Below are 57,671 nucleotides of genomic sequence, written 5' to 3'. Positions count from 1 at the left end.
GTAGTGGGTGACGCGATGCGCCGTGAGGAAGGCCGACATCTCGTCCCCGCCGAGTAGGTCGGGCGGCGCGATCACCATGGTCGCCCCGGCCCCGAAAGCAAGGACGAGTTCGAGAACAGCGGCGTCGAAGTTCACCGAGTAGCCGTGGAGCACGCGCGAACTCGAGGTCACGCCGTACCGCGGAATGACCTGCTGCGCAAGCGAATACACACCCTGATGCGTCACCACCACGGGCTTGGGTGTTCCCGTCGAACCCGACGTGTGGATCACGTAGGCGGGGTGCGTAGGTTTCAGCGCTGCCAGGCGATCCGCATCGGTCAGGGCCAGGTCGCTGAAGTGCTCGGCCTGCGTCTCGTCGAGCCCACGCACTGTCGGCTCCAATCCGCCGAAGCCGATCTCGATGTGCCCCAGCATCTGTTCCCGGCGAGCGGCCGGGTAGCGCGGGTCCACGGGTACGAACGCGCCGCCGGCCTTGACCACGGCCCACAGCGCGACGATGTACTCGGCCGAGCGTTCAAGAGACAGGGCGACAAGAGTTTCCGGTCCGACGCCATGTGCGATGAGCAGCCGCGCGATCCGGTTCGAGCGAGAATCGAGCTCGGTGTACGTCACCGATTCCAGGCCGTCGATGGCCACAGCACCGGACATGGCTGTGCCACCGCTCAATACGTCGAGCAGCGTGCCGTCGGGCATCGACGACGGCAGCGCTGGCGTGTCGGCAAGCGCAACATCACCGACGACAAACGCCGGGTTCGCAACCGCTGCGTTCAGGATGGCCAGAATCACAGACGCGAAGTGTTCGACGGTGGCCCGCTGGTAGAGGTCCACCGCGTACTCGATCTGGCCGGTCGACGACGCCGAATCACCCTGCTCGTCCGCAAGGACGAGCGTCAGATCGAATTCCGAGGTGCGAGTAGGTACCTCGAGCACCGAGACGGGCAGGTCCTCGACCGATCGGTGCGGTGCATTGTCGAATGCCAACATCACCTGGAACAGCGGATGCCGGTCGAGGGATCGATCGGTCGCCAGGGCGTCGACGATGCGCTCGAAGGGGATGTCGGAATGCGAGAAGGCATCGAGGTCTGCGGTGCGGACCGCGTCGAGCAGGGACGCGAAGCTTCCTGATGGGTCCACAGTGACTGCGAGAGGCAGGGTTCCGACGAACATCCCGACCATCTCGTCGAGTGCTTCGTGTCCTCGCCCTGCCGTCGGAGATCCGACCACGACGCGGTTCGAGGTGCCGAAGCGGCTCAGGGCGGCGGCCACGGCGGCGTGGACGACCATGAACGTGGTCGAGTTGGTCCGTCGAGCCAGCTCACGAATACCTGAGTGCAGGTGCGACCCGATCTCGAACGGAACTGCGTCCGTTCTCATCGATTGCACCGCAGGCCTGGGGAAGTCCGCAGGTAGCTCTGCCGCCGCGGTGTCGGCATCAGCCAGAACCGACGACCAGTACGAGAGCTGTTCGTCGGCAACCGAATCCACCACTGCCCGGTTCCATACCGCGTACTGACCGTACTGCGCGCGCAGACGTGGCCAGGTGGGCGCGTGACCCGCTGCCCGAGAGGCGTGGGCGAAAGCGAAGTCGCGTACGAGTGGGTCGACCGACCACCCGTCCATCGAGATGTGGTGCACCACCACCACGACGACGGTGTCGCCGGATTCCTGCACGCGCAGAAGCGTTGCGCGGATGGGTACCTCGGCCGAGACATCGAAGCCCTCGGTCGCGGCTGCTGCCACAGCGGAGTCCAGATCCCGCTCGGAGACAGTGCGTTCGGGTACGTCGACGAGGACGGTATCGGTGGGCCGCACCACCTGCCGCGGACCGTCGTCGTCGGCCGGGTAGTAGGTGCGCAGGGCTTCGTGTCGCTCGATGACGTCGCGCAGAGCCGTCACAACCATCGAGGGATCGTCACCGGCTCCGACTCGCACTGCGACCGGCATGTTGTACGCGGGCGATGCGGGGTCGAACTGGTTGAGGAACCACAGCCGCTGCTGCGCGTACGACAGCGGGATACGCCCCGGCACAACGGTATCGAGTAGTTCGAGTGACGGCTCGGAAGAAGAAGACGCGTCGATGGCCGCCGCGACTGCGCGGACTGTGGGGTCGGCGAACAATACGGTCAACGAGATTGCGGAACCGAGGCGTGCGAGAACGCGGGTAGCACTGAGCGAGTCACCGCCGAGCTCGAAGAACGAGTGCTCGCGCCCCACCTTCTCGACACCGAGGACGTCGGCGAAGGCTCCCGCCACGGTGCGTTCGGTATCGCTCTGCGGTGCAACGTATTCGGTATCGACGAATGCGGTGGGGGCAGGCAACGAACGACGGTCGACCTTGCCGCTCGCGGTCATGGGTAGCGCATCGAGAACCACGACAGTGCTGGGAACCATCCATGCGGGCAGGCGGTTCCGGAGATGACCGTCCAGCTCAGCCGAGCCACCGGTGACGTACAGAACGAGTCGGTTGTCGCGCACGACGGCCACAGCCGCGGTCACTCCCGCACACGATGCTGCCGCAGACTCCACCTCACCGAGTTCGACACGACGCCCGTGCAGCTGGATCTGCTGATCACTGCGGCCGAGGTACTCCATCGTGGACCCGTCGAACGACCGACGGACGATGTCTCCCGTGCGATACAGCCGAGCTCCGGGTACCCCCGGGTCTGCGACGAACCGCGTCGACGTCACACCCGGCTGCCCGCTGTAGCCGCGGGCGAGTCCGTCGCCACCGAGATAGAGCTCGCCGACGCCTCCGTACGGCGTGGGCCGCAGGTGCGCGTCGAGCACCAATGCCCGGACACCCGGCAGCGGCGCGCCGATCGTCACCCGTTCGGCGGCGCGCATCGGGTCGGACAACGTGGCCAACACCGTCGCCTCGGTCGGCCCGTAGGCGTTGCGCATCGTTCGATCGGCCGAGACGAACCTGTCCCGCAACGCGGGCGGACACTCCTCACCTCCGACGTCGAAGACGTCGATGGAGCTGAGGTCGTCCGGGTCCAGAGTGGCCAGCACTGTGGGCGAGGTGATCAGGTGTGTGATCTTCTCGCGGTCCAACACGCCGGCAAGGGCGGGACCGGCGTAGACGTCGGCCGGAGCGATCACCAGGGTGGCACCGGCAACGAACGCGGCAAGGAGCTCCTGGATGGATGCGTCGAAGACCGGAGACGCCGCCTGCAGTACGCGCGAGTCGGGGGTGACGGCATATCGGTCGACGACGTTGGCTGCGAGTTGCGCGAGCCCACGGTGAGTGACGCTGACGGCCTTGGGTTTTCCCGTCGAGCCCGAGGTATGGATGACGTAGGCCTCGTTGTCGACGTGCAGGGTCAGTGGCGTGAACGCAATCGGGTCGGCGTCGAGCAGGTCCTCGATGAGCAACCATCGGACAGTGCCCGGAAGGTGGTGCACACCGGCGCGAGTCGTGATGCCGAATTCCACGTGCGCATCGGCGAGCACCGCAGCCAACCGCTCGGCCGGCTCGGTGGGGTCGAGTGGAACGAACGACGCGCCCGCGAGTGAGACCGACCACGAGGCCAGTAGGGATTCGTAGGAGCGTTCGATCGCGACGGCAATTCGTTTCTCCGGTCCTGCACCGATCGAGACGAGTTGCGCAGCAATGTGTTCCGCGACCCGGGTGAAGTCGTCACTGGATTGATCGACTCCGGTGGCCCGCACCACCGCGCCGGTCGTCAGCAACGAGGGCAGCAGTGCGGGGGCTACGGTTGCCGTGGACTGCGCGTCGAGCAGCGCGGCCTTCTCCTCGGCATGGAGTACTTCGAGCTCGGACACCGCGAGTCCCTCGGGGGCGTGCACCACCTCGCGCAGGAGTGCCAGGAAGCGTCGGTGGTGGGCCGCGAGTTCGTCGGTGCTGTAGAGGGCCGGGTTACCGAGGAAGTCGACGCGGGTGCTGGTGCCTGCGACACCGGGGTACACGTTGACCATCATGTCGTCGATGGGGCCGCTGGAGAGCACGCGGTATTCGCCGATGACGTCGCCGAGCCGAATTGTGCTGTTGTACATCATGATGTTGACCGTGGGACCGAACACCCCGCGTCCGGCTGCGGCGCTGCCGGTGCCGTCGCCGGTCGCCCGCTGCATGTCCTCGACGCGGAACCGCTGATGGCGAAGTGCGCCGGTGAGTTCCACCTGAATCCGTCGTAGGAGTTCCGCGACGGTGACCCCTTGTTCGACGCCGATGCGCAGCGGCACGACGTTGGACATCATGCCGGACGATTCCCGCAGTTTGGTGGTCGCTCGGCCCGATACCGGCAAGCTGAGCATGACGTCGTCGGTGTCGGTCATGCGCGCGAGGTAGAGCGCGAAGGTGGCGAGCACAACGGGGACGTCGGAGGAGTTGTACCGATGTGCCACGGCTGCAACGGCTTCGGCGATGTCTGCGTCCAGCACAGCACCGACACTCACCGTCACTCCGCTGGGAGCGGCCGGTTCACTCGGGCTACCGGCCAGCCTGGGGGCTTCGAGGTGGCCGTCGAGTCGACCGAGCCAGTACTGGCGGTCGGTCTCGTAGCGGGAGGAGTTGGGGTACGCGGCCTCGTAGTCGTAGATCTCCCGCACTCCGATGGCGCGGGTCTTCGGGATCTCGGTGCCCGAGGTCAACGCGGTGTACACCGCAGCGGTGCGCTCCTGCACCGAGATTGCGCCGAGTCCGTCCATCACGATGTGGTGAGCCCTGCTGTACCAGTAGTAGTGGCAAGCGCCCACCTGGATGATCTCGGACGCGATCAGTTGGTCGCGAACCAGATCCACCGGTTTCCGGTACTGCTCGTCCATGTACCGCTGGGCATCGTCGATGGGGTGGTCGCGGTCGGTGAAATCGCGGTAGATCATCGCGTACGGCACCCGCAGGTCCGACCACTGGTACGGGTGACCGTCGTCCACGCCGATCCGCACTGCAGGCGATTCGAGCCGCCGGCAGGCAATGTCCGTTGCACGAATCAACACGGCCGGATCGATGTCGCCGTGGATCTCGACGTACTGAGCGATGGTGAACGGCACGTCCGGTGCCAACTGCTGGGCGAGGTAGATGTTCATCTGAGCAGCCGACAGGGGGAAGCGGCCATCCTCGAACCGCTCATCCGCCTCTGGCGACACTCCCGACCTCCTCAACGCACACACCGTCACAGCTACGATTCGGCCGGCGCGCCGCTCATCAACTTCGATCTTTGATCGCCCATTACAAACTAGTCGACCCGGTGTGAATGCTCTACCTGGATCGAGCGACCGGTACGCCAGATTGCCTACTCCCCTTTAGGCTGTGCACTCGAATACATTCCTCGACCGAGAGGCCACCGACGATGGCAACCAGTTCCACCGATACCCGCGGTCGGAAATCGGGCAGAAAGCGGCCGATTCTCGTCACGGTGGGGGTATTACTGGTCATTGTCATCGCATTTCTGGTGTGGCTCGGTTACGAGGCCTATACGGCGCAGTCGAGCCTGACCGCCACCCGCGATTCGGCCACACAGGCCAAGGACGCGCTGCTCGACGGCGATTCGGCCGGGGCCGAGGCAGCGGCGGCGCGAGCCTCCGACTCCGCGAACGACGCGGTCTCGGCAACGACGTCCATCCCGTTCTCCATTGCCAAAGCCGTTCCTTACCTCGGCAGTCCCCTGAAATCGGTGGCGCAGATCAGCGATGTGGTGCAGGGGTTGGCCGTGGACGTGCTCGCCCCCGCGTCGGCAGCGGGTGCCAGCCTGAACCCGAGCAGCCTCGTGGAGGGCGGCGGCAAGGTGGACACCGCGGCCCTGCGGGACGCGCAACCGGTACTGCAGCAGACCTCCGCCGCAGCCGACGAGCTCAGTGAACGGGCCCAGCAGGTGGACGAGCCCGCCTTCCTCGGCGTGGTGGCCGAGGCTCGCACGTCGCTGATCGATCAGACACACGACCTCGCGAATCTGCTCACCAACACCCGGATCGCCAGCGAACTGCTGCCGTCGATGCTCGGCGACAACGGCCCGCGCAGTTACTTCCTCGCGTTCCAGACCAATGCAGAGGCTCGGGGCACCGGCGGCTTGCTCGGCGGCTACGGCATCATTCGGGCCGAGAACGGTACGGCCCGGGTCGATACGCTCGGCAGCAACAACGAACTCGAGTTCGCGGAGCAGCCCCTCGATCTGGGGCCTGAGTACAACGCACTGTGGGCTCCGCGCAACACCACCACCGACTTCCGTAACTCGAATGCGAGCCCGCACTTTCCGTATGCCGGCCAGATCTGGTCTTCGATGTGGACCGAGCAGACCGGTGAGGCGCTCAACGGCGCTATCGCCACCGACCCGATTGCGTTGAGCTACATCCTCGGTGCCACGGGCCCGGTCACGTTGGCCGACGGTGAGCAGATCACGGCCGACAACGTTGTGGAAATAACCCTCAGCACGGCGTATTCCAGATTTGGCGACGACCAGTTGGCTCGTAAGGCCTACCTGCAGGAGATCGCCGCAGCAGTAGTGCAGAAGATGACGACGGGTGCCGCACCCACCAGGGCTCTACTCGACGCGGTGGGCCGCGCCGGCAGCGAGGGCCGTATCTCGGTGTGGAGCGCAGACCCGGCCGAGCAGGCAATTCTGGCAGGCACCAAGGTGGGTCACGTGTTGCCGGACAGCCCGGCACCGTACGCCAACGTGGTGGTCAACAACGCCGGCGGCAACAAGCTCGATTACTACCTCACCCGCGACATCAAGTACTCGGCGGAATCCTGCACAGCAGGTACCCGCAAGTCGACGGTGACGGCCACGCTCACCAACAACGTGGATCCGAACGGCCTGACGCCTTACGTGGCGAGCACATTCCAGCCGACGGCGGAGTACGGCACCAACGAGTCGATCGTGTACCTGTACGGCACTCAGGGCGCGAAGATTACGTCCATGAAGGTCAACGGCATCACAGGATTTTCCATCCAGGCCGGCACCGAGCTGGGCCGGCCGGTGCAGGCTGCCTACCTCACCATTCCGCCGGGCAAGTCGCAGACGGTGACGTGGGAACTCGAGGAGCCGACCGTACCAGGCGAGGCAACGGTGCCCGTGCAGCCGTTGGTGGATGAGCCGACGGTGAGCATCGACGTTCCGCAGTGCTGAAGATCCGCGGCGTTCTCGTCACAGTCAGCGAGACGGTAGTGCGGTCTCCGGAAGACTGACCTACAGTTTCGTTCGTGAGCGGAAAAAAGCGAAACGACGAGATAAGGCCGCCAGAACAGACACATCCATTTCTTTGGATTGTGCTGGTGATCCTTGTAATTGCCGTTGTGGCACTGTTCGTTCTCGCCGAGTACGAGGGTCGGTTCTGACGACCGGTAGCGCGATGAAGGACGAGGCGGCCGGACATCCGCTTACGTCGTGCGCTGTCATTCAATCGAATGAACTTCCACCACCGCACTGCGCAAAAGAACGCGCCTTCGGTGCGTAACGCTTGTCGAGTTCGTCTTCCGAGCGGGGCATAGCGCCTGAAATGTCCTGCTGCACGGCATTTTTGGCACAACAATGCCGTGCAACTTCGACGATGCAATCAACGAACGTGGCGATGACCCGCGCGGGGATTGTCATCAGTGCAAGCGGAAGGCCGAAGCCCAACTCTTCGCTATCGAGCTGAGTCCGGCCTCCTGATAGCTACTTCCGCAGTCTCGGGTTGTCGGTGCCGTTTCTGGGCAAAGTCTCCGGCCGATCGGATCGGGGGTAGTTCTCGGATTCCCGCGTTGACACGGGCGTCCTCGGACCGGCAGCAGGCGATGCGGACGCAGACCGAGGGGAAGACTGCCGCGCCTGCGGAGCATGCGCCGGTGCGGGAGTGGGTGGGGCAACCGGTGCCAGTGACGCAGCGGGTGCCTGAGGTGCAGGGGCAGGGGCAGGCACCGGCGGTGTCACTTGCTTGGGCAGGTTGGTATCGGCGGTGTAGTTGTACGAGTAGCTGTACATGTCGCCCTTCTTCGAGGGCGTCAATGCCAGCACCACACCGAGAACGTGCGCGCCGATCGTGTCCAGATTGCCGATGGACCTGGACAGTTCGTTGCTCTTCGTATGTCCGTAGCGGGTCACCAGAAGGGCACCGTCGGCATGGGTCGTCAGCACGGCCGAGTCGGTCACCGGCAACAGTGGTGCGCCGTCGACGATCACGTAGTCGAACTTCGAGCGCAGTTCCACCAGCATGGCGCGCGAGGCTTCCGAACCCAGCAGCTCGGACGGGTTCGGCGGAATCGGGCCCGACGCCATGGCTTGCAGACCTTCGTACTTGGTCGGCTGCAATACCTCGTCTACCTTCGCTTGTCCGGCAAGCACGGTACTCACACCCACCGAACCGATGAGGCCCATGTACTTCGAGATGCGCGGACGCCGCAGATCGCCTTCGACGATGACTACGTGGTGGCCGGCCTCGGCAAGAGAGATTGCCAAGTTCAGCGCAGTGGTCGTCTTTCCCTCACTCGGAATCGCACTGGTGACGACGATGACGCGAGGCGGGTAATCGACTTCGAGGAACTGCAGGTTGGTGCGGAGCTCACGGAAAGCCTCGGCGCTGGCCGACTGCGTAAGGTCCTGAAAGTCGACGGCCGGGTGCGTTTTGCGCTCCTTGTCGAACGGAATGGTGCCGACGAGCGCCTTGCCGGAGATCGCTTCGATCTCGCGGCGATTCTTGATGGTGTTGTCCAAACGATCCCGCAGTACCGCCAACGCGATGCCGAGCAACAGTCCTACCGCAGCACCGAGGGCGAGGTTGCGCTTGGTCTTGGGACTGACCGGGGTTGCCGACGCGTCGGCCTGTTGGAAGGTCTTCACCCCGGCCGACGGGGTTCCCCCGTCCTCGGGGGTTTCGAGCTCGCGCACCTGGTTGGTCAGCTCGGTCGCCATTGCGTTGGCAATGTCGCGAGCCCTCGCGGCCGACGCATCGGTGACGGTGATGTCGAACAGGACGGTATCGGGAGTGGACGACGCCCTGACCTTCGCAGCGAGCTGCGACGCCGTCATACTGAGCGGGAGTACATCGAGAACTCGGGCGGCCAGCGCTTCACTGGTGACCAGTTCGGAGTAGGACGCCACACGTTGCTGTGAGAACAGGTTGCCCTGGTACGTCTCGCTTACCGAGGTTCCACCGGACGTGGAGACGAACATTCTCGCGCTCGACTCGTAGAGCGGAGTCGTCAACAGGGAGGTGCCCAGGGCCCCAAGGATCGCTACGACCACGGTGACGGCGATGATGATCCACCTCGCCCTCAGGATTCTCAGATAATCCTGTATCTCCATGATTCGCGCTCCTCGTTCGTTTCGTACTACCCGCAACGTCTGACTGCGTGGCTCAATCGTTACATAGCTGCTTGCTTTCCGTGCACCGGACGAGCCCAGGCGTAACACTCGTCAATTCATTCGTTCGATACTTGAGCACAAATAAGTCAATTCCCCGTTGTGACGTGTCACCGGGGAACCGAGCCCGATTCATCCGCGCGAACTTCACCGGTTGGCATTGTTTCATCAGTACGGCTGTGCAGAGACGATAGACAAGAAGGCACCCGTCGCATCACTCACGGTGATCCCTACCACCGGCTGGCTGCCCGCGTTTTCCACCCGGACCAGCTGATGTCCCCGACGCGATAACGTAAACACGCTATGCGGCACCGGTGAAGAACCCCAATGTGACCCCGCCTGCCGCGTAGCGCGGCAGGCGGACTGATCGCCGATGCCGACTTGTCGGCCTCCTCGTCAATCTCGGCCTGGATCGTCCGACGCTCTGCTGTTATGTCCGATCCAGAGCGGCGCAGCCACCGCCGATTCGTTTACTACGTAGTGCCGCCCCGGCGTTCGCGAATCCTCCGGTACAACCAACCATCGATCGTCACACAGTGCACCACACTCAGTGCGGAGGCCCCTCGTACGGTTGCCGCGCTGCGACGCCGGCGTACGTGGCGAGGTGACCGGCTGATTTGAATGCCGAACCGTCGCCGACTTCGAGGAGGATGCGTGCTGCTGTTCTGATTCCGATGCCTGGCATCGAGATCGGGACCGAGGAAAGAGGGTGGGCATCGAGCATCGCCTGGACGTCCACGGCGATTGTTTTCCATTGTTGCAACGCCTCTTTGAGCGAGTACGCGGTTTGGGTAGAGCAGTCTCTGCAAGCCGCGCGGCCCCGGGCACCACTACCGTCTGAGACTTGAAGGCGGCGTAGATCTCCGCAACCAGTCTTGCCCCCATCCTGGGCGCGTTTTTGGCGGCCATAGCGGTCAGTTTCCCTCAACCAGCAGCGCGGATGCCGGCAGGGCCACCGCAGCGGGACAGGATCTCGAGCACTGCCGGGTGTCACATGCGGTCCAAGGAATCGTTCGAGCGCGGGATTAACGCCGGTCTGCAGTCCGCGGATTCGGTTGCTGGTGCGGGTTGCATCACCGGCGAGATTGTCATCGAAACCGATCAGGACATCCAGCTCGGCGAGTGTGTCATCGCCGGTAGCTACTCGCCGCAGCGAAAGGGGCATGATCCGGGCCGTGTCGGCGATGATGGACGTGTCCCGCGCAATAGTTTTCGCTTGCCCGGGATACAGATCTGCGATGCGGCGTATGGACAAACCTGGAAGGTACGCGACCTGGTGACCGCAGGAGCGGCCGACGGTGACCGGTAGGGCGCCGATCGTGTTGCGCTCATCGACGACGATCAACAGCGGCCCGCGTGTGGCGAGGCGGTCAAAAACTGCGCACAGTCGGGCCTCGTCATTGGGCAAGGCTTCGCCGTAGAGACGAGTTACGTCGACGGCGAGACCGACAACGTTATGTTCGGATTTCGCACGTCGATGCCTCAAAACAAAACCACCTCGTGTCCATGAAACAGTCCTTCATCCGGTTACCACCGGTCGCCGATCCGACGTCGACACCCACGTTATGAAGAGACCTGCTCACGATCAACGGCCCTGTCCCTATCAGCGGTCTTTCGACGCCCCCCACACCCGGCGACATCACGCCCCGGATCATTGATGACGTGGGCGAGAATTCATACCAAGTCTGGCGACCGTAGCCCTCGGTTTCAAGGACCAGCTAAAAGATAACGGGGATGGTCTCAGATCGGATCCCGTTCAGGAGCACTGCAGGCAGCAGCCAACCCTTTTCCATACCCATTCCGGATTCGGAGTACTTAGTCGCTTCTCTGAGTGACTCGTACAGCACGGGCATCGGTGCATCGGTGCTTCGCTGAATGAACAGCGACGATGGGCGCTAAGTCGGCGGCGATGGGATGGTCGGAGCTCAACCTCGCCCCGGGGCGCGCCTCCAGGTAAACCACGAGCCATCCCGGACAGAAGACCGACTACGGAAACATGGTAGGCGTGATTACCGCATCCCCGCGAGGCATCGCCGTCTTATCCGGTGCCACAATGATTTAGAGGCCGATACCGCCAGGATCACGGGATCGTTGACTTGTAACTGTTCAATGCCATCAAACCTGCGACACCGCGCGCCCAACGGTAGCCGCTATTAAGACATTTATGCCTCCGATGTACCGGCTATCCGCGCCGGAATCCCCACGGCTGTCGCTGAATCTGGCACGTCTATAAGGACTACCGCATTGGCACCCACCTTGGCGTTATTGCCAATTTTTACCCCACCTAAAATCCGCGAACCGGCGCCCAATAATACCTCGTTACCAATTATCGGATTCGAAAGATCGCTAATGGAACTGATGGACTCGCCGATTGTGACTTGCTGCAAGACGGTCAGCTTCGCGCCAGCCGACACCGTCGACCCAACGACTATGCCATTTGGATGTTGCATCATCAGTCCCGGTCCAATTACACAACCTGGAACAAAGTCGGCTCCAGTCAGAAACAAGTTCAATGATCTAATAAGGGTTTTCAAGATTCCGAACCGAGAAAGCGGCGAATTTTCCTGCAGACGGAGCAGCGCGGTCGATCGGGCCCCAGGGTGGACTACGAATATACGCAACATCGAGTAACGACCCAACGCCGGATTGGGTACATATCGCTCGAAGTCCCGACGTAGGTAGGTAAAAAAACCGCGCCAAATATCCATATCAGCTCGCACCGCTCGCAATCCGATCTCGACCATCCGTTTACCTCTCTTCGTCTTTATGAGACTACAGCAATGCTCTGCGATTGCCCTGTCGATCTGCGCATAGACGCTCTCCAGCCCCTGCTGCGGCCCGCCTGCCGCGAAAGCATTCACTCACCAGGCATCGCGCTCCTCGCAACAGCTCAGCGCTTCGACAGTTAGTAAACTGGCACTCCAGCTAGTGACCGTAACCAACGTCTGAATCTCTTGGGCACTCGACGTCCTAAAGGACCCGCTCCGTAATCTTGACCCTGCGAACAACTCGGAACGCGTGTTATACCTGTTGATAGACGACCGGGTCTTCACGGCGTCGGCTCACAGGCTATTCGCGCAATAGAACTGATACCACGCGGTCGGCGATCGCGCGATGCCCAATGTCGTTGACATGGTTCATGTCGGGCAGGATCATTGACGGACTAATGACAGACGGGTCCATGAGCGAGACATACACTCCGGATGCTTCGTCAGCCGCCGAGCGTACAGCCCTATCTAAGCGCAGTCTGCCAGCTTCGGTCTCCACATCCTCGGCTGGCGTCGGGAAGCTCGGACCCACCGCCACGATTTGAACATTCGGAAGCGCTCTTCTGATCTCGCGGTATGTCTTTTGTACCGCTAGTTCAACAACGGACGGGTCTATCAACATCGCAGCCATATCATTTTGACCACCAGCAACAACAACTACACTAGGAGAAAACTGCGCGATAATGCCTACTTGATCCCTATACGCGGAACACGAAGCACGCTGGCAATCGCTTGATTCCATAGCGTTCAAATACCCAGTACCGCCAACCCCGAGATTAATTTCGTACCAACCCATGTCGGCAGAGACTTGCGAGGTCCAACGCAACGACTCCGATGAAGACCCCACTCCCTCAGTGTAGGAGTCTCCGACGAACACCGCTGAGGTTGTTCGACCCCCGCCTATGCCGGGCTGAGCGAAGCGAACCGCGTCCCCGCCCGGAACGTCACGGTTGAGTGAAGTGATGCCAGCATAGATTGCAAAACAAACTACAAGCAACACAGCAACTGCGCTGGCCAGTGCCGACAAGCCGAACGACACATTTTTACTTCCCAATGGATTCCTTGGCATAGGGACTATCATGTCAGAGCATTCGAGATACAGCTGGCTAGGGGACGACGTTTACCAGCTTCCGGCAGTTGACATCAAGATTTCAGCTCTTACCGTTTTGCCAATATTCCGATCGAGTACGCTTCCGAGATCGCTCCAATTGCGCTACCAGGCAAAACCGCTTAACCGGCGGAATAAGCAAAACTTGTCCACCGCCATCGACAGCTGCATCAACCCAGCACGAGGTCGCTGCACCACAATTTCCGTATCTGCTCTCGACGCCAAAACGTGTCAACACGGACGACCCAATGCAGCGGCGGCAGACAAAAAGGCACACAAAGAGCATAACTTACTTAAGCGCCTCTAGTTGGTATCCCTGAAAAACGGATTATTCAGGACCACTACAACAAACCAGGATTCGTGGCTTGAATAAACTGAGATCATGCACTTGCAAATTCGCACATCCAATTGAACGCCGAACCGAGGAACCTGAACACCCGTCTTACCAGAATAATCTAACTTCTTCTTACAGATTCTCTATCCCGTGTACGAACCAGACCCAGCCGCTATCGATCTGCGTACCACGGTATTGCACCCAATAGTTACGCCGCGACCAATTTCAACGCCCCTTAAGACCACCGCGCGGGCCGCAATCCATACACCGTCCGATATAACGATCGGACCATTGTCGAACTCAAACGTCTCTCCGAACCGATCGTGGCTCCCGGAGCACAACAGCACACCCTGCGAGACGCAAACGTTTGATCCTATGGTCACCGGTTCCAAGTTCAGAATCCAACTAGCCTCACCGATCCAACTGTGGTCGCCCACTTTCAGTTTCCAAGGCCAATGAATTTTGACTCCATGCCGTAGAATCACACCAATACCAATATCCGCACCAAACACACGCAGGATAGAAATCCTTACACGATTAGGGCACCACCAACGCTGGCCGACGGTTCCCCATATGAAAAGCCAAGCTACTTGCCAAACAACGCTTCGGCCACGTTCGTACCCCGAGCCAGTAAATCGACTCAAATCCCTAACAGGTATCTCGTCCATGCTTATCAATATAGCGGATTCTACGCACCAGCACATCCGCCGTTTCCGACCAATTGCATCATCCTGTCAGCTACCACACTGATGCATAAATCGCCACCAATTTGCGACATACGTCTGCGATTGAATGAGTCTCTTTCACTGCTCGGAGTCCACCTTCACCACAACGCCTCCGTAAATCTGGGTCTCTACAAAGTTGCCGAACGGCCTCGCTGAGAGACGCAGCCGAATCCTCCACCACCAGTCCAGCTCCGTACTCACGGATCGAAGCCGCCAAACCCCCACTACTGGTGGCAACAACTGGCACCCCAACGGACATAGCTTCAATCAGAGTCATTCCAAAAGGCTCGTCGATCGCAGTTAGCACATACACGTCCGCAGAGGCCATCCTTGCCTGGATCATCTCTGGGGGTACGGGCCCAACCCACCTTATGCTATCCGAATACTTCGTAGATCGAATCCTCTTTTCCACCGACGCCGCTTCGCCCTCATCGGGGCCAATCAAGACAAAGTCCGCATCCAGACCTTCATCGAGCAGCAACACGGCCATCTCAACGAATGTTAGAGGGCGCTTCCTTGGATGCAAACGCGAGACAAACAGCACCTCCATCCGTGCCGCTGCCGGCGCAGCGGTAGCCAGATCGCGCGGAGCAATCACTCCATTGCCCAAAATTACTATTTTCGATCCTGCTTCACACTTTGCAACCGCAGCCACTGAATGCGCCTCAGATTCATTCAGACAAAGAATGGCACTGGCCGCCCTTAAAACACGTCGGGTAATCACAGCATCAAGTAATCGGGCGAGCTTCGATGTTTTCTGAATGACCATTCCATGACACTGAACAACAAACCTCGGGTGCAACGCACTCAACAACGCACCGACCGAAAGGGAGAAGATATCCCGGGCGAAGTGTAGGTGAACAACATCATAGTCTTTATATCTTCGCAACATCCATAGCATAGATGCCATCGAGAAGATCGCAGAAAATCTAGAAGACCATAGTGCCCTTCTCGACAAAAAGAGCATCGCACTGACCCCCCCGAACTCCTCGGGCGGGCTTTGCCAACCGCGGTAAGTCGCAAGCAAATCGACGTCGTGTCCCATTTCCTGTAAGGCTGCGGTTTGAGACAAGCAGACACGAGTGGGCCCCCCGTATTCACCATCAGGAGATACTAAGGTCACGACATGCAAGATTCTCACTTTAAACTCCTTTCGCAATGCACTCAGCAGATTCCCCGTCGAGTTGGAAAAATGACACTAAAATCCTTAACCTGAATTTCCTATCAGATGAGGCTGACTAGACCCAACGACTGAACGCTTACGGGACAAACGGTAGGGAACCAGAAATATGTCTACAACGAAGTGAAAAATCAGAATAGACAGTACGAGCGAACCCGTAGCCCCGACGGCACCAAATTGACCAACCATCATCGGCCCCAAAGCCAGAACGCTGAGCGTCACAAACATCACACTCAGGGCCTGAAGCCACATTTCGATTGGTTGGGTCAACAACATTCCGGACACGACATGCGCACTTTGTACAACCAGGAGAAGGCCCAGCATAATTGCCAGGCTATAAGATGTACGTATATCGCCACCTGAGACAATACTGGACGCCACGGGCAGTGTCGCACTGAATAAGGATCCAACTAATATGCCAACCAATATGAAGGTTAACGAAGACCGAAACCATAGACCGTAAACAATCTTGAAGTTACCGCGTCGACTGCTAAACGCTGGCCAGAAAGCGGCAGCCGCAGTGGCCAGTACCGACCAAACCGCCGTACAAAGCTGAGTGGACAGGATATACGAACTCAATTCTGATGCGCTGTTCTCTTGGACCTGCAGGCGGCCAACTTGACTAGAAATGGGAAGCCCCACGGTAATAATCATCATCGGCATTATGGAGGCAGTCCCCGGAAGACGCACTCTCCAATTGACTACAAACCCACAAAGTGTAAGACGCAACGAACGCCAAGCCATTACCGTAGCGGTCGTATTGCTTACCGTATAGCCTAAAATGAGTGGCAAACAGTAAAGAGGCGGCCACGCCCTTTGAACGGCGAAGACTAAAACTACTACGATGCTAACTAACGGCGCGGCCACTGAGATTATAGAAAGGTGGTGATTTCTGTTTCTCGCTATCAGAATCTTCGAACCAGTCAACAATGGCATGTTCACAGCGAACAAGATGACTGCCATCGTATACACAATGCTTTCGTTATGACTGATGTCACTGTTAAGCAGCCTTGACCACAAATTCATGGGCACCGCGAGCATTGCCACGGCGGAAATCAACACCGACATGCATCCGAGCACCCACGTTATCGAGTACACAATTTGCTGGACTCGAACTTGCGGCGCATCTACACCACAGAAATTAAAAATGATCGCACCTAGCCCCAGATCAGCGAAAGGGATCAGTAGCGCGAGAGTTGCAACGATGGATACACGCGTGAACAAATCACCTGCGCCGGCAACCGTGACCGATGTGACTACGAGCACCGAGAAGGCATATAGGGGGGCCGATAAAGCACGTACACCACCGCCTCTGATCACTGCACGGCGTTCGTCTTTATTAAGCACGTTCACTGGCCAGCGTGTACTGAGGGTTCGAAAATTGGCGCCTCGGATCGACGGTCCTTCGTCGCTTTGGAACAGATGTTACAACCAGGCCTAATGCAAGCGGTATCGCAAGCTGAATCCTTGTAGTATCGCCCAGCGGTGAAAAAAAGAATGCCCAAATACCCGTAAGGCTCAAGTAGAACGCGACTGATGACTGAAGTCTAAGCGCCTCAACTAGAGATCTATACAAGCCAGATGCGAAGCATAGAACCAGAGGAATCGCAAAAATGCCCGCCGTTGCAAATAGACCCAACACAACGGAGTGTAGTGACAGAGTAGGTACCTTAAACAACGACTCTATCTCGAAAGGTTGCAACTCGTACCGATGTTCGACAAACCACAAGGCAGCTTGGTTACGCACTGACGGGGGTGGGGAAGGGGCCGGACCCCAGCCAGCCAATGGGCTTTCCTTTATGCTAAATAGCAGAGGTACGATCTCTTTCCGAGCTCCGATCAAAGGTCCAAGATCTCCAGATTGGTTCGTAAGCTTACGTTGCGCTATCTCGCCAAATGCGCCGCCAGCTAGAAGCTTCACCAATGTAAAAACGGCAAGACCTGCAAGGGCGGCCGCAAGCGCTATGCGTCCGAGCTTAATCCTATGCATTGACTGTTTTATACGATCCGCTATGCCCTCTTGCTGGTACGAAAATGTTACAACTGCAAAAATTATCGAAATTGCGCCGAATACCGCTAAGGAACGTGAGCCCATATAGATGTTTACAACACTGACAGCCAAGCCGGCGAGCAGTGCCCAGAATAGTTTTTTTCGACGGAGCAAGCGGTCGACAATAATAACAGAAAACAAAGCTAGAGAGACTCCAAATCCAAACTTCCACGAATCTTGATTCTGAGAAAGGGTCGGGCTCGTGAACACTCCAGCAATAACTCCGAGCGCTAGGCCGATAGACAGCTCCGATAAACGCGCAAGACCGTATTTTTTCAGCAATGCTGCGATTAGCACCGCGAGCGAGATGGTGAACAGAACATTAGCAACGGCCGGTGCAATCAACGCTTCTGGCTTATTGAATCGCCATCCACTATAAAATAAAGCAATTGCGACTGTGAACGCGCTGGCAAAGAGCCGAAAGAATCTCGGTCCGTTTGGAACCGCCAGTATCAGCAACGGGAAGGAGATCACAGAGATTAACTCTGTAAGCGAAAACCTTCCGCCAAAAGAGATGTAGATCGACGCGAGAAAACCGACCGCCAATGCTTGCAATTTTCCAGCGGTAATGAGTGGATCATTGGTTTGGCTGGGTTGCGCATGCAGCATCTTCGGCCTACTTCCTTACTTGTTGGGACGAACTGTGAGTTCGCGTGCAAAGATATATGCTTTCGACTTTCTCACATTCGTGGTGGCAATTGATGCTAGCTGCAGACAGCCACCTAAAGCGCTCAGCCAGTAGTCGATTACAGTCTGGGAATAGGCCAGGCGGATCCGACTGGCCTCCCCCACGAAACGCAACGGGCCAGAGCCGGTCTTAGACCCCGGATGCAACCTCAGAACGCCCGCGGTGTGATGCACAAGAGTTTGGCTATCAGCATCTTTAGGCAACCTCAGCATCAAATCCAAATCCATACCAAAATGGAGGTCAGTGTTGAACCCACCCATCTCCTCAAGCGTGGTCCGTCGTATAAATAGCGATCCCGAAAATACGTAACAACCTAAAATCAGCAAACGGCGCTTGTTTAATTTTTGTGCCCGATACGTCCGAAGGACTGTGCCGTCAGCGGTACAAGTTTGGTGGCCGCCGATGATTATCGAACTATTGTCGATTCTTTCAATCGCGTTGTAAAAGTTGCTAAAGAAACCCGCCGCGACGATATCATCTGAATTGAGCCAGCCGACATACGTGCCCGTAGCCCTGGCGAGCGCCTTATTTAGGGCATCTGACTGACCGGAATCGTCTTCCGAAGTGATACTTACTCTCGGATCATTCTGCGCTATTTCACGGACAATGTTGATCGTGCTATCGGTTGAGAGACAATCCTGAACTATTATCTCGTCTTCGTCACGCATCTGCGAAAGGACCGACCGGAGCGCGCTGGCGATATATGTTTCACTATTCCTAGCTGGCATGAGCAGCGATAGGCTGGTCATTACTGTAACCCCCTGATGTTGGTAGCCGACAAAATTTCCTCGAATTCGTCAACGGCGCTTCTAAGACTAAGCCTGTTCTCGACGTGCTGGAGACCGTTCTTAACTAGACCGTCCCTAAATCTCTGGTCGCCAGATAGGAGCTTTATGGCCTCAATTAGCTGGAGAGGTTGTCCAGCGTTTACGACAAGAGCAGCGCCAGTACTGTTAGCTTCTGCCTGAGTATTACCGCCTGGCTCCACGGCACATATTACCGGCTTGGCTGCCGCCCAGTACGAGGTCAACTTGCTGGGCAGCGACATCCCTTTGACACCGGGTTTCTCGTTAACGAGTAAAACGTCAGCCTCTCTCATTGCCGACACGAACATATCCGAATCGAGCGGGCCTCGGACTTGAAGGTTCATCACGCCCTCCGCCAAGTGCTCTATTTTTGTCCGCTGGTTTCCATCTCCGATAATGGCGAAGTAGATGTTTGGTTCTGAGACCAGAGAAATCCTTGCGGCCTCGACTATGTTTTCAAGCCCCTGCTTTATTCCTATATTACCGGAATGCATCACGACTACGGCGTCCTGGGGCCAACCCATAATGCTTCGAACATCTGGGGTAAAGGCTGCCAAGCGGGTTTCCTTTGCTTTTATCCAGTTCCGGACTACTCGCACTTGGGTCTCGCCAGCAGAGAGCACTGCCCGAATGCCCTCCGCAAAATTTTCGTGAATTACAACAACGACATCGACATGTCTGATCAAGAATTGCTCCAGATAAGCAATGATTCTCGACGCTAGCGACGATGCTTGATCCGTCTCGCGTGCTGCCATCGCGTAGCTGTCTTGCATCCACAGAATGATTCTCGGCCTACCCCGCCGACCTATATATCGTATGCAAACCAAGAGGCTAGAGATCAATGATGGGCTCACCAGAATCACCGCATCCAGATTCTTCGGCTGCCACTTTTGTAGTTTAATGAGAGCACGGAATGCGAAGGTCGACTCCATCAGTAGTCTTCGTAGAAGAGTAGGCTGTTCAGGTACGTAGTGACTCACACGTGTGACCGTCGGCTGTCCCGGTTTGTTGATCGGAGTTCGGCCAAGCTCCTCTTTGTAGGCTTGGTCTACCTTCCACTGAGGGTAATGGGGAAGTCCGGTAACTACAGATACGGGCTGTCCGCGTTTGACAAGCTCATTCGCTAGCTCGGTCGTATACGGTCCAATTCCCGCCGTTTCCGGCTCGTAATTCAGGCCGAGAATGTAGACGCGTCCATTTTCGCTTTGCATCTAGCAAACCTCATCGGAGTCGACGATCGCAGCGTCCAGTTTCACATTTTGATTGACCCAAGTATGCGGTTCTTCCCGGTCGAACCAGGCTCCGGTCATGCCCTTGACATTTTTTGCCGGCCTTCCCGCCCATAGACCAGATCGCATTTCTGACGTAGCTGCTTGCTTAGTCAGGAGAGAGCCTGCCGCGAGCAGAGATCTGTGCGGTAGATTCGAACCCTTTAGGGCCAAACAGTTTGAGCTCACGAAGCAATAGTTTCCGATAGTGATGTGACCGATAGTCGTCACGTTTTCAACCACATCGATTTCGTGGGTTTGAAAAACAGACCTCACGCCGGCAATTCCCGACATTTGTCCAATTTGGATTCGGCCCGAGCAATCAAGGTAGTGTCGGCTAGTTATGAACGATCCGGAACCTAATTCCAGTGCACCGGCATTGCCATCAAAGTCTTGATATGCGCGAGCCGCGCTGAACCAGTTCCAGGACCCGATAAGGTTGTCCCCGTTGAGCATCACAGAGCGAAGATCCCGAAATACATTGAACGGTCCAACCTTGACGCCGGATTTCATATCAAAGTGCGAGCAACCCCAAACGAGGTTTGGTCCTACAACCACATGACGAGCGATAGTGTGGCCGAAGGCACGCAGTAAAGATAGTTTGAGCCTGCTCTGAGGCATTAACCATACGAGTGCCTGAATGGTTTTGAGTGCGCGACCCTCACTGGTCATTGTTTTCTACCTTATTTACGGTTGGTTGTCGGGTCTGCGAGGTGGTTGCCCTACGGGTCGCTACCGCCTGAGGACTCTCGAATGGCTTTGGTACCACTCGATGGTTGACCGGATTCCCGTAGAAAGGTCGATCTGCGGCTTCCATCCCGCGTTCCGGAGCTTACTGACATCAAGCAGCTTCTGGGGCGTCCCATCCGGCTTTGTGGTGTCCCACTCGGTCTCACCCTCGAAGCCGACCGCGGATGCAACAATACCGGCGATCTCCTTGATCGTCGCGTCCTCGCCGGTACCGACGTTCACTTGGTCCGGTCCGTCGTAGTGCTCCAGCAAGTGAATGCACGCGGCCGCCATGTCGTCGACATGCAAGAATTCACGCCGCGGAGATCCGCTACCCCAGTTCGTCACCTTTTCTATACGATCTCGGCGGGCCTCGTCGTAACGACGAATAAGCGCAGGCAAGACATGCGAGCCCTTCGGGGAGAAATTGTCGCCCGGACCGTACAAGTTGGTCGGCATGGCGGAGATCCATGGAAGTCCGTACTGCTTACGTACCGACTGGATCTGCAGGATGCCAGCAATCTTCGCGATGGCATACGCATCGTTGGTCGGCTCAAGGTGCCCCGTGAGCAGGTACTCCTCCTTGATCGGCTGCGGTGCCAACTTTGGATAGATGCACGACGACCCGAGGAACAACACACGCTGCACGTTCTGCGCCAACGCTGCGTCCAGCACGTTCACCTGGATGCGCAGATTGTCCGAAAGGAAATCTACCGGATACGTGCTGTTGGCGAGAATGCCACCAACTTTGGCGGCCGCGAGCACCACAGTTGCCGGCTTGGTCGCCTCGAAGAATGCGAACACTGAATCACGGTCCTTGAGATCCAGCTCTGACGAGGAGCGCCCGATCAGATCACTGAATCCCAATGCCTCGAGCTGTCGCCAGATGGCGGATCCGACCAAACCACGGTGCCCGGCCACGTAAAATGGAGCGTCGCGATCGAGCGGAGCTGGTGTGTAGTCGGATGCAGCCGACCCATTCGTATTCACGGCGCTCATGCCCAATCCGGCAGTGCCGGACGGTCGATCCACGGTCGACCCTCGTGCTCGAGGGCCGCGATGTCGGCGTCGACCATGATTTTGGCGAGCTCCGGCGTGTGGACCGTCGCCTTCCACCCGAGCTTTGCTTCGGCCTTGCTCGCGTCACCGATAAGAGCGTCCACCTCGGTGGGACGCAGATAGCGCTCGTCGAACTTGACGTGCTTCTCCCAGTCCAAGCCAGCTCGCTCGAAAGCTACGACGAGGAAGTCCTTCACCGAGAAGTTGCCGCCGGTGGCCAACACGAAGTCGTCCGGCTCATCGACCTGCAGCATCCGCCACATGCCCTCGACATACTCGGGGGCGTAACCCCAGTCGCGGATGGCATCCAAGTTGCCCATGTACACGTTCTGCTCCAGGCCGGCCTTGATGCGTGCAACGGCCCGAGTGATCTTGCGGGTGACGAAAGTTTCGCCACGACGCGGTGATTCGTGGTTGAACAGAATGCCGTTGACGGCGAAGATGCCGTACGCCTCGCGGTAGTTCTTGGTGACCCAGTAGGCGTAGACCTTGGCTGCCCCGTACGGGGAGCGCGGATAGAACGGAGTCTCTTCGTTCTGCGGAGGAGGAGTGGCTCCGAACATCTCGGAGCTCGACGCCTGATAGAAGCGGCACTGGAGGCCGGCAAGGCGTACTGCCTCGAGCAGGCGGATGGAGCCGACGCCGGTGGTATTGCCGGTGTGCTCGGGTTCATCGAAGCTGACGCGCACATGGGACTGCGCACCCAGGTTGTAGACCTCGTCGGGCTGGATTTCGGTGAGCAATGTGACGAGACGTGCACCGTCACTCAGATCGCCGTAGTGCAAGAACAACTTTGCATCTTTGTCGTGCGGATCCTGGTACAGGTGATCGATACGCGAGGTGTTGAAGGTGGACGAACGTCGAATGAGTCCGTGCACCTCGTAGCCCTTGCTCAGCAGCAGTTCGGCCAAATACGAGCCATCCTGGCCGGTGATGCCAGTTATCAATGCGCGTTTCACTTTTTCCACTCCTCTGATGACCAGCACAGATCTGGCGTCGTAACGAAATTGGACATGCCGCTCAGTAAGCCCCGTCGCTTCCGGCAACGGCCTTCATGGTTTTTGCAATGATGAGCAGATCTCCCACCATCGACCAGTTCTCCACATACGAAAGATCCAGTCGCACAGTCTCTTCCCACGACAGATCGGACCTGCCACTGACCTGCCACAGACCCGTGACGCCCGGCTTGACCAGCAGTCGCCGACGAACCTCACCGTTGTAGGTCTCGACCTCACGGCGCAGCGGAGGCCTGGGCCCCACCACACTCATCTCGCGCTTGAGAACGTTGATGAACTGTGGAAGCTCGTCGAGGCTGTAACGGCGCATCACCTTGCCCACGGGTGTCACGCGCGGATCGTCACGCATCTTGAAGAGAACTCCGCCGGCACCCTCGTTTCGGTCGAGCAGATGCGCAACCTGCTTGTCCGCGTCGACAGTCATGCTGCGGAACTTGATCATCGAGAACGGCGTACCGTCGATGCCCATTCGCTCGGACTTGTAGAACACCGGACCGCGGCTGGTTGTCTTCACTGCGATAGCGACTGCCACCAGGATCGGCGAGATCAGCACCAGTACCAGGGCGGCGAACGTGAGGTCGAAGGCTGTCTTGCTGAACCGGGTAGCGCCGTTGTACTGAGGCTTCTCGACGTGGATCAGCGGAAAGCCGGCCACAGGACGCATCACCAGGCGCGGCCCGGCAACGTCGACCACACCCGGAGCGACGACCAGGTCGACATCCTTCTTCTCGAGATCCCAGATCATCTTGCGAATGCCCTTGCTGCCGAGGTGCTCGGTGGCCGTCACCGCAACTGTGTCGGCACCGCATTCTTCGATCGCTGCGAGGACGTCGTGCTCGTCGCCCAGAACCGGGATGTCGGATCCTTCGACACTGACTACTCCGTCACGCGGAGCCTCGTAGCCTGGCATGCAGATTCCGACCACGGCGTAGCCCGCGGATGGCGACTTCTCGAACGACTGCGCCATGGATACGGCGGCAGATCGACTACCCACGATCAGCACCGAAGTCTTGTATTCACCATTGTCCCGTGAACGGGCAACAACCTTGCGCCACACCCATCGACTCAGCAGCAGCGCGATCAGTCCGACCGGCAGAGCAATAGCCAGGTAGAGCCGTGCGATGTCGACGCGGAACAGGAGCGACACGATCGCGATGACACCGAACAAGCGAAAGGTAGCCGAGACGATGCGTCGGTACTCTTCAGCACCGTTACCGATGACTCGTGGTGATCGCGTGCGGAAGATGGCGAGGAAGGCGATCCACACAGCCGCCATGACGACAGACACTCCCGTGTACGTGAGTGCCGACATCAGACCGGTGGACTCGACACCACCGAAGCGCACGATCTGGGCCAGACCTACGGACGGAACGACAACGACGACGTCGGTCACCCGAAGCCGCCGAACGTATTGGTCCTCCCACACGTGTCGCGACGTGAGCCGTCGAGCCACCACCGCGCCGGACCGTCGCGGAGTTCCCCACAGAGAGCGTTGTGCAGCCCCGACAGATGCCACGTGCTCCCCTCCTCTGCACTTCTGCGCACACCGCGCGAGTTCGGCTCGAACCAATCCGGATTGCAACCGGTTACGAAGTGGAATAGTCCCACGCTGCTATCCCATGCACCACGCGAGCGGCGTAGATCACAAACAAATAACAGCAGGCATTCGGTCTACCACACCATCTCCGACTCGGCGACATGGATGACAGGAACCCATGGGGCGTTAACCGTTCTGCTGCTCAAAAACGTTACAGATGAGCACAATCGACGTGGAAATGTGAGACTCCACAGACGAGAGCGGTCTAAACTGTGCGATCGACAGTGTCGCGCCTGCCGATTCCGTGCTGAACAAACCGAAATACAGCCGGAGCAGGCGTGAAACAGGTAGTGGGCCCGCATCGAAGTTCGTAGGAAGTCGACTCGCCGACTAAGCAGCTGAAAAGAATCACCGCACAAATTCATTCCAATGAATGAGTAGTTGGTCGGAGTGTGGTGACGTAATCAGGGACGCCCGAGCCCGCGGTAGCTCCATCCTGCCGCCCGCCACTCCTCGGGGTCCAGACAGTTGCGTCCGTCTATCAGCGTCTTGCTGCGCACTGCGCCCTCCAAGTCCTCCGGAGCGAGCGCCTTGAACTCTTTCCATTCCGTCAGCACCAACACCACATCAGCGCCCTCGCACGCTTCGAGCGCGGAGTTGCTGTAGGTCAACGTCGGGAACAATGCTCGCGAGTTCTCCATCGCCTTCGGGTCGTACACGTTGACCGCGGCACCCTGCAGCTGGATCTGCCCGGCCACGTTCAGAGCCGGTGAATCACGCACGTCGTCGGAATCGGGCTTGAACGCGGCACCGAGCACGGCAACCCGAGCACCGAGCAGTGACCCGCAGGCCTCGCGGGCCAGCTCGACCATGCGGGTACGGCGTCGCATGTTGATGTTGTCGACCTCACGCAGGAACGTCAGGGCCTGGTCCGCCCCGAGCTCACCCGCCCTCGCCATGAACGCCCGGATATCCTTCGGCAGGCAACCGCCACCGAAGCCGATGCCAGCATTGAGGAACTTGCGGCCGATGCGCTCGTCATGGCCGATCGCGTCGGCCAGCACAGTGACGTCGGCACCGGCAGCCTCACACACCTCGGCAATTGCGTTGATGAACGAGATCTTGGTGGCCAGGAACGCGTTGGCCGATGCCTTGACCAGCTCGGCGGTAGCAAGGTCGGTGACCAGGAACGGGATCTTCTCGTCGAGCAGCTGCGCGTAGACCTCGCGAGCCAGCTTTTCGGCGCGACCCGGACGGGCGCGGTCCACACCCAGCACCAGGCGGTCGGGGTGGAGAGTGTCTTTGACTGCGAAGCCCTCGCGCAGGAACTCCGGGTTCCAGGCGACCTCGACGTCGTCGCCGGCGGGCGCGAGTTCGCGGGCAATCTTGCCGAGGCGCTCCGCCGTACCAACGGGGACGGTCGACTTACCGAAAATCACGGCCGGCTTGGTGAGCAGCGGCGCGAGTGTCTCGATGACCGAGTCGACGAACTTCATGTCCGCCGCGAACTCCCCTTTCTTCTGGGGTGTCCCGACACCGAGGAAATGCACCTCGGCGAAGTCCGCAGCTTCCTGATAGGACGCGGTGAAACGCAGGCGTCCGGCGGCGATGTTGCGCTGCAGCACCGCTTCGAGACCGGGCTCCCAGAACGGCACCTCACCGGCTTCGAGCTTCGCGAGCTTGGCCGGGTCGACGTCGACGCCGAGTACGTCATGACCCAACTCGGCCATACACGCGGCGTGAGTGGCACCGAGATAGCCGGTCCCGAACACTGTGATTCGCATTTGCTTCATTCCCCGTCAGTCGTACTGAACAATGGCGTACTCGACAAGAGCCCGTGACGGAGCGTCACAGCAAGTTCCTGGAGGACACCGCCTTCAGGCCACGCGCACACACGGGAATAGTAAGCACAGGTGATCACGGTCGTCACCCAGGAGACGGTGGTCACAGAGTCAGCTGAACGGCCGGCAGACGGAAGGTTTCTCAGCGACGAACGGGAAACTGCGGGTTCTCCGGCTCTTCGACGGCCTAGGCGCAGCGGTGGATGAAGTCGCTCAGTTCGTACACGCATCGACGCCATCGGCAATCATGGCCATGATACGAACATGTCCGACCACCTGCTTCCACCAGGTGTGTCGACTTTTCAGCGCGATCGGACCACGCGCGCAATTGCGCTGTGCTCGTGCACATTTCCGTAATGAAGCAGGACCGTGGCGCGAGTACGTGACGGGTGGCACGGTTCGTTGGCATGCAGGGCGCGATAGCCCCAGAACAGGTAGACGTTGCCCGGCACCGGCCGAAGGTGCACGAATTCCTCGGGGCGCGATCGCCACTTACGCCGAAAGTACGATTGCGCAATACGATTCGATACCAAAATCTGGTCGAGGAGGTTGGCGACGTACCATCTGCGCAACGGCCTCGCATTCGGCATCAGCAGGAGGTCACCCGGACTGTCCGACGGGATCATCACCGGCACAACTGCAGTGAGCGCGTAAGAATCGAAATGAAAGTTCAGCGAGCGGTTGGCACCGGACAGCCCGGAGATGCAACGCAACACCCTGAAAGGCCGCCCAGCGGGGGCCGGACGACCCACACCTGCAGCAAATACACCTCTGATGACGCGATCGACCTGAGACTCCTCCGGCCAAGCACGTGCAAGGACCTCTCCGAAGGCATCGGAATCTTTGAAATGAACATACTCGCCGCCAGCAGATACAACCGCGGCTTCGACGAACTCCACGAGTGCATCCACCGTTGCTGCCGAGACAACCTGTGGCAGAACGGCATAGCCATCCCGCGCCATGGCCGCCAGCGCGGTGGCTACGTCGAACGCCATCGCATGTTCGGATTCCTCGGAGTGGGGATCAGCTATCTCCATTGAACCTCCGGGGCGGCCATCTCATTGCACGTTCGTGAGTTTCGTGGATTGCACAATCGATGATGGTGCACATCTCGGTTCTTTCGACCTATCCAAAACCACATTTTCTATTGTTGCCCAGAACTGTGAAAAAACAAACCACCGCAGCTCCGATTCGACGAGGCGACCGCAGGACGCGACCCAAAACGCAGCTTGATCCGCGGGCCAGCTTGATTAAAACAATTGTTCAGCCTGCAAAGAGGACCGAACAAGAATCGAAGTACGCTTTGCCCGCCTCAGGTGAATACTGTTCGAGTAAATCTGCATAAACCAGCGAGCAAATCACCGGGCATGACCTGTTCTCGACGTAGGAAAGATCGGGGCCGACGCCTTCTCCCCACGACAGATCGGACCGGCCACTCACCTGCCGGAGCCCGGTCACGCCCGGGTCGACGAGCAGTCGAGATCGCACCTACACCTGACGCGTGCGGGCCAGTCAGCGACGAACAGGAAACTGGGGATTCTCCGGCTCCTCGACGGCTTGCACACACGAGAAGAGAAAGTCGGCGAGGCTGTGCCGACTGTTGGCATCACCGAGATCGAATGCGTCGGCCCTACCACTGGACTCGACGACCGCGGAGTAATACGATTCGACGGCGTCGGCCAATACGGACCGCATCGACACAGAACGGTCGAGGTGTGCGCGCGAAATGAGCTCGACGCGTTCTTGCAACAACCAGCCGAGAGTCCCTTGTTCCGAATCGATCATGAACGTAACGCCTTTCTTCTCCCTAAGAGTGGTCGATACTCAGGACGTTGTTCGGGGCCTCGGCTTCTGTTACCTCGGTCCCCTTGTCGTCCACGCTGCGGGCGCTACCGAAAACTGGGGTCACAACGTTGTCCAAGCCCATCCACTTCAACACATTGGTTTTGAAACGCGCCTTGTCGAAATCCCGCGCACGCAGGATGGAACTTTCGCGGCTGGCGTTCGCGGCGCGATGCAGAGCAGCATCGACATCGGTCCAATCGTCTATGTCGCAGCTGGCACCCGTAACTCCGTCGACAACGCTCTCGGCGGCTCCCCCGGTTCGGTTGGCCAAAACCTTGCCACCCGCTGCCATTGCCTCGACCGGCATTATTCCGAAATCCTCGACCCCCAGGAACGCGAACACCAGAGCTCGGCTGTACAGCGTGAACAACAGCTGGTCCGAAACACGTCCGAGAAACACCGAGTGCACCCCGAGATCCTCGGCCAGCTGCCTGAGCCTGGCCTCGTCAGGCCCCGAGCCGGCTATGACCACAGGAACGCCGTTGCGAGCGGCCGTCTGGATGGCTGCGTCCTGACGCTTGTAGGACACCAATCGGCCTGCGCCCAAGATGAATTCAGAGGGCAGTCGATCCACTATGCGGCATTCGTCGTCAGTGAGTTCCGAACGCCAGTCCGAGACCGACTGAATACGTGACACGTCGACAGGGGGGTACACCACGTGCGCTTCTTGCCCCCAGCTGTCCCGCATTCGATCCGCTATGAAGTGGCTGTTGGCGGCCCACGATGCAGGTGCCTGCGCGCGCGATTTGTCGATCCGGCGAAATACCGGGGCTGCGGCTTTCACATGCGCCTTCTGCCCGCGAGGATCGAGCGGTGCTGCCCACAGATAGCGGGCCGGGGTGTGCACATACACGAAACGACGCCGATCGGTGTGCCCGTAGCTGCCCGCGTGGTGTGCAAACAGATGTGAGCTGATCAGCATCCAGTCGTATCGATCCACATCGAGCATCCGCCAGACAAGGGGAAGAACGGACATCGCCAGCTGCTTGTTGTGACGCAGCGGGGTCCGCGACAAAAGGCTCTCCCGTACCGGATTGCTCGGGTACCGGCCAGGCGCGTCGTCCCAGGAACAGAAAATCGGCAGACCCGGGAACAGCTCGGCGAAGGCGTCCAAAACCTTCTCGGCTCCACCCGATTCTTCGATCCATTCATGAACAAGCACACCATCACCCGGAGCCGAACCGACTACGGGATTTGCGGGACCACGGTCCATTGAAAAACCTCTCTGGCTGCATCGCCCCGACGCAAACACAGATCACATCTCGTGTTCCACTTCGTGGTGAAACAAATCACGGGTCGAACCGAGCCGAACAAGCTGACAACACTGGACACGCAAGCGGATCCGTCCGTATCCGCGATCGAATGGCCGCGGGTCGTGTTTCCTGGATGATCCGTACCGGGGTTAGGGTACCTAAGGTTGGTGAATAGTGCTCATCAGAAAGCGCAGGCGCGCCGATAACCACGGTATTCTTCACAACGGATATGTTAGAGATCACAAGATCTGCACCAGACTCGAAAGTGCGGTATGCACAGACCATGCGAACACAGGCCGTTCTTCTGACGATGCTGTCCTGCGCCCTTCTCACGGCATCCTGCGCAGAAGAATCGGAATCAAGCGAACGTGCGGCGGATTTCGTTCGCTACCCCACCACCAGCGAGGCCGCGGCCGTAGCGCCGGTTACTCCGGTGGAGGACACCGAGCTGAACGCAATCCTGGCGTGCCAGGAGCAGATACTGGGCAAACTGGTTGCACCCCAATCTGCATCGTGGGGGGAACAGCGCGCCCAACGCGAGGGCGTGGACCCCGAGATCACCAACAGTGTCCGCACCGGCGGTTACACAGGTGAGTACGACTGGGTGGTGATCGGCACCGTCGACTCGACAAACCTCGCCAACACACGTGAGAAGACCGAATATGTCTGCGTCACAACGATGTCGCCGGAAGGCGCGATGATCGGCACAGTTTTGCGAGATCAAGTTCTCGGCCCGGTCTGACGCATCGATGGGTCCTACGGGCCGGCACTGTCCAACGCGGCACCCACCGCTGGGGCCAGAGTCAGCGCTGCAGTCGCCGAGATGTGGCGGTCATCGCGGTAGAGCAGCTCGTTTCCTGCGAGCGGGAAGCACGAATCGACCGAACACAGCAGATCGGCTGCATCGAGGAAGGTACTACCCGATTCGTTGGTCACCGATTCCATCGCCGAATCGAGCTCAGGATCCATGGCGTCTCGCCGATCCAGCGTGCAACTGGCCGTGTCGTCCAAATTTGCCGACAGACACACCGCGGGTGCCCGCGTCCACGTTGGAGTGTCACCGATAGCGACCACCTCGGTGAATCCGGCCAGCTCTGACAGCACTCGGGCGAAGCCCGAGACATAGTCGACCTCGAACTCACCGGAGCCCGCGTACAGGTCTCGATAGCCTGCGGCATAGCCACTGACGACTACCATCGCCGGCTTCATATCCTCTATCTCGGCCAAGGCATTACGACGAAAAGCGTCGCATTCCGGAAACGGCCGATCCAGTTGATACGCATCGATGGGTACATCGGCCGGGGTGCAACCGGACTTCGTCATCGCCACCAGCCGCATACCGCGCGCGACTGCGTAGGCCTCGAGTGCCGGGAACCATTGCGATGCACGGGAATCGCCGAACATCACCAGAACGGAGTCGGAATCGGCGTCTCCGTAAACGCACTCCTTGCTGGTCACGTCCAGATACTGCGCTTCACAACCGTCGCCGTACACCGCCGGAATGTCGTCCAACGAGGCCTCCAACGAGGGAGTGACGTTGCGCGGAACACTCGATGGGAACAAACTTCCACTCGCGACATCGGCGGCTGTGGGCACCGCCGCGTCGCCCCCTCCGTACAACTGAGGCACCCGTGACAGGCCCAGCCCGGCCACCACCGTTGTCACCGTGAGGACCAGAGCCAACACCGCATTGAGCGATCGTCTCTTCACCAGTACCGGAAGCGCCCGCATCGGCTCTTCGACCAACGTGTAGCCGAGCCAACCCAACACGACGGACAACACCCCGAGCGCCAGCCCCTCCGGCAGAGTCAGGGGCCGGTTCCACATGATCGCCGGGATGATCATCAGCGGCCAATGCCACAGATACGTCGAGTACGAAATACGCCCGAGCCACCTCATGGGACCGCGATCGAGAAGAAACGCTGCACCCCTCCCCTCGCCGTCGCCGATGATGACCGCCGCGGTTGCGATCACAGGAACAAGTGCCAGCCAACCGGGGAAGGCCATCGAGCTGTTCATCGTCAGTCCGCCGATGATGAACAGCGCAAAGCCCGCCCAGCTGACCGCGATCTTGGACCGGGTGGAGATGCGAGAGACCCACGGCCACGCCAGAGCAAGTAGCCCACCCACGCCGAGTTCCCATGCGCGCGTGGGCAATGCGAAGAATGCCCAGGCTCGGGAAACCCCGGTGAGCCACACGCACAGAAGAAACGACGCCGCGACCAGAATCCCCAGCACGATAGCCACACTGGCCCGCCTGTTTCGCGCCCACTTCACACTGAGCAGGAAGATCACCGGCCACACCAGGTAGAACTGTTCTTCGATGGCCAAAGACCAATAGTGTTGAAAGACAGACGGAGTGGTATCGCTGAGGTAGTCGGTACCAATCCAGGCGAGCCACATGTTGGTCACGTTGAACGCGCTCGCGAGACCATCCTTGGCAACCTGCGTCAACAACAGCGGAGGCAGGAGCAACTTCGACGCAATGAACGTCGCGACGATGACCACCGTTGCGGCAGGTAACAGTCGACGGACTCGTCGGGCATAGAACGTCCGTAACGAGATACTCCCCGTCTTGGTCACCTCGGCCATCAACAGACCTGTGATCAGGAAGCCCGAGATGACAAAAAAGATGTCGACCCCGATATACGACCCGGGCAACAGCCCCACACCCGCGTGGTACGTCACCACCAGGATCAGCGCTAATGCGCGAAGTCCTTCGATATCGCGCCGAAAGGGTACCTTGGGCTTTGCCGCCGGATACAGAACAGCATCAGTGACGGCATGCTTGGCCAACGGTGAGTCTCCGCCGGTCGATCAGTGCTTCGAAGCGCGAGACACGGCATGGCCCGAGCTCGAATCGTCCACGCCGGCATCGGCCTCGAACTTGACCATAGGTTCGGAGACTCCGCTGTAGCGATTGGTCTTGCTCTTCTTGCTCCTCCTGCTGGTTTCGACCGGGGCACTGGGCGGCTGGGCCGCTCGTACCACCGCTTCCACCTTGCCGAAATCTGCGATCACGCCGGCTGGGTCCGGGATGCTGTTGGTCAGCGACTCCAGATCTGCCACCGACACCCTGTTCAATCCGACGACCACAACACTGACGTCGCCGTGCGTAGAGATCACGGCCGCATCAGTGACGGCCAGGGCAGCCGGCGAATCGATGATGATGTAGTCGAAGCTCGCACGCAAATCGCTTATCACCGTTGCCATTTCGACCGACCCGAGCAACTCACTCGGGTTGAGAGGAGCAGGGCCACCGGTCAACACGGTCAAGCCCTCGTCGGTGACCGCCACGGAATCCTCCAGCGTTGTCGAACCCTGGAGGACCTGTGTGAGTCCCCGACTTCCATCGACACCGAGCAGAACCGCGGCGTCGGGATTTCGAAGATCGCCTTCGACGTAGACCGTTCTCGAACCGCTGACTGCAATAGCCCTGGCAAGGTTCAAAGCGACGGTGGTACGACCTTCGGCAGGAGTGGCGCTGGTCACCGTGACCACCAGCGCCGCGTTCGAGGAAGACAAGTAGCCGACACGCGTGCGCAGCTTGCGGAATGCCTCTGCAGTGGCCGACGACCGGGAATCGAAATCGACCAGCCCCGTCGAACCGAGCTTGCGGTCACGCGGAATCTCACCGAGCAGCGGCGCGCCGACAGCAGTGGCAGCGTCCTTGGGTGAGGAAACCTTGTTGTCCAGACGGAACCACAACATCGCGATTGCCACACCGACCACAAGACCCGCGCCACCGCCGAGTGCCAGGTACCGGAACAGACTCGGTGCGATCGGGGTCCCCGGCAGTGTGGCGAACTCCGTCTGCGTCACCTTCACGACGGAAGGCGGTGCACCCGGTGGCGACTGCAGCTCGCTGATGTAGCCGATTGCGTTCTCTGCGACCGCGTCTGCCAGATCCCGTGCACCTTCACCGGTGTCACTGGTGGCGGCGATCGTCAATGCCACGCCGCCGGTGGGAAGTGTGACACCCACCTGCCCGGCCAGCTCACCCGGTGCAGCATCGAGACCCAGCTGCAGCGCGGTACGGCTCAACACCTGCTGGCCCACGATCAGCGCTGTGAACGACGACGCCTGCTGCTGCGCCAATGCGTTGCCCTGATAGGCCGAGACCACGTTGCCCTGATCGCCTGTAGAAACGAACAACTGCGACGTCGCAGCGTACGTGGGTGTCTCGACCATGAACCCTACGTATCCTCCGACCAGCCCGATGCCCAGCGCTGCTACGACGGCGTACCATCTTTTGACCAGCGCCCGTAGGTAATCCATGATGTCCACCGAAGTAGTATAAGAACGAATTTCGTTTCGTGAGCTCCCGAACGACATCCATTCAGACGAGATCTAGATCTCATCTCGCCGATTTGTGACGCGGTTCCCATTCATTTCGTCACTTATTGCCGTGTTAACGAACTGGAGATTTCCACGCCATGAAACTGCGGAACAATTCGCGATTCTTCGGTCTGTTGATCATGGCGCTACTCGGCAGCGGATGCGCTTCCGGAGCAATGGACACAGAGTACGGATCGGCCGACGCCCCGGAACCCGAGCCGCGCGGCGGCATCGTGGACTTCGCCCCGTGGGCGACGGACTACCTGCCGCTCGCCGACAACACGACGTCTCTGCTACGGATCCGGTACGAATCGTCATCAGGCCTCGACGCCGACGGCCACACTGTCTCGGCCGTTGTTGCTGTCCCCATCGGCACGCCTCCGCTCGGCGGGTGGCCGGTCGCTGCCGTGGCGCACGGCACCACCGGCATCACACAGGACTGCGCCCCGTCGTCCAATCCAGGACTGTCCGGTCTGGCCTCGACGGTGGCTGCATTCGTCGACCGCGGTTACGTGGTGGTCGCGACGGACTATCAGGGGCTCGGTGAACCCGACACCCATCCCTACCTGGAGCCGAAAACCGCCGCATACAACGTCATCGACTCCGTCCGAGCCGCTCGAAGTCTCGTTCCCGGAGCCTCAGGACGGTGGATTGCCTACGGCGGCTCGCAAGGAGGCCAGGCGGTGTGGGCAGCAAACGAGGAGTCTGCCACCTACGGTTCCGGACTCGATCTCGCAGCCGTCATCGCGCTGTCCCCGGCCGCGGATCTCACCGGGCTGGGACCTGCCGCCGAGAACGGAACCCTCACCGCCGAGCAACTTTCGGTCTATCCACTCGTCGTCGCCGGAATAGCCACCGCGTATCCGGACGTCGACGTGCAGAACTTCGTTGACGGCGCTCCGCTCGAGTCCCTGCCGATGCTGCAGAGCTGCACCGGTGAAAATCAGAGAGACAAGGACCGCGTGCTCAATGAATCGAACCCCGGTGAGTTCGAGCCCGCCGACCGGGCCGCGGCCGACAGGTTGAATTCCTGGCTGGAAGCGATCCGACTGCCGAAGGCGATCTCACCCGCTCCCATGCTGATCATCTACGGCGGAAACGACGGACTCGTATTGCCCGAGTGGATCGAAGGCGCAGCCGAACAGGCCTGCAGCCAGGGTGCGTCGATCGACCTGTTGCAGCAACCGATGGCCGGCCACGCCGTCAATCCGGTGCCCGCCCTGGACTGGCTCGCCTCGCGGATGGAAAATCAACCGCGAGGCGAGCAATGCCCAGGAATCTTGGAGTAGGCCCCGGACCGATCGACATCAGCCCACCGACAGCCCTGCTGCAGCACGAATGTTGTCGAACGCCAGCTTGGGGGAAAAGTCACGCCTGACGAGTCCGAAGTTCGCCTCGGCATCCCCCGCATTGGTTCCGGTATTGCGGAACGTGTGAATGAAGACCCCGGCGACGTAAGGCAATTTGCCGGCCTCCCTCAGACCCGCCAGCACGATCTCCGACTGCTTGGCTTCACTGGCCCCGTTCGTCTGCGTCGGGACACCGAACTCGGTGATCCAGATCTTCTTGCCACCGTCGCCGTGATAGTTCATCAGCGCGTACACCTGGCTGATCTGAGCCCAATACACACCTGCCGGTGGAGTAACCCCCGCCGGATAAGGATGCAACGCCAACCCATCGAAGAACGGTTTGCCGCCATTGCTGTAGAGGGCCCGCACAAAGGTGAACGGGGACGATCCGAAGGCCCAATCGGCAGAGTTCGCCAACCCGGCAGCGATCACCGTCGACTGCGGCTGCACGGCCTTGATCGCAGTGTAGGCAGCCTTCAGAGTTGGCAAGTAACTCTTCCCGGTAGGCGAGGGATTGTGGAAGTACGCCAGGTTCGGCTCGTTCCAGATCTCCCAGGTGGAGATGCGATTGCCGTACCTCGTTGCAGCAGCGGCGGCAAAATTGCCGAACTCGTCCGGATTCCGCGGCGACCCGAGGGTCCACGCGTTCGCTTGCGGGTTCGTCGCCCAGGCCGGCGCGTAGGTCGGCAGACCCAGAATCGCCAACCCGCGGGCGGACGCAGCATTGACCAGTCTGTCGATCGGAGCCCAATTTCTTTGGCCCTGAACCGGTTCCACCTTTTGCCAACTGATCTCGAGACGGATCCACGATCCGCCCACGGATCGGATGCCGTCCATCTCACGACCCAGATCCGCGTCGGACATCGTGTACACCGTCGATCCGTTCGAGAACCCGAACGGCTTGAGGCCAGCCCCTTGATTCTGCGCTCGAGCATCGGTAACCGTACTGATGGTTAAAAGGCCCGAAATCGCCAGAATGCCCGCTATTCGCGCTGGCGATCGTAGACGTCGCTGAAACTTGAATCGTTCGATGCGCATGGCGTTCTGATCCTTACTGTTCGGTGACCTACGGTCTTTTCCCCCCGAACACGCCGATGGGCCCCAGTCCGAAGACTGGGGCCCAACTGGTTTAGTTCTAACATAGAGACGGCACCCCCGGTGCCCCAATGTGCAACTCCGCGCCGCAGCGTTGGACGCAAACGGAACAGATCGACGAGGAGTCAGCAATTGAATTCGAGTACCCGTAGCGCCAAGCGCCCCCTGTTGTCGACGGTTCTCGCGGTGGCCTTATCGGTGACGGCATGTTCGAGTGGAAGCAGTCCACAGGTAAATCTGGACGGCGCAGTCCCCACTCCGCCTGCAGGCGACGATCGCGGCGCGATCGTGTCCTCGGAAGTTTTCGAGACCGACTACCAGCCACTCGCAGGCGCAGCGCTTCGCAAGGTCCTCTACAAATCCACCTCGGGTATCGACGGAACCGAAAAGACTGTCTCCGCCGTCGTGGTCGTACCGAGTTCCGCTCCACCGCAAGGCGGGTGGCCGGTAGTCGTGTACGGACACGGAACCACAGGTATCAAACCGGAATGCGGTCCGTCGAACGACCCGACACTCATGGGCGGTGCCGCGGCCGCTGCCGTTCTGGCAAGCAAGGGATACATCACTGTCCTGCCCGACTACCAGGGCCTCGGCACAGTGCAGGCCGGCGACATCCATCCCTACCTCGAACCGAACACCGCAGGCCACAACATGATCGATGCTGCCCGCGCAGCCCGCTACCTGGTACCGAACACCTCCACCCGATGGGTCGCGTACGGCGCCTCGCAGGGCGGTCAAGCAGCCTGGGCAGCAAACGAACTCAGCTCGACCTACGGCACCGGACTCGATCTGGTCGGGGCCGTGGCACTCTCGCCGATCACCGATGCCACCGGGCTCGTCGACGCAGCCGTTGCCGGCACCTTGACCGGTGCTCAGAAGCTCGTCATGCCGATGCTGCTCGAGACGCTGGCAGAATCGGACCCGACCATCGAACTCGGCGATTACATCCACGGTGAAGCACTGGCCAAAAAGGATCTACTCACCACGTGTCTGAACGTGAACCCCGAGGCCATAGACGCCGTCGGCCGACAGATCTACGCACTGGACTTCGCACCCTCGACCCCTGAATCCGAAACTGCACTGCGGACCGTGCTGACGGAAAGGGCATTGCCGAAGACTCCGACGCAGGCACCGATGCTGGTGATTTACGGCGACGAGGACGACACGGTCCTGCCCGCCTGGACCACCGCGTCGGTCGCCGAGGCATGCGCCAAGGGGGACATCATCGAGTCGATCCTGCAGCCCGGGAAAGGGCACGCCGTGGACCCGACGCCTTCCGTCGATTTCCTCGCCGAAAGATTCGCGGGAGCCTCTCCCACCAACTCTTGCTGACCTTGTTCGCGGAGCGGCGCGGCGGAAGCTCGAAGGCAACCCGCGTCTTCGGCCAGCGGCGCACCATCCACGTGGCCGCAAATCCTCCGAGTGTGCCGGCAACAATATAGATCGGAAACGCGACCCAGGCGGTGCGTATGCCCGCGGCGTTCACCGCTAGTACGGCACCGATCATCACGGGGTAATGGATGCAGTAGAAGATGAGCGAGTTCGATCCTACGAACACGAGCGTTCTCGCCAGCCGACCGTCACCGACAGTGAAGCCGGATGCGGTCGCCACACAGATCGCACAAAGCACCAGCAGCGCATATGCGGGGTGGAACCGAATGTCGATACCGAGAAAGCTCGCGACAGAAGTACCGATCGTGATCAGAATCAGTAGCGGCAGGACGAATCGGTTTCGGCCGATCGCACGCCAGATGCCGGGATTGAGGGCGGCCCAGTAGCCGATGATGAAGAACGGCCACAGGTAGAACGGACGTACGTTGAATCCGGTCGTCGCCAACCCGAGCGCGACCACACAGCTCGAGGCCAGAACCCAGAGGGGAGCCTTTTTCAATACGAAGGCGACCGTATAGAACAGCAGGAGACACCACAGGTACCACGTGTACAGCTCCGGCTGAACCGCTATGCGCACCAGTGGGCCGGGTGCCAATTGACCGACCATCCCGACGGTGATCAGCGACCACACGACGTACGGCCACGCGATTCGACGGAGTTTGCCACTTGCGAACCGGCGCAACGGCTTCTGCAGTGACCTTCCGAGCAACATGCCGGACAGAAAGATCAGCATCGGCATACGGAACGGCGACAAGATGTTGTTCAACTGCCACAGGATCGGCGGTGCGGATCGATCGAACCACGTAAGCGCCTCTACAGCATGGTGCACTATGACCGCGAAGATGGCCGCACCGCGCAGCACATCCATCCACAGCGCCCGAGTCGTCGTCGACGGAGCCTCGGCATCGACTCGCACGGTCATTTTTCCACCGGGGAACGCACTTGCGACGCATCACGGGAGCGGTCGGTTCGTTCGGGCCCGGCGGACAACGCCACGAGGAACCCGGCCAGGCAGACCATAGCTGTCATCCACGACGTGCCCTCCCAGAACTGAATTGTGTCCAGCAGGCCGGGATGTGCGCGCCACACCTCCACGACGTTGAGCGCCGACAGGGGAACAACGAAGATTCCGCAATAGACCAGCAGGCTCCCCGGAAATCCGAAGGAGGTAGCCACGTATGCCACGATCACAGACGCGACGACGAAGATCCCGACGAACACGGCCATGTCGAAATTGCCGCCAACCATCCGATTCAACTTGAAATACACGTGCATCGGGCCGTCGTAGGTGAAGCTCCGCGAATCCCACACCATGTAGCCGAACCACCAGATCAGACTTGTCGCAGCACTGATCGCCGCCAACAGCAACGAACTTCCCCGGTGCCCACGCCGGAAGAACATCGGCAGGCCGAGAGTGAGGAACGGAAATCTGAACTGGGACACGACGATGGTGGCAGGAACCAGGATCCACAACGCAACCTTGTTGTCCGACAACGACAATGCGATCAGCGCCGCCAGCGCGAATCCGAACGTCAGGAAGTCGTTACCGTTGGCGAGCGACAACCAGAACCCCGGCGTCAGCGCAAGCAGAACCATGAAACGATTGAGCGTGGCCAAGCCGACCGTTTTGCCGATCACCAGCAGGCACAGTCCGATGAGCAGTGACATCGTCAGCGGGTAGCCGATCACCGCTACCGGCGCATGAGCCACCAACCACCCGGGCCCGCAACTCATCGCATTGCCCGTCGACATCTGAGACGCGTCGTACGGCCACTGCCCGGTGAGCATCCGATCGACACCCACAGCCAAGCATTCGCCCTGGTCGCTGCCTCGACCCTCCCCGCGCAGGGATGCCAGGCGTGGCTGTACGACAGCGACCATGAACAGCACAGCAACGATGGTCGACGGCCCCAACCAACGTCCGAATCGGAGAAAGTAGCGATGAAAGAACGGAAGCGCGCACGCTGCAATGAGAACCACGAGCAAGATCGGTCCAGGCAACGGCAGCAGCGAACCGATCAGTTCCGCCTTCGCGAACACGGCGATCCCGGTCACCACTCCACATCCGACGTAGATGCCCGTCGTCACCCGAGGTGACAGCTCGCGTGACTTCACTTGTCCACCGCGACGTCGGCAGCCAACGGTACCGATCCTTCGGCCTGCTTTCGCTTACGGTTACGCAGATTCATGAACGGTTTCTCCAAGATCTGGTAGGACAACGTGCCGACGATGAGGGTGGCAACAAGCCCAACAGGCCAGTACTGAAGGATGCCCCACGGTGTCAGCAGAAACATCTGCTGCCACAGGTACATGCTGTAGCTTGCGATTCCCAGCCACTTGATCAGCTTGTAGTTGAAGAGCCGCCCAACGAGCGATTCGTGATGGTAGACAGCCATTGCAATGATCGCGACGATAGCGATGTTCTGAATGGAGAAGCCTGCAACCAGCATGAACTTCTTACCCAGGAGCACCTCACCGAACAACGACACGATGAGCCCGAAGACCGCCACCAATCCTATCGGCCACGGCTTGGTGAGAAGTTTTTGAACGCGTTCGGTATGCCAGACGAGGGCGAGGAGACAGCCCACGGCCAACGTGTCGAACCGAACATGGAATTGGTAGATCATCGTGTCGCGCAAGCCCGGCAGCAGAAAATAGCTGGCAACCCGTACAAGCGGCGCAGCCACAATTGCAATGGCCAGGGCCCTTGGCAAGTTCTTGTACCCGATAGCCAAGATCACCACCGGCCACACGAGGTAGAACTGCTCTTCGAGCGAGAGCGTCCACGTATGCCCCAGAACCGCGTCTGTCCCCTGATCCAAGTAATTGGTGACGAACAACAGCGCGGACGCGAGATTGATCGGCTCCACCTCGACGTATCCCAACGCACCGAGCAATGCCGTGACGCCGACCAAACCCCACAGCGCCGGCCACAGGCGCACGGCCCGACGAACGTAGAAGTTCTTCAACGAGATCGACCCCGAGCGCTGCTTCTCGCGAATGAGAACGAGAGTGATCAAAAAACCCGAGAGCTGGAGGAAGGTCGAAACTGCCACCATCCCGATGTGGTGGACCGAAACGTAAGCGGGGGTGTCCGCCGTGAGCCGGAAGAGCACGATGTGCACGACCATGACGGTCAGAAGCGCGTACCCGCGGATCCCGTCCAACGACGGAATTCTCTTGTCGCGACCCGTACCGACTGTCGGCGGTTGTACTTTTGTGACCACAGCGATTCCCCCTGCCCCTAGATCCAGTAGCGACGGTAGGGTTTCAAGTTCTTCTGGCCACCCGGATCGCGATGCTTGATGAGTTTCGCCGGATTACCCGCGTAGATGCCGTTCTCTTCCAGAACGCCGAATGCGACTGCCTTGGCACCCAGGACGACACCGTCCTTCAGCACTGCACCGGACATGACCGTCGCGCCGGTGCACAACCACACCCGGTCACCGATCGTGGTAGGTCGGTATCGCGTGCCGTGATCGGGGTCGTTGGGATCGTGGTCACCGCTGTGGATAGTGACGAACGGAGCCATGTCCACGTACGAACCGATTTTGATCTTGCCTCGACCGTCCAGGTGCGAGTGGTATCCGATGTTGGTGTTATCGCCGATCTCGATTCCCCCGAGATCCGAAACGAACGTCCATCGCCCGATCACGACATCGCAACCGACAACCCAACGCATCAACGTTCGGGCAGACAGATTTCGCAACCGCTGAATCGGGATCCGCAACACGAAATTCGCGAAAGCCACGCGGGTCTCGACGGCGAACCGACGCAGTTCTCCCACTATTCCGTTCTCTCTCATTCGATGAGAATACGAAACATCCGCTACGTCGGCACTTCCACCGCCGTGAGATTCTTCATAGTCCGCTGCTGATCAGATTTCTTACGCCTGGCCAGCCATGCTGTTCGCATTACCGATCCGAACGCCAAAGCACCGATCAGTCCGTTCGCAGTCGCGAACGGATTGAGACTCAGACTGAACACCACGAAGAACACGGCTACCGACGACGCGCCCGTGGCAGAAGGATCCAGTCGAATCGACAAGGCGTCGATCATGACCTTGACAAACAGGGCGACCACCGCGATCGCCACGAACGGGCCTGCCTTGAACAAGACGTCGACGAACATGTTGTCCAAGTTCACCGTGCCGCCTCCGGCGATACCACCCTTGCCGAGCGGATACAGCATCGCCTCGGGTGCCAGCTGAAGCAGCTTGAGGCGAGTCTGCGCAGAACCGTCGGTGCTGGCGTCGAACTCTGTCAGTCGGTTGGCGTTGAGAATCGACGAATCGTCACCGAACCTGCCCACCACGGTGACAACCAGGTACCCCGCCGCCACTGCGATTCCGACAGGAACAACTCGGCTGACCCCGCCGCGTCCGGAAATTGCCATCCACGCGAGAGCCGCAGCCAGGCCGAGCAGTGCCGACCGCACTCCCGTCAGCACGAGCGCGAACGCCATCGCACCCATGCCGGACAATAGAAACACCTGTGTCGCAAGATTTTTGGTCGCACGGATTCTCGCGATCGCAGCCAACAGAGCCGCCGAGAGCACCGCCGAGAAAGACGCGGGAGACTCGGCTGTCCCGAACACCCGGAGCTGTTGAACGAACGGCTGCCCGATGCTGTTGAGCTTGGACGAGAGCATCCACAGCCGATCCCACTCGAACAGAAGGAAGAACTGCGCGATGCCGTACGCCGCCACGACGGTTCCGATTATCGGCAGCAGCCTCTCGACGGTGTCCCACACATCGGGCAACCGACCACCGCGAACCTGAACCACGATCAGCAGCATGGAGCACTGCACGATGAGCGTGAACAGCGAAGGCACCGCAAACAATTTGTGCGCAAAGTTTGCGAGCACGAACACGCCGACCGTCACGTACACGAGCCGTTGCCAGATGTCGCGTGGACCGTCGTACTTCTTGTCCGCATACAGCAGGGCCACAACCGCAAGCAGGACCGGAAGCAGGACCAAGGGATCCGCGTCGATGCGTCCGTCCTCGGCGAGGATCCGCCGCACGAACGCACCGAAACAGGTGATCAGCGCCGCGACTACCAAAGATGTCTTGGGACGCCATGCAATGGCGGCCATCAGCACGAACAAGAACACGATGTACATCTGGTAGCTCAGTGACGACCCCATCACCGCGAAGAAGAAGACAACGAAAGCGGCCCCGCACAGCTTCAGGCCGAGGACGACAGCAGCGCGATGACGGTCCCAACGGCGTGCGAGCGCATACATGGTCACGTGTCAGATCCCGTCTACAGCAATGGATGGTTCGCGATGCATCCGCCTGGTGACGATCTCGAGCCCCACACAACGTACAGCGGCGGCGACCAGAGCCACCGACGCCGCCTCGACTCCGGTGAGCCCGTCACGCCCCAGGAGCAACAACCCGGCCAGTGCGACGATGGCCGTGACCCACGAGGGCTTCACCAACTTTTCAGGCTTGCCGATGCCGGCGAAATACGAGATGTCGACAACGTAGCGATCGTTCAGGATGCCCGCCAACACGAGCAACGCCATGATGGGGCGCAGGCCCTCGAACTCGGGTCCGAACACCAGCCCGACGAACGGTGCGCCGATGGCGATGACGACGATGCCCGACGCCGTACTGAGCAGCACACTCCGGCGCCTCGTCTTCTTGTGCAGCAGAGCCAGATCCGAGTTCCCGTCGGCATTCCTCGAATCGGGATACATCATCACACCCACAGCGCGCGAGAGCGGGTTCGCCACGAGTACTGCGGTGGTCGCGACGGCATAACGACCCAGTTCCGCGGGGGTGGACATGACCACCATCAACACCTGGTCCATCCGGGCAGTCACCGCATCCGACGCCGCCGATGCCCATCGCGGCAGGGCATACGAGAAAACCGAACGGGCCTGCCCCCACGCCACGCCCCGACCGAGCCGGGGAACCAACAGCCCGATCGCGACCAGAATGTAGACGACCATCGAGCCCAAATACACCGCGATAGCGCTCTCGACGGACAACGTTCCGGTGAGCGCAAGCACCACGACAGCAATGCTCGGCAGCACCAACGGCGTCGCGCGAAGCAGATTCCACAGATGCATCCGTGATTCCGCATATGCGATTTCCTGCGAGCAATATGCCACGCCCACGAAAGGCAACAGCACCGAGACCACTCGGAGCCCGGTAGTGACATACGGCGGATAGTTCTCTGCGAACCACGGCGCGACGAACCACAGAACGATCCCTGCGAGGGCTCCGAGAACGGCAGAGAGAACGGCCGCGACCGATACCGTCGACGAGCGGTTCTTGGAAGACATGTATCCAGCGGCATTCGGCACACCGAAATACACCAGCCACGCCAACACCGTCAGCGTCACCATCACGGCAGTGACTGCGCCGCGCCCGTCGGCCCCGAGATGTCGGGCGATGAGCACGCCACTGACGAGCCCCATCAGAGTGGTGCCCGCCTCGGTACCTGCGACTCCGAGTAGCTTCTTGTACTTGCCGAGGTTTGCCATAGTTGCCTCGTATGTTCTGCGAACCAGCGCCTCGGCGCAACTTGGCCGCATGGGTCGGCCACCGAGGACACGCGAATTCGGGCCGTCGGCTGCATAATTCCCGGTGTGGCCAACACCCTGTATCTGACCCATTCGGCGGTGCCCGCCGGTGCCGAGCTCCATCTGATGAAACTGCTCGAGCACGCGACGACCTGTGCTGGGGTTTCGTTCGCAATCGACGGGCCGGTTGTCGAACTGTTCCGTCAGCGAGGAATACACGTCGAGGTGTTCGGCGGCCCAGCGGATGCACTATCGATCAAGCGCGTCGAAACAGGATTGACCTCACGGCTACGTGCGCTCGGCGGCTTGGTTCGCTACGGATGGGCCCTCGGCGGCCAGGTGCGCACACGGGACTACGAGCTGATCGTGGCCTGGACGATCAAGTCCTTGCTGTACGGGACAATCGCGGCAAAGCGGGCCCGGGTGCCCCTCGTGTGGTGCGTCAACGATAGATTGTCACCCGAATATTTCGGCCGGACAGCATCTTTCGTCTTGTCCAAACTTGCGACGTTCTTGCCGCGCGCTTTCATCGTCAACAGTCGCGCGACACTGGACACTGTCGACACGCACGGCAAACCTGTGCTGATTGCCCCGCCGGGGCTCACCGTGACCGGCCGGCAGCGCGTCCGATCTGCAGTGACCGTTGTCGCAATGGTCGGGCGGATCGCGCCGTGGAAGGGACAGCTCGAATTCGTTCGCGCATTCGACGCTGCCTTCGCGGGCACAGATGTGCGTGCGGTCGTCGTCGGTGGGCCGCTGTTCGGCGAGGACGACTACTTCGACGAGATCCGTGCCGCAGCGGCGGCAAGCACATCAGCGCAGCAGATCACCTTCACCGGACATGTCCAGAACGTCGCCGAGGTTCTTCTCGACTCCGATGTACTCGTCCACGCATCGATCATCCCCGAACCCTTCGGTGCCGTCGTGCTCGAAGGACTGGCAGCCGGAAACGCGGTCGTGGCCACCCGACCAGGCGGCCCAGCAGAGGTGATCACCGACGGCAGAGATGGCCTACTGACACCCTGTGGCGACGTCGCAGCCCTGACGAACGCACTCGAGAAATTGCGTGACGATCCTGCTCTGGTGGAGCGGTTGTCGTTCGCCGCAACCACTCGTGCGCGAGATTACGACGTGGAGGCCATCTCGATGTCGATGCAGGCCTGGCTCGAGACCGTCCGTACCGGCGCTGCACGGGGAGTGACCTCGGCGGTGTGACCGCCGGGGGCCGTTACAGGATTGCTTTCCACTGTTCTGCAGTGCGCGCCCAGGATACGTTCTGTACGGCCCACCGATATGCGTTCTCGCCCTGAGCCTTTCGGGCGGCCTCGTCGACTGCGAGCGACTCGACGAGGTCCGGGAACTGATTCCGCTCGTGCGCGAGCAGCAACGAGTTGCCGTACCACTCGACGTCGGTGTCGGCACCCGCCGTCGACACGACTGCTCGGCCTGCCGCCAACGAATTCGCGATTGTCGAACGCCGACCGGACGCGCCGTCCGTGAACGGAAGCAACACGATGTCCGCGTCGAACAATTCCTGCGTGACCACATTCTCGGCGCAGTAGCCGAGCAATGTCGCCCGAGAGTCCGGTGCAGCCGCAGTTCCGACCACGCGGAGCTCGTACGCGACGCCGATCGAGTCCAATCGATCGAGAGCGTCGACGATGAGCGAGAAGTCACGAGAGGGGTGCGAGGATCCGAAATGCAGAAGCCGCAACACACCGCCGCCGGTGGGGGTACCCCGCCTGATGCCCCGCAACGTGGGGGAAATGGGGATGACGCTTATCTTCTTGCGCACCCACGGAATTCGGGAACCCAGCGAGCGAGCACGCGAGGCGATCGTCACTACCGTCCGATGGGCCGACGACGACAGCAGCGCGACGATCGCGCCTTGGATCGGGAGCAGTAGCCGAGGCTTGAGTCGCGCTTGATTGGACGCCATTTCGTGAAACAGAACGACCAGATTCGAAGTGTGCCACCGCATCAGCAACACCAGAACCGGAATCATCACCGGCACACCCTGCTTTTGATACATATGTGGCACGTAGTGGAACACCACGGAGTCAGGCCGCACGGACCGCAGGACCCTCCGCACACTCGACGGCGTCCATCGCTCGATCTCGACGGTATCGACGCCGCCGAACGGCTTTCGTCCCACCCACGGCTGAGTGAGGATCGTGACGTCCCAATCCTCGGTCTCTCCGATGACCTCGTCGAGCCACAGGGCGCAGTAGTCGGCCACGCCACCGGGTTCGGGTGGAAACTCTTTCGACACCACCAGCAGTCGGCGGCCCATCTAGTCGGCGTCGAGTGAGCGCAGCGGCTTCGCGGGAATGCCGCCGTACAGAGTGTTGGGTTCACAGTCCTTGGTCACGATGGCACCCGCGGCGATCATGCAACCGGCACCGATCGTGACACCAGGCAGAATCACCACGTTCGCACCGACCCAGGTTCCGGCCCCAATCGTGATCGGCTCGGCCTCGACGATTCCCCACCTGTCGTGCGACGGACCCATGGTGTGACTCGCCGTCACCAGGCAGACACCGTAGGCCAGTCCGACATTGGCGTCCATGGTGATCGGCGCATGCGCATCCAAGGTCACGTTCGCATTGATTCCGCATCCGCGGGCAATGCGCAGATTGGAGATCTCACCCTCTATGTGAAGGTGGGGGTACACCGCCACGTGCTTGATCCCAGCGCCGCCCATACGCATCAGGAGTGCCCGCGCCCGAAGGCTCCATACCGGGTGGGCGGCAACTCCGTTGATCCAGAAACGCTGCAATGCTCGCATAGCTTCCGGACGCTACCGTGGAATCAGCACACTCTCCATCCGAGTGATCTGCATCTCCATCATCGCGCTCGAAGTGCAATTTTCGGCAGAACGCCCTTTAATTCTATTTGCGCACATACTCCCTGGCAGGAAGAGAACTACCGGTGAGCATTCGTGTACACATGACCGGGTCCGAGTGGTTCGGTTCCCTGCCTGGTGGTCTCAACAGATACTTCGAGTCTCTCTATCTCGCTTTGAAAGCACTCGACTCGACCACCGAGTGCAACGTCACCGCTGCCGCATTCGGTGAGGCATTGCCCGGAGGGCAGACCTGGGGTGCACTCGATCGACCGCTTCCTGTCCGGCTCGCCGCCGCGAGCACTCCGATCGACGTGCGACCGGACGGAATAGTCGACCGCCACTTCGCGCTGTACGGCTACACGGCACCGGTGAGGGGAAAAGCCGTGTCGGTGACTCACTTTCACGGACCATGGGCGGCGGAAAGTGCCGCGTCAGGGTCTCGCGCCGGAATCAAATTCGCTGTCGAGAAACTTCTCTACCGGCGATCGGATGCCTACATCGTTCTCTCCGAGAGCTTCAAGAACCTCCTTGTCGAACAGTATTCGGTGGCCCCGGACGATGTACGCGTCATTCCTCCGGGTGCCGAACTGGGACACTTTCGATCGACGGACATTCCGCAAGGCCCACCGCTGGTGGTCTCTGCGCGCAGACTCGAGAAGCGAATGGGACTCGATGTTCTCCTCGCCGGGTGGCCGTCCGTCGTCGCCGAACACCCGGATGCGCAGCTGGTGATCGTCGGTACCGGCAGCTATGAGGTGGAGCTACGCCGAATTGCGTCCGAATCTCCGGCAGCGGCCAGCATCACCTTCGAGGGACGCGTCAGCGACGAACGATTGGCGCAGCTGTACGCACTCGCCACCGTCACCGTCGTGCCCAGCCTGTCGCTCGAGGGCTTCGGCCTGATCGCGCTGGAATCGCTCGCTTCGGGCCGAGCACCGATCGTCACGAACTGCGGAGGCCTCCCGGACTCCGTCGTCGGGCTCGACTCCTCACTGGTAGTCCCACCAGGCGACACCGGTATGTTGGCGATGCGTATATCCGACGCTCTGACCGGTAACCATCCGACTCCTGCTCAGTGCAGAGCCCACGCCGAAACCTTTGATTGGCAAACCATCGCACGCCGCCATGTAAATCTCTATTCGACGCTACTCGAGAGGCACTCGTGAAACGTGCACTGGTTCTTGTACTCCTGATCGCCGCCATGTTCACGGTGACCGCACCGGCCAACGCTGCGAACGGTGACCTGCAGCTGGGGTTCGCCAGCGGGTCCGAGCTCGGTCGACTGTCACCGGAAGACCTCGACCGGCAACTCCAGTCGGCAGCGGATGTCGGAGCAACGTGGGTACGAGTCGAAATGGACTGGGGCGATATCGAACCGGAACCGGGTGTGTTCACCTGGGATTCCACCGACCGAGTGGTTGCCTCTGCCCGCGCACACGGGCTGCAGATCCTGGGGCTGTTGACCTACACCCCGGTATGGGCGCAGCGCGGCTTCGTGCTCCCCGGTTCGCAACAGGCCGCGCCCGCCGATCCGAACCAGTTCGGCAATTTCGCAGCAGCCGCAGCATCCCGATACACGGATTCGATCCAGACCTGGGAAATATGGAACGAACCGAACATCGCAGTCTTCTACGGACCATCCGTCGATGTGCGTTCTTACCTCCAGGTTCTTCAAGCAGGTTACGTTCGCATTCATGAAATCCAGCCCGGTGCAACGGTTCTCAGCGGTGGGCTGTCCAACGCGCAAGACGTGCTGCCCATCGGCCTATCTCCGGTGGCCTTCCTGAATCAGTTGTATGCGCTCGGTGGTGGAGCTTTCCTCGACGGCGTAGCAATGCATCCGTACACCACACCCGGCTACGCGCCCGACAACGCCAACTGGACCCAGATGGCTGCAATGCACACCACCATGCAGAACAACGGTGACGGCGGCAAACAGATCTGGATCACCGAGTACGGCGCGCCGACCGGGAACATCGGTTCCGAGCAGCGCCAGTCCGATATCCTCACCTCCGCTCTGGCTTCCGCGAACACGGTCCCTTTCATCGCCAGGCCTATGTTCATCCATTCGATTCGCGACGGTGGAACAGACCCGGCCAGTCCGGAAGCCAATTACGGCGTACTGCGGAAAGACTTCACACCGAAGCAGGCTTTCTACACGCTGCAGGGGATGTTCAGCTGATTCTGGCAGTCGAACCGATCGGGCCGGCGCGGGCGCAACCGAGCACAGCCTGGTAGCGACGCGCTCGAGGGCAAGGTTGCGCCGATTGCCGTCAGGGACAGAGGTACTGCCGAGTCGCACGCGCAATACAGACACCCGACTGGGAGTCGGGCACCGCCGTCGGGTCAGCGAGGAGCCGACGGCATGGACTGCTGCGCACAATCTTCCCTGCGTATCGCCGAACAGCAAGGCGACCCGATCGGACTAGCCGATCGGGTCGCCGTGAATAGATGCCGGTCAGGTCAGTACGCGCCGTCGCTCCCGGCCACGGCCCGGACAGTTTTGGCAATGATGAGGATGTCGCCGACCATCGACCAATTCTCGACATACGAAAGATCGAGTCGCACAGTCTCTTCCCATGAAAGGTCCGAGCGTCCACTGACCTGCCACAAGCCTGTGATTCCGGGCTTGACCAGGAGGCGACGCCGAACCTCGCCGTCGTAGGTCTCCACTTCGCGGCGGAGCGGGGGGCGCGGACCGACAACGCTCATCTCACGCTTGAGCACGTTGATGAACTGAGGCAACTCGTCGATACTGAACTTGCGCATGATTTTTCCGACTTTGGTGACCCGTGGATCGTCGCGGATCTTGAACAGAACCCCGCCTGCGCTTTCGTTCTGCGCCAATAGGTTCGACACCTGCGCGTCAGCGTCGACGACCATGCTCCGGAACTTGATCATCGAGAACGGCTTCGCATCGATCCCCATCCGCTCGGACAGGTAGAAGACGGGTCCGCGGCTGGTGAGCTTGATCGCTGCTGCCACCACCAACAGGATCGGCGAAATCAGCAGCAGCACAGTTGCGGCGAACACCATGTCGAAGGCGGTTTTGCTGAATCTGGTTGCGCCGTTGTACTGCGGCTTCTCGACGTGGATGAGCGGGAAACCTGCAACGGGACGCATCACCAGCCGAGGCCCGGCGACATCCACCACACCGGGAGCGACCACGAGGTCGACGTTCTTCTTCTCCAGATCCCAGATCATCTTGCGGATACCAGCGGTGCCGAGATGTTCGGTAGCCGTTACCGCGACGGTGTCTGCACCGGAAGCCTCGATCGCGTCGACTACGCAGTGTTCGTCGCCCAGGACAGGTATCTCGAAACCGTCGATCGTGACGGCGGCGTCGTCGGCAGCGGAGTAACCCGGCAGGCACATTCCGACGACTGCGTATCCGGCCGACGGTGACCGCTCGAACTGCCTGGCCATCGACACCGCGGCCGCCCGGCTCCCGACGATCAGAACCGACGTCTTGTACCCACCCTTGCTTCGCTTGACCGAAACATTCTTTCGCCACAACCAGCGGCTGAGCAGCAAGCCCACCAGGCCGACCGGTAGCGCGATCGCCAAATACAAGCGAGCGATGTCCACCCGAAACAGAAGCGACAGAATCGCGATGACGCCGAACAACCGGAAGGTCGCCGACACGATTCGGCGATACTCCTCCTCGCCGGTGCCGATCACGCGCGGCGAACGAGTGCGGAAGATCGCCAGAAACCCGACCCACAGCACGATCAGCGCGACGGAAAGCCCCGAGTATCCGAAGAATGCAGCCATCCCGGAGGACTCGAGCTCCCCGAACCGAACTATCTGAGCAATCCCCACTGCCGCCAGTACGACGAGCACATCCGTGACTCGCAAGCGATCGATGTATTGGTGTTCCCACACCCGACGCGATGTGAGACGACGGGTGCGCCACCGCTGCCTCGTGCCGACCGGTTCGTTCTCGAGACGCGGGTCGACATCCGGACCGGTGTATCCCAGTGCTGTCACAGTCAATTCCTCCTGGCATCCCGATGCTCCGGGACCGCGGCTAACGGTTCTCTACGAACCGGCTCCCCCCACATCCGCGTCGACGTGAAGATTCGTTGCCTCTTGCTGGTTGAGTATCGCGAATGTCCGAGGTTGAACTCGAACGAAATGCGACTTGGTGGTCAACTTCACAGGCATGCCGAACGCAATGTAAATCGACTCGAGCGGACAGGTCGTTACAGGAATCCACCGATTGAATGACAGGGCCTGCCGCAGCTCAGAGTATTTAACCTCGTTGAAACATAGAGTCTTTCAGCTGTTCGCAAATGGTGCCGATTTCGAGTCGGGTGCACGAACCTACCGACGACTGCGATCGCGGGCACGCGCGCGGAATTCGCCGATTGCGAGGATCGTCAATGCGACCCCCAGCAGGGTGAGGGGGATCTGGCCCAAGGGAGCGTCGATGTCGAGTACGACGATCTGCCACACCACCCATCCGATGGTCACCAACCCCACCAACGCGACATACACAGCGGCCTCGGAGGCGTCGACGAGCACGGCAGCGACGCAGATCAACGGTCCGAGACCGAGGAAGATCAGCACGAACAACCCGGAGATGCGGTAGTCCCAGGTGTGCCAAGCAGGAAGCATTCCGACGTTCAAGCCGAGTGACCGCCCACTGGGGTCGGAGGTCAACGACAGTCCGTTAAACGTCCCGGCCGCACCCAACAGGATCAGCAATGCCACCGTCGACAGCTTCTTCACGGTGGTGTCATGCGTTCGTCGTCCTTCGGTTGTGGCCGGCAGCGGTTCACGTAGAAGTTGATACTGCCAGAACGAGTCCGATTGGTCTTGTTCCATTCGAGAGTGTCTGCCACGTGAGCACCTGCCCGTCGAGGCTGCGTCTAGGCTCGGTGGGTTGCGCGCCCGCCGTGGGCCGTGCCCCGACCGCACAGGAGACTCCGCATGCCCAAGCTGAAATCCATCAGCGAGTTCACCGGCAAGTGGTTCGCTCTGATCGTCGTGGCGGCAGGAGCGCTGGCCCTGATCACTCCCGATACGTTCAGCGGCGGCACACCGGCCGTTCCGTGGCTGCTGTCGATCATCATGCTCGGCATGGGAATGACGTTGCGGCTCTCCGACTTCGCGGTCGTCGCCCGACGACCGTGGGCGCTGCTGCTCGGTGTGGCCGCGCAGTTCCTCGTGATGCCGCTCCTCGGTCTCGGAATTGCCAACCTGCTCGGCCTCTCTGCCGCGCTGACCGCAGGCATGGTGCTGGTCGGTTCGGCACCGGGCGGCACGGCGTCCAACGTGATGGTCTACCTCGCCAAGGGCGACACCGCACTGTCGGTAGCCATGACGTCGGTGTCCACCCTGCTCGCACCGATCCTCACGCCACTGCTCGTACTCTGGCTCGCCGGTGAATTCCTGCCGGTCGATGCAGGCGGATTGTTCGTCTCGATCCTGCAGATCGTGCTGGTTCCCGTCGTACTGGGAGTTGTTCTGCGCCTGCTGTTTCCCGCAGCCATCGACCGCATGCTCGACGCTCTGCCGCTCTTGTCGGTGGCGGGGATAACCGCGGTGGTGCTGTTCGTGGTTGCCGCCAGCGCACCGACACTGCTGTCCATCGGAGCTCTCATCGCCCTGGCCGTCGTGCTGCACAATTCGCTGGGACTCGCCGTGGGGTACGGCATCGGCAAGGCATGCGGACTCGACGTCGCCAGCCGACGCGCGATCAGCATCGAGGTCGGGATGCAGAATTCCGGATTGGCCGCGGCTCTGGCATCGGTGCATTTCAGCCCCGCGGCAGCCCTGCCCGCAGCCATCTTCTCGGTATGGCACAACGTCTCGGGCTCACTTCTCGCCGGCTACTGGTCTCGGCGTTCGATCGAACCGAAGCCGGCCGAGCGCGCGGAGGAGTCGGCACGCTCGAGCACCGACTGAGGCTGGATTTCACACAGAATCCGGTGCAGCCGACCGCGCTAGACGCGGTCAGCTGCACCGGATTCTTCGTTTCTGGTCGCAGTTTCCTTGCGTTATCTGCACTCGTTATGCAATATTTGCAAGAGTGCTTTGCATCCGCCGAGCTCACCGTCGAGGAGGCCCCATGATCACAGTGACCAGTGCCGCGGGAGGCGTCGGCCGCTTGCTCGTTCGACAGCTCGCCGAGCAACAAGTACCGGTTCGGGCGGTGGTCAAGAACGACGCGCAAGCTGCGACCACCCGCACGGACGGGGCAACCGAGGTCGTCGTGGGCGATCTCCGGTCGGAGGACACGCTTCGGACCGCCCTGGCAGGGGCCGACGTCCTGTACCACGCGGCACCGACCCAGATCATCGACGAAAAGCCCATCATCGATCACCTGATCGAACTGGGACCGGCAAACGGGTTGCAGCACATCGTCTTCCACTCCGTGATCCATCCCAACCTGCATCAACTGACGCACCATCATCAGAAGGACATCGCCGAAGGAATGCTGAGGGACAGTGGAATCCCCACCACGGTGCTCAGACCGTCGCACTACATGCAGAACTACCTGGAAGTGTGGGAATTCCTGCAGGCCGGAGTGATGCCGTACCCGGTTTCACCGGACAGCGTGATGGGCGTAGTCGATCTTGCCGACGTCGCAGAAGCAGCCGCGAACATCCTCATCGACCCATCACCGCACACCGGGCGCGTCTACGACCTGTCCACCGTGGAACTCACCCGACACGAGATGGCGCGGATCTGGTCCGATGTACTGGGCCACCGAGTCACCGCCATTCGGATTCCCCCATCGTCGTTGACGAACCAACTGAACGTGCTGCCCGCACTCGCCTCGGTTTTCGGGCATGCAGTGCAATCGACGAAGCTGAACTCCATCGGCCACCTCGTGCGCGGTGCCAAGGCCGCGTCGAACCCTCGTGACATGAAGAATTGGCCGGCCGATGCACGCGAGGCGTACCGCACCATGATGACCCACTACGACGGCCACGGCCTGCCGGCCGGAGACCTGACCGTTCTTCCGACGCTGCTCGGTCACGCACCGACGTCGTACGAGGAGTTCGCACGACGCTCGGCCGGTGAGCTCGGGTACACGCTCGCCGGTTCGAGCCGATGAGCCGCCGAGGTTTTCGCTACCGACCCGGCCGCTCGCTGGTGACCGGCGCGAGCTCGGGAATCGGTGCCGAGTTCGCCCGAGCACTCGCTGCCCGGGGATCCGATCTCGTACTCGTCGCGCGACGAGAGGACCGACTGACCGCTCTGGCGAACGAACTCGAGCAGAACCACGGAATCCACTGCCGCACAGTGGCCTGGGACCTGTCCGAGGACGCAAGCGGACGCCGTCTGCGCGAGATCGTGCCCGAGCAGATCGATCTCGTGGTCAACAATGCGGGGTTCGCCGTACAGGGGCCGTTCGCAGACGGCGATGCCGACGACTTCGAGCGCCTCATCGCCGTCGACATCCGCGCGGTGGTGGACATCTGCTCGGCGTTCCTCCCGGACATGATCCACCGCAGGGACGGCACCATCGTCAACGTCGCCAGTACGACTGCGTTCCAACCCGTCCCGTCCCTCGCGGTGTACGCAGCCGCCAAAGCATTCGTGCTGAGCTTCAGCCAGTCCCTGTGGTACGAATCGGCACAGCACGGGGTCAGAGTGTTCGCGCTCAATCCCGGCCCGACCCGTACCGAATTCTTCGACGTCATCGGAGACACCGCGGCCGCAGCCGGCACCTACCAAACACCGGCCGAAGTCGTCGCCACTGCACTGCGCACACTCGACGCGAGACGTTCACGCCCGCAGGTGATCTCGGGCCGACGAAACACGGTTCAGGCCATCGCGGCGGGCCTGGTCCCCGCGCGAGTTCTACTGCCCACCCTGGCGCGGATGCTCCACTAGATTCGGGCCGGCACCCGACGAGGAATGTAGGGTCACGAACATGGCCAGGGTCTCCAGATTCACACTCGCCGATCGGCAGGAAGCGGTCGCACGCGCTTTCGGCGGTTCCGAGAGCCCGGCAACAGTGGCGACCGCACTGGGCATCCACACCACGACGCTCTATCGTTGGGCCGGGTCTTCCGCCACCGACGAACCCGGGCCTGCGGCGGCTCGACTGATAGAGGCCACCCAGGAACTACTGCGGGACGCCGATTTCGCGGACATCACGATCGAAAGTGTCGCTCTCCGATGCGGTCTCGCACCGAGAACCGCATTCCACCACTTCCCCACCAAACGCGAACTCTTCCAGGCCGCCGTCGACGACGCCGCCACCGTGCTCATCGCCCGCATCCACGAGAAGTCGGCCGCCGCCACCTGGCCGGACACCCCACTCGAGCAACTGCAGACATTTCTTCGCATCGCGGCAGCGAGCATCTACGACACCCCGCGCACCCACGTCCTATTCCGCAATCTAGGAGTACCGAGATCCGAGGGCTCCGCCGAACGCTGGCACGACAGTTTTGTCGAAGCAATCGCCCAACTGCTCCGTTCCGCCGCAGAAGCAGAGCAAATCCACAGCGACACAGACGTATTCGCCGCAGCGCACCTGCTCACCGGTGCCATGCGAGGGATCCACACGGCAGTATTCGAGGGCGGCGATGCCGCCACCGCACTGGGCCTGGTCGGCAGAGTTCACCTCCTGATCCCACCTCGGTGATCGAAGGAGGACAGCCGTCGTCACGGTTGCTTGCCACGCGAGATGAAGCCTCGCCGACCCAACGATCGGATTCGGTCCGACGTCGTACGTGGCCGCAACGGGTCGCTGGCACTGCCCGCCCCGTCGCGCATTCCGCGAACCACCTCGCGCAGCACGTCCGGTCCATCCATTCTCGGACGCCAATCCAGATCTCGTCGAGCGCGATCGGTGCTGAGCATCGGCGTCGCGAACGCCAGATCGACCCAGCCGTGGTGGACCGGAAACACGTGCGCGCCGAATGCAATTCGGGCACTCATGGACAGAAGACCGTGCGGTACCGGCACTGTTCGCGCTCCGAATGCCGTCGCGACATCATCGGCTCGAACGGGTGTCGGGGCTCCCAGATTGTAGGCTCCCGTCGCGCGCTGATCGAGGATCGCGAGTACCGCCGCGGCGACGTCATCGCTGTGCACTGCGGGTACCGCGAAGGATCGGTCGATGGGCAGTAGCGGAAGATGATCGACCACCGAGGAGGGGACGATGTCGGGTAATGCGTATCGCAGGACGGCACTGCCGAACTCGTACTGCCCGATCAGCCCGGGGCGAACTCGTGCGATCTCGACATCGGGATGGGTGGCCTCGAACTCGTCGAGCATCGTCTCTGCCGCCGACTTGTCCATGCTGTACGTCGACGACGGCACACCCGCTCGCGACCACGACTCGTCCACCTCCACGCCGTACGAGCCCGGCGCGTAGATGCCGCCGGAAGACATGTGCACCAGATGGGCGACGCCCGCCTCTGCGCAGGCCGTGACGACCGTGCGCACCGAATCGACGTTCACCGCCCGCAGGTAGGCCCGATCACGCATCGGCTGAAACGCGACGGCCAGATGCACCACGGCGTCCGCACCGCGAAACGTCGTGCGTAGTACGTCCGACGCGCGGTCCGAGGCGACGTCGAGAGCCACCCATTCCACCTGCGCGGTCCCCGCACCGGACGCCGGGATGCGTCGCGCGACCCCGACGACGGAATCCCCGGGCCGGTGATGTGCAAGCGCTGCCAGTATCGCGGTACCGGCGTTTCCGGTTGCCCCGACAACGACTACGCGCATGATTCGGCGCTGGTCAATGGCCTCTCCCGTCTGTACCGCCGGCTCGAACTCTCGTCCGACTCGGCGTCGAACACTCGGTTACCCGACGCTGCAGCGACAAAACGGACCCCACCGCGCCGTTTCCCTGGGCTCAGCCGGGGTACGCGCCACCAATGGTCGACAAAGCAACTGGCCCAGCGCCCACCGAAGCCGATCCCGACGATCCGCGCAAAGCGGACTCCCCCACCGATCTGACCAAGCCGTCGTTCATCTACGTGCTGAAGAAGACGGCCCGAGAGTTCTCCCGCGATCAGTGCACCGATCTCGCGGCCGCGCTGACCTACTACGCAGTGCTGTCGTTGTTCCCGGCGATCCTGGCGATCGTCTCGCTACTGGGCGTGTTCGGCCAAGGCCAGGCGACGGTCGACGGCGTGCTGCAGGTCGTCGGCGATCTCGGACCCCAATCGGCGGTGGACACCCTGCGCGGACCGATCGAACAGCTCGTGCAGGCCCCCACCGCGGGCTTCGCGTTGATCATCGGAATCGCCGGTGCGCTGTGGTCTGCGTCCGGCTACGTCGGCGCATTCGGCCGTGCGATGAACCGCATGTACGAGGTGGACGAGGGCAGGCCCATCTGGAAGCTGCGCCCGGTGATGCTGCTGGTGACGCTCATCGCGCTGGTGCTCATCGCGCTCGCCGCCGTGATGCTGGCGATCAGCGGGCCCGTGGCCAAAGCTGTGGGCGACGCCGTCGGACTCGGCGATACCGCGCTGACGATCTGGAACATCGCTCGCTGGCCGTTGGTCCTGATCGTGGTGGTGCTCGCCGTCGCGATTCTGTACTACGCAACGCCGAATGTGCAGCAGCCCAAGTTCAAATGGATCAGTACCGGCGCAGCGGTGGGCATCATCGTGTGGATCCTGGCCAC

46 protein-coding genes and 2 pseudogenes (2 of these 48 cut by a window edge) are annotated in these 57,671 nt (G+C 60.7%); 13 read left to right on the top strand and 35 right to left on the bottom strand.

Going from position 1 to position 57,671, the window contains the following annotated elements:
* Nucleotides 1-5,109: the 5' portion of a non-ribosomal peptide synthetase gene (locus tag R4P47_RS13440; protein ID WP_317784986.1), read on the bottom strand. 4,743 nt of this gene lie to the left of the window's left edge; the window shows 5,109 of its 9,852 coding nt (coding positions 1-5,109); its start codon is at nt 5,107-5,109; its stop codon lies off the left edge, out of view.
* 203 nt (nt 5,110-5,312) lie between these two features.
* Here R4P47_RS13440 and R4P47_RS13435 point away from each other — a divergent pair, with 203 nt between their 5' ends.
* Together R4P47_RS13435 and R4P47_RS13430 are read left to right on the top strand one after the other, a co-directional pair.
* Nucleotides 5,313-7,088, top strand: coding sequence for a DUF4012 domain-containing protein (locus R4P47_RS13435; RefSeq protein ID WP_317784985.1), 1,776 nt, complete (start codon nt 5,313-5,315; stop codon nt 7,086-7,088).
* A gap of 74 nt (nt 7,089-7,162) precedes the next feature.
* A complete protein-coding gene (locus tag R4P47_RS13430) occupies nt 7,163-7,297 on the top strand; it encodes a hypothetical protein (RefSeq protein WP_317784984.1) in 135 nt (44 codons plus the stop codon).
* Between the two features lie 61 nt (nt 7,298-7,358).
* Here the strand turns inward: R4P47_RS13430 and R4P47_RS13425 are convergent, their stop codons facing one another.
* From R4P47_RS13425 to R4P47_RS13330, 20 genes and pseudogenes are all read right to left on the bottom strand, one after another.
* A complete protein-coding gene (locus R4P47_RS13425) occupies nt 7,359-7,553 on the bottom strand; it encodes a hypothetical protein (RefSeq protein WP_317784983.1) in 195 nt (64 codons plus the stop codon).
* A 63-nt stretch (nt 7,554-7,616) separates the two neighbouring features.
* Nucleotides 7,617-9,242: a polysaccharide biosynthesis tyrosine autokinase gene (locus tag R4P47_RS13420; RefSeq protein ID WP_317784982.1), complete on the bottom strand. Its 1,626-nt coding sequence runs from the start codon at nt 9,240-9,242 to the stop codon at nt 7,617-7,619.
* 637 nt (nt 9,243-9,879) lie between these two features.
* Nucleotides 9,880-10,785 (bottom strand): annotated as a pseudogene (locus R4P47_RS13415) (IS110 family transposase); the annotation flags it as partial.
* A 676-nt stretch (nt 10,786-11,461) separates the two neighbouring features.
* The gene (locus R4P47_RS13410; protein ID WP_317784981.1) at nt 11,462-12,043 is read right to left on the bottom strand and encodes a serine O-acetyltransferase; all 582 of its coding nucleotides are present in this window, start codon (nt 12,041-12,043) and stop codon (nt 11,462-11,464) included.
* Nucleotides 12,044-12,368: 325 nt separating this feature from the next.
* The gene (locus R4P47_RS13405; RefSeq protein ID WP_317784980.1) at nt 12,369-13,136 is read right to left on the bottom strand and encodes an SGNH/GDSL hydrolase family protein; all 768 of its coding nucleotides are present in this window, start codon (nt 13,134-13,136) and stop codon (nt 12,369-12,371) included.
* Nucleotides 13,137-13,652: 516 nt separating this feature from the next.
* Complete coding sequence (locus R4P47_RS13400) at nt 13,653-14,177, bottom strand: DapH/DapD/GlmU-related protein (protein WP_317784979.1); 525 nt, start codon at nt 14,175-14,177, stop codon at nt 13,653-13,655.
* 70 nt (nt 14,178-14,247) lie between these two features.
* A complete protein-coding gene (locus R4P47_RS13395) occupies nt 14,248-15,375 on the bottom strand; it encodes a glycosyltransferase (RefSeq protein ID WP_317784978.1) in 1,128 nt (375 codons plus the stop codon).
* Nucleotides 15,376-15,441: 66 nt separating this feature from the next.
* Nucleotides 15,442-16,767 carry a hypothetical protein gene (locus tag R4P47_RS13390; protein ID WP_317784977.1) on the bottom strand — a complete coding sequence of 442 codons (1,326 nt, stop codon included), beginning with the start codon at nt 16,765-16,767 and terminating at the stop codon, nt 15,442-15,444.
* Nucleotides 16,754-18,073, bottom strand: coding sequence for a hypothetical protein (locus R4P47_RS13385; RefSeq protein ID WP_317784976.1), 1,320 nt, complete (start codon nt 18,071-18,073; stop codon nt 16,754-16,756). Before R4P47_RS13385 ends, R4P47_RS13390 begins: the two co-directional genes overlap by 14 nt.
* 15 nt (nt 18,074-18,088) lie before the next feature.
* The gene (locus R4P47_RS13380; protein ID WP_317784975.1) at nt 18,089-18,901 is read right to left on the bottom strand and encodes a glycosyltransferase; all 813 of its coding nucleotides are present in this window, start codon (nt 18,899-18,901) and stop codon (nt 18,089-18,091) included.
* Nucleotides 18,901-20,169, bottom strand: coding sequence for a glycosyltransferase family 4 protein (locus R4P47_RS13375; RefSeq protein WP_317784974.1), 1,269 nt, complete (start codon nt 20,167-20,169; stop codon nt 18,901-18,903). The genes R4P47_RS13380 and R4P47_RS13375 overlap by 1 nt, the downstream gene beginning before the upstream one ends.
* On the bottom strand, nt 20,170-20,898 hold the full coding sequence (locus R4P47_RS13370; RefSeq protein ID WP_317784973.1) for a hypothetical protein: 729 nt from the start codon (nt 20,896-20,898) through the stop codon (nt 20,170-20,172).
* A 60-nt stretch (nt 20,899-20,958) separates the two neighbouring features.
* Nucleotides 20,959-21,954, bottom strand: coding sequence for a GDP-L-fucose synthase (locus tag R4P47_RS13365; RefSeq protein ID WP_317784972.1), 996 nt, complete (start codon nt 21,952-21,954; stop codon nt 20,959-20,961).
* Nucleotides 21,951-22,973 carry a GDP-mannose 4,6-dehydratase gene (gene gmd / locus R4P47_RS13360; protein ID WP_037147620.1) on the bottom strand — a complete coding sequence of 341 codons (1,023 nt, stop codon included), beginning with the start codon at nt 22,971-22,973 and terminating at the stop codon, nt 21,951-21,953. Before gmd ends, R4P47_RS13365 begins: the two co-directional genes overlap by 4 nt.
* Nucleotides 22,974-23,034: 61 nt before the next feature.
* The gene (locus tag R4P47_RS13355) at nt 23,035-24,546 is read right to left on the bottom strand and encodes a sugar transferase (protein WP_411567336.1); all 1,512 of its coding nucleotides are present in this window, start codon (nt 24,544-24,546) and stop codon (nt 23,035-23,037) included.
* A 485-nt stretch (nt 24,547-25,031) separates the two neighbouring features.
* Nucleotides 25,032-26,351 carry a UDP-glucose/GDP-mannose dehydrogenase family protein gene (locus R4P47_RS13350; protein WP_317784971.1) on the bottom strand — a complete coding sequence of 440 codons (1,320 nt, stop codon included), beginning with the start codon at nt 26,349-26,351 and terminating at the stop codon, nt 25,032-25,034.
* Between the two features lie 359 nt (nt 26,352-26,710).
* Entirely contained in the window at nt 26,711-27,403 is a 693-nt protein-coding gene (locus R4P47_RS13345; RefSeq protein ID WP_317533613.1) for a hypothetical protein, read from the bottom strand.
* A 373-nt stretch (nt 27,404-27,776) separates the two neighbouring features.
* Nucleotides 27,777-27,896: pseudogene (locus R4P47_RS25115) on the bottom strand (sugar transferase); the annotation flags it as partial.
* A gap of 24 nt (nt 27,897-27,920) precedes the next feature.
* Nucleotides 27,921-28,193: a hypothetical protein gene (locus R4P47_RS13335; RefSeq protein ID WP_317533612.1), complete on the bottom strand. Its 273-nt coding sequence runs from the start codon at nt 28,191-28,193 to the stop codon at nt 27,921-27,923.
* Between the two features lie 22 nt (nt 28,194-28,215).
* Nucleotides 28,216-29,415, bottom strand: a complete 1,200-nt coding sequence (locus R4P47_RS13330; RefSeq protein ID WP_317533611.1) for a glycosyltransferase — start codon at nt 29,413-29,415, stop codon at nt 28,216-28,218.
* Nucleotides 29,416-29,789: 374 nt separating this feature from the next.
* On the opposite strand from R4P47_RS13330, the gene R4P47_RS13325 reads away from it, so the two are divergent.
* Nucleotides 29,790-30,248: a hypothetical protein gene (locus tag R4P47_RS13325; RefSeq protein WP_314145170.1), complete on the top strand. Its 459-nt coding sequence runs from the start codon at nt 29,790-29,792 to the stop codon at nt 30,246-30,248.
* Between the two features lie 14 nt (nt 30,249-30,262).
* On the opposite strand, the gene R4P47_RS13320 is transcribed toward R4P47_RS13325, so the two are convergent.
* On the bottom strand, nt 30,263-32,302 hold the full coding sequence (locus R4P47_RS13320; RefSeq protein ID WP_314145169.1) for an acyltransferase family protein: 2,040 nt from the start codon (nt 32,300-32,302) through the stop codon (nt 30,263-30,265).
* A gap of 21 nt (nt 32,303-32,323) precedes the next feature.
* Nucleotides 32,324-33,784, bottom strand: coding sequence for a polysaccharide biosynthesis tyrosine autokinase (locus R4P47_RS13315; protein WP_314145186.1), 1,461 nt, complete (start codon nt 33,782-33,784; stop codon nt 32,324-32,326).
* Nucleotides 33,785-33,942: 158 nt separating this feature from the next.
* Between R4P47_RS13315 and R4P47_RS13310 the strand changes: the two genes are divergently transcribed.
* The gene (locus R4P47_RS13310) at nt 33,943-35,133 is read left to right on the top strand and encodes an alpha/beta hydrolase family protein (protein WP_314145168.1); all 1,191 of its coding nucleotides are present in this window, start codon (nt 33,943-33,945) and stop codon (nt 35,131-35,133) included.
* Between the two features lie 18 nt (nt 35,134-35,151).
* Here the strand turns inward: R4P47_RS13310 and R4P47_RS13305 are convergent, their stop codons facing one another.
* The gene (locus R4P47_RS13305; protein ID WP_394855326.1) at nt 35,152-36,057 is read right to left on the bottom strand and encodes a cellulase family glycosylhydrolase; all 906 of its coding nucleotides are present in this window, start codon (nt 36,055-36,057) and stop codon (nt 35,152-35,154) included.
* A gap of 363 nt (nt 36,058-36,420) precedes the next feature.
* Between R4P47_RS13305 and R4P47_RS13300 the strand changes: the two genes are divergently transcribed.
* Entirely contained in the window at nt 36,421-37,620 is a 1,200-nt protein-coding gene (locus R4P47_RS13300) for a lipase family protein (RefSeq protein WP_317533609.1), read from the top strand.
* On the opposite strand, the gene R4P47_RS13295 is transcribed toward R4P47_RS13300, so the two are convergent.
* Genes R4P47_RS13295 through R4P47_RS13270 form a run of 6 tightly spaced genes read right to left on the bottom strand, consistent with a single transcriptional unit; the run spans nt 37,511 to nt 44,178 of the window.
* Nucleotides 37,511-38,602 (bottom strand): acyltransferase, encoded by a 1,092-nt coding sequence (locus tag R4P47_RS13295; RefSeq protein WP_317533608.1) that lies wholly within the window; start codon nt 38,600-38,602, stop codon nt 37,511-37,513. The two genes, R4P47_RS13300 and R4P47_RS13295, sit on opposite strands and share 110 nt — an antisense overlap.
* Nucleotides 38,599-39,795, bottom strand: coding sequence for a hypothetical protein (locus tag R4P47_RS13290; protein WP_317533607.1), 1,197 nt, complete (start codon nt 39,793-39,795; stop codon nt 38,599-38,601). Before R4P47_RS13290 ends, R4P47_RS13295 begins: the two co-directional genes overlap by 4 nt.
* A complete protein-coding gene (locus R4P47_RS13285) occupies nt 39,792-40,907 on the bottom strand; it encodes an acyltransferase (RefSeq protein ID WP_314145163.1) in 1,116 nt (371 codons plus the stop codon). Before R4P47_RS13285 ends, R4P47_RS13290 begins: the two co-directional genes overlap by 4 nt.
* A gap of 17 nt (nt 40,908-40,924) precedes the next feature.
* Nucleotides 40,925-41,485, bottom strand: coding sequence for an acyltransferase (locus R4P47_RS13280; protein ID WP_317784970.1), 561 nt, complete (start codon nt 41,483-41,485; stop codon nt 40,925-40,927).
* 23 nt (nt 41,486-41,508) lie between these two features.
* Complete coding sequence (locus R4P47_RS13275) at nt 41,509-42,933, bottom strand: hypothetical protein (protein ID WP_317533605.1); 1,425 nt, start codon at nt 42,931-42,933, stop codon at nt 41,509-41,511.
* Nucleotides 42,934-42,936: 3 nt separating this feature from the next.
* Nucleotides 42,937-44,178, bottom strand: coding sequence for an oligosaccharide flippase family protein (locus R4P47_RS13270; RefSeq protein ID WP_317533604.1), 1,242 nt, complete (start codon nt 44,176-44,178; stop codon nt 42,937-42,939).
* Between the two features lie 105 nt (nt 44,179-44,283).
* Here R4P47_RS13270 and R4P47_RS13265 point away from each other — a divergent pair, with 105 nt between their 5' ends.
* Nucleotides 44,284-45,432 carry a glycosyltransferase family 4 protein gene (locus R4P47_RS13265; protein WP_317533603.1) on the top strand — a complete coding sequence of 383 codons (1,149 nt, stop codon included), beginning with the start codon at nt 44,284-44,286 and terminating at the stop codon, nt 45,430-45,432.
* 13 nt (nt 45,433-45,445) lie between these two features.
* Here R4P47_RS13265 and R4P47_RS13260 read toward each other — a convergent pair whose 3' ends face one another.
* Both R4P47_RS13260 and R4P47_RS13255 read right to left on the bottom strand, forming a co-directional pair.
* The gene (locus R4P47_RS13260; RefSeq protein WP_317533602.1) at nt 45,446-46,510 is read right to left on the bottom strand and encodes a hypothetical protein; all 1,065 of its coding nucleotides are present in this window, start codon (nt 46,508-46,510) and stop codon (nt 45,446-45,448) included.
* On the bottom strand, nt 46,511-47,005 hold the full coding sequence (locus R4P47_RS13255) for an acyltransferase (RefSeq protein ID WP_317533601.1): 495 nt from the start codon (nt 47,003-47,005) through the stop codon (nt 46,511-46,513).
* Between the two features lie 161 nt (nt 47,006-47,166).
* Here R4P47_RS13255 and R4P47_RS13250 point away from each other — a divergent pair, with 161 nt between their 5' ends.
* Both R4P47_RS13250 and R4P47_RS13245 read left to right on the top strand, forming a co-directional pair.
* Nucleotides 47,167-48,231 carry a glycosyltransferase family 4 protein gene (locus R4P47_RS13250; RefSeq protein WP_317533639.1) on the top strand — a complete coding sequence of 355 codons (1,065 nt, stop codon included), beginning with the start codon at nt 47,167-47,169 and terminating at the stop codon, nt 48,229-48,231.
* Nucleotides 48,228-49,247, top strand: a complete 1,020-nt coding sequence (locus R4P47_RS13245; RefSeq protein ID WP_314145156.1) for an endo-1,4-beta-xylanase — start codon at nt 48,228-48,230, stop codon at nt 49,245-49,247. The genes R4P47_RS13250 and R4P47_RS13245 overlap by 4 nt, the downstream gene beginning before the upstream one ends.
* 281 nt (nt 49,248-49,528) lie before the next feature.
* On the opposite strand, the gene R4P47_RS13240 is transcribed toward R4P47_RS13245, so the two are convergent.
* Nucleotides 49,529-51,055 carry a sugar transferase gene (locus tag R4P47_RS13240; RefSeq protein ID WP_394855325.1) on the bottom strand — a complete coding sequence of 509 codons (1,527 nt, stop codon included), beginning with the start codon at nt 51,053-51,055 and terminating at the stop codon, nt 49,529-49,531.
* Between the two features lie 336 nt (nt 51,056-51,391).
* Complete coding sequence (locus R4P47_RS13235; protein WP_317784969.1) at nt 51,392-51,895, bottom strand: hypothetical protein; 504 nt, start codon at nt 51,893-51,895, stop codon at nt 51,392-51,394.
* A gap of 105 nt (nt 51,896-52,000) precedes the next feature.
* Between R4P47_RS13235 and R4P47_RS13230 the strand changes: the two genes are divergently transcribed.
* The 4 genes from R4P47_RS13230 to R4P47_RS13215 all read left to right on the top strand — a co-directional run bounded on the left by R4P47_RS13230 (nt 52,001) and on the right by R4P47_RS13215 (nt 55,673).
* Nucleotides 52,001-52,978 (top strand): bile acid:sodium symporter family protein, encoded by a 978-nt coding sequence (locus R4P47_RS13230; protein ID WP_317533599.1) that lies wholly within the window; start codon nt 52,001-52,003, stop codon nt 52,976-52,978.
* A gap of 163 nt (nt 52,979-53,141) precedes the next feature.
* Complete coding sequence (locus tag R4P47_RS13225; RefSeq protein ID WP_317533598.1) at nt 53,142-54,134, top strand: SDR family oxidoreductase; 993 nt, start codon at nt 53,142-53,144, stop codon at nt 54,132-54,134.
* Complete coding sequence (locus R4P47_RS13220; protein WP_317533597.1) at nt 54,131-54,916, top strand: SDR family oxidoreductase; 786 nt, start codon at nt 54,131-54,133, stop codon at nt 54,914-54,916. Before R4P47_RS13225 ends, R4P47_RS13220 begins: the two co-directional genes overlap by 4 nt.
* 40 nt (nt 54,917-54,956) lie before the next feature.
* Entirely contained in the window at nt 54,957-55,673 is a 717-nt protein-coding gene (locus R4P47_RS13215) for a TetR family transcriptional regulator (RefSeq protein ID WP_317784968.1), read from the top strand.
* A 20-nt stretch (nt 55,674-55,693) separates the two neighbouring features.
* On the opposite strand, the gene R4P47_RS13210 is transcribed toward R4P47_RS13215, so the two are convergent.
* A complete protein-coding gene (locus tag R4P47_RS13210) occupies nt 55,694-56,764 on the bottom strand; it encodes an NAD-dependent epimerase/dehydratase family protein (RefSeq protein ID WP_317784967.1) in 1,071 nt (356 codons plus the stop codon).
* A gap of 152 nt (nt 56,765-56,916) precedes the next feature.
* Here R4P47_RS13210 and R4P47_RS13205 point away from each other — a divergent pair, with 152 nt between their 5' ends.
* On the top strand, nt 56,917-57,671 hold the 5' portion of the coding sequence (locus tag R4P47_RS13205) for a YihY/virulence factor BrkB family protein (protein ID WP_317784966.1). 298 nt of this gene lie beyond the right edge of the window; the window shows 755 of its 1,053 coding nt (coding positions 1-755); its start codon is at nt 56,917-56,919; its stop codon lies beyond the right edge, outside the window.

It is taken from the genome of Rhodococcus sp. IEGM 1370 (genome assembly GCF_033142325.1).
Lineage (GTDB): Bacteria > Actinomycetota > Actinomycetes > Mycobacteriales > Mycobacteriaceae > Rhodococcoides.
This window is presented reverse-complemented; position numbering and strand designations above follow the sequence as displayed.

Coding starts and splice junctions, on each gene's coding strand:
- R4P47_RS13435 (WP_317784985.1), top strand. CDS start 5,313: ATGGCAACCAGTTCCACCGATACCCGCGGTCGGAAATCGGGCAGAAAG.
- R4P47_RS13425 (WP_317784983.1), bottom strand. CDS start 7,553: ATGACAATCCCCGCGCGGGTCATCGCCACGTTCGTTGATTGCATCGTC.
- R4P47_RS13420 (WP_317784982.1), bottom strand. CDS start 9,242: ATGGAGATACAGGATTATCTGAGAATCCTGAGGGCGAGGTGGATCATC.
- R4P47_RS13410 (WP_317784981.1), bottom strand. CDS start 12,043: ATGGTCGAGATCGGATTGCGAGCGGTGCGAGCTGATATGGATATTTGG.
- R4P47_RS13405 (WP_317784980.1), bottom strand. CDS start 13,136: ATGCCAAGGAATCCATTGGGAAGTAAAAATGTGTCGTTCGGCTTGTCG.
- R4P47_RS13400 (WP_317784979.1), bottom strand. CDS start 14,177: ATGGACGAGATACCTGTTAGGGATTTGAGTCGATTTACTGGCTCGGGG.
- R4P47_RS13385 (WP_317784976.1), bottom strand. CDS start 18,073: ATGCTGCATGCGCAACCCAGCCAAACCAATGATCCACTCATTACCGCT.
- R4P47_RS13380 (WP_317784975.1), bottom strand. CDS start 18,901: ATGACCAGCCTATCGCTGCTCATGCCAGCTAGGAATAGTGAAACATAT.
- R4P47_RS13375 (WP_317784974.1), bottom strand. CDS start 20,169: ATGCAAAGCGAAAATGGACGCGTCTACATTCTCGGCCTGAATTACGAG.
- R4P47_RS13370 (WP_317784973.1), bottom strand. CDS start 20,898: ATGACCAGTGAGGGTCGCGCACTCAAAACCATTCAGGCACTCGTATGG.
- R4P47_RS13365 (WP_317784972.1), bottom strand. CDS start 21,954: ATGAGCGCCGTGAATACGAATGGGTCGGCTGCATCCGACTACACACCA.
- R4P47_RS13350 (WP_317784971.1), bottom strand. CDS start 26,351: ATGCGAATCACAGTGTTCGGGACCGGCTATCTCGGTGCCACTCACGCC.
- R4P47_RS13345 (WP_317533613.1), bottom strand. CDS start 27,403: ATGGCGTTCGACGTAGCCACCGCGCTGGCGGCCATGGCGCGGGATGGC.
- R4P47_RS13335 (WP_317533612.1), bottom strand. CDS start 28,193: ATGATCGATTCGGAACAAGGGACTCTCGGCTGGTTGTTGCAAGAACGC.
- R4P47_RS13325 (WP_314145170.1), top strand. CDS start 29,790: ATGCGAACACAGGCCGTTCTTCTGACGATGCTGTCCTGCGCCCTTCTC.
- R4P47_RS13315 (WP_314145186.1), bottom strand. CDS start 33,784: ATGGATTACCTACGGGCGCTGGTCAAAAGATGGTACGCCGTCGTAGCA.
- R4P47_RS13310 (WP_314145168.1), top strand. CDS start 33,943: ATGAAACTGCGGAACAATTCGCGATTCTTCGGTCTGTTGATCATGGCG.
- R4P47_RS13305 (WP_394855326.1), bottom strand. CDS start 36,057: ATGTCCGACGCGGATCTGGGTCGTGAGATGGACGGCATCCGATCCGTG.
- R4P47_RS13295 (WP_317533608.1), bottom strand. CDS start 38,602: ATGACCGTGCGAGTCGATGCCGAGGCTCCGTCGACGACGACTCGGGCG.
- R4P47_RS13280 (WP_317784970.1), bottom strand. CDS start 41,485: ATGAGAGAGAACGGAATAGTGGGAGAACTGCGTCGGTTCGCCGTCGAG.
- R4P47_RS13270 (WP_317533604.1), bottom strand. CDS start 44,178: ATGGCAAACCTCGGCAAGTACAAGAAGCTACTCGGAGTCGCAGGTACC.
- R4P47_RS13260 (WP_317533602.1), bottom strand. CDS start 46,510: ATGGGCCGCCGACTGCTGGTGGTGTCGAAAGAGTTTCCACCCGAACCC.
- R4P47_RS13255 (WP_317533601.1), bottom strand. CDS start 47,005: ATGCGAGCATTGCAGCGTTTCTGGATCAACGGAGTTGCCGCCCACCCG.
- R4P47_RS13250 (WP_317533639.1), top strand. CDS start 47,167: ATGACCGGGTCCGAGTGGTTCGGTTCCCTGCCTGGTGGTCTCAACAGA.
- R4P47_RS13235 (WP_317784969.1), bottom strand. CDS start 51,895: ATGGAACAAGACCAATCGGACTCGTTCTGGCAGTATCAACTTCTACGT.
- R4P47_RS13230 (WP_317533599.1), top strand. CDS start 52,001: ATGCCCAAGCTGAAATCCATCAGCGAGTTCACCGGCAAGTGGTTCGCT.
- R4P47_RS13225 (WP_317533598.1), top strand. CDS start 53,142: ATGATCACAGTGACCAGTGCCGCGGGAGGCGTCGGCCGCTTGCTCGTT.
- R4P47_RS13220 (WP_317533597.1), top strand. CDS start 54,131: ATGAGCCGCCGAGGTTTTCGCTACCGACCCGGCCGCTCGCTGGTGACC.
- R4P47_RS13215 (WP_317784968.1), top strand. CDS start 54,957: ATGGCCAGGGTCTCCAGATTCACACTCGCCGATCGGCAGGAAGCGGTC.
- R4P47_RS13210 (WP_317784967.1), bottom strand. CDS start 56,764: ATGCGCGTAGTCGTTGTCGGGGCAACCGGAAACGCCGGTACCGCGATA.